General features: G+C 44.4%; 35 protein-coding genes and 3 pseudogenes (1 of these 38 cut by a window edge). 23 read left to right on the forward strand and 15 right to left on the reverse strand.

The window, feature by feature from the left end:
• The 3 genes from AC3D28_RS19675 to AC3D28_RS19685 form a co-directional block, all read left to right on the forward strand.
• On the forward strand, positions 1 to 1,372 hold the 3' portion of the coding sequence (locus AC3D28_RS19675) for a glutamate synthase-related protein (RefSeq protein WP_488536426.1). The gene continues 176 nt to the left of window position 1, outside the view; 1,372 of the gene's 1,548 nt are visible here — the last part of the coding sequence; its start codon lies beyond the left edge, outside the window; its stop codon occupies positions 1,370 to 1,372.
• A gap of 185 nt (positions 1,373 to 1,557) precedes the next feature.
• Positions 1,558 to 3,729: a catalase/peroxidase HPI gene (gene katG / locus AC3D28_RS19680; protein WP_488536427.1), complete on the forward strand. Its 2,172-nt coding sequence runs from the start codon at positions 1,558 to 1,560 to the stop codon at positions 3,727 to 3,729.
• Between the two features lie 302 nt (positions 3,730 to 4,031).
• On the forward strand, positions 4,032 to 4,307 hold the full coding sequence (locus AC3D28_RS19685; protein WP_098413887.1) for a nitrogenase-stabilizing/protective protein NifW: 276 nt from the start codon (positions 4,032 to 4,034) through the stop codon (positions 4,305 to 4,307).
• 85 nt (positions 4,308 to 4,392) lie between these two features.
• On the opposite strand, the gene AC3D28_RS19690 is transcribed toward AC3D28_RS19685, so the two are convergent.
• Complete coding sequence (locus AC3D28_RS19690) at positions 4,393 to 5,493, reverse strand: alkene reductase (protein WP_488536428.1); 1,101 nt, start codon at positions 5,491 to 5,493, stop codon at positions 4,393 to 4,395.
• The gene (locus AC3D28_RS19695; RefSeq protein WP_488536429.1) at positions 5,490 to 5,627 is read right to left on the reverse strand and encodes a hypothetical protein; all 138 of its coding nucleotides are present in this window, start codon (positions 5,625 to 5,627) and stop codon (positions 5,490 to 5,492) included. The genes AC3D28_RS19690 and AC3D28_RS19695 overlap by 4 nt, the downstream gene beginning before the upstream one ends.
• Before the next feature lie 209 nt (positions 5,628 to 5,836).
• On the opposite strand from AC3D28_RS19695, the gene AC3D28_RS19700 reads away from it, so the two are divergent.
• Together AC3D28_RS19700 and AC3D28_RS19705 are read left to right on the forward strand one after the other, a co-directional pair.
• Positions 5,837 to 6,265, forward strand: a complete 429-nt coding sequence (locus AC3D28_RS19700; RefSeq protein ID WP_488536430.1) for a PaaI family thioesterase — start codon at positions 5,837 to 5,839, stop codon at positions 6,263 to 6,265.
• A 19-nt stretch (positions 6,266 to 6,284) separates the two neighbouring features.
• Complete coding sequence (locus tag AC3D28_RS19705; protein WP_488536431.1) at positions 6,285 to 6,425, forward strand: Ig-like domain-containing protein; 141 nt, start codon at positions 6,285 to 6,287, stop codon at positions 6,423 to 6,425.
• Between the two features lie 266 nt (positions 6,426 to 6,691).
• Here the strand turns inward: AC3D28_RS19705 and arsB are convergent, their stop codons facing one another.
• Entirely contained in the window at positions 6,692 to 7,747 is a 1,056-nt protein-coding gene (arsB, locus tag AC3D28_RS19710; RefSeq protein WP_488536432.1) for an ACR3 family arsenite efflux transporter, read from the reverse strand.
• Between the two features lie 84 nt (positions 7,748 to 7,831).
• The gene (locus tag AC3D28_RS19715) at positions 7,832 to 8,173 is read right to left on the reverse strand and encodes an ArsR/SmtB family transcription factor (RefSeq protein WP_098413890.1); all 342 of its coding nucleotides are present in this window, start codon (positions 8,171 to 8,173) and stop codon (positions 7,832 to 7,834) included.
• A 509-nt stretch (positions 8,174 to 8,682) separates the two neighbouring features.
• On the opposite strand from AC3D28_RS19715, the gene AC3D28_RS19720 reads away from it, so the two are divergent.
• Both AC3D28_RS19720 and AC3D28_RS19725 read left to right on the forward strand, forming a co-directional pair.
• Positions 8,683 to 10,446 (forward strand): SgrR family transcriptional regulator, encoded by a 1,764-nt coding sequence (locus tag AC3D28_RS19720; protein WP_488536433.1) that lies wholly within the window; start codon positions 8,683 to 8,685, stop codon positions 10,444 to 10,446.
• Positions 10,447 to 10,456: 10 nt separating this feature from the next.
• Positions 10,457 to 10,951: pseudogene (locus tag AC3D28_RS19725) on the forward strand (PTS transporter subunit EIIC); the annotation flags it as partial.
• Between the two features lie 86 nt (positions 10,952 to 11,037).
• Here the strand turns inward: AC3D28_RS19725 and AC3D28_RS19730 are convergent.
• Complete coding sequence (locus AC3D28_RS19730; protein ID WP_098413892.1) at positions 11,038 to 11,373, reverse strand: helix-turn-helix transcriptional regulator; 336 nt, start codon at positions 11,371 to 11,373, stop codon at positions 11,038 to 11,040.
• A gap of 142 nt (positions 11,374 to 11,515) precedes the next feature.
• Between AC3D28_RS19730 and AC3D28_RS19735 the strand changes: the two genes are divergently transcribed.
• The 4 genes from AC3D28_RS19735 to AC3D28_RS19750 all read left to right on the forward strand — a co-directional run bounded on the left by AC3D28_RS19735 (position 11,516) and on the right by AC3D28_RS19750 (position 16,007).
• Positions 11,516 to 11,827, forward strand: a complete 312-nt coding sequence (locus AC3D28_RS19735; protein ID WP_098414505.1) for a hypothetical protein — start codon at positions 11,516 to 11,518, stop codon at positions 11,825 to 11,827.
• Between the two features lie 689 nt (positions 11,828 to 12,516).
• Complete coding sequence (locus AC3D28_RS19740) at positions 12,517 to 13,674, forward strand: amino acid permease (protein WP_098414506.1); 1,158 nt, start codon at positions 12,517 to 12,519, stop codon at positions 13,672 to 13,674.
• A 516-nt stretch (positions 13,675 to 14,190) separates the two neighbouring features.
• Positions 14,191 to 15,384, forward strand: coding sequence for an acetate/propionate family kinase (locus tag AC3D28_RS19745; protein WP_488536434.1), 1,194 nt, complete (start codon positions 14,191 to 14,193; stop codon positions 15,382 to 15,384).
• Positions 15,385 to 15,704: 320 nt separating this feature from the next.
• A complete protein-coding gene (locus AC3D28_RS19750) occupies positions 15,705 to 16,007 on the forward strand; it encodes a Fis family transcriptional regulator (protein WP_488536435.1) in 303 nt (100 codons plus the stop codon).
• Between the two features lie 835 nt (positions 16,008 to 16,842).
• On the opposite strand, the gene AC3D28_RS19755 is transcribed toward AC3D28_RS19750, so the two are convergent.
• Both AC3D28_RS19755 and deoC read right to left on the reverse strand, forming a co-directional pair.
• Complete coding sequence (locus AC3D28_RS19755; protein ID WP_488536436.1) at positions 16,843 to 17,682, reverse strand: DeoR family transcriptional regulator; 840 nt, start codon at positions 17,680 to 17,682, stop codon at positions 16,843 to 16,845.
• Positions 17,683 to 17,725: 43 nt separating this feature from the next.
• Positions 17,726 to 18,385, reverse strand: coding sequence for a deoxyribose-phosphate aldolase (gene deoC, locus AC3D28_RS19760; RefSeq protein WP_488536437.1), 660 nt, complete (start codon positions 18,383 to 18,385; stop codon positions 17,726 to 17,728).
• Between the two features lie 214 nt (positions 18,386 to 18,599).
• On the opposite strand from deoC, the gene rbsK reads away from it, so the two are divergent.
• From rbsK to AC3D28_RS19780, 4 genes and pseudogenes are all read left to right on the forward strand, one after another.
• On the forward strand, positions 18,600 to 19,529 hold the full coding sequence (rbsK, locus tag AC3D28_RS19765) for a ribokinase (protein ID WP_488536438.1): 930 nt from the start codon (positions 18,600 to 18,602) through the stop codon (positions 19,527 to 19,529).
• 83 nt (positions 19,530 to 19,612) lie between these two features.
• Positions 19,613 to 20,941 carry an L-fucose:H+ symporter permease gene (gene fucP, locus AC3D28_RS19770; RefSeq protein WP_488536439.1) on the forward strand — a complete coding sequence of 443 codons (1,329 nt, stop codon included), beginning with the start codon at positions 19,613 to 19,615 and terminating at the stop codon, positions 20,939 to 20,941.
• Positions 20,942 to 20,990: 49 nt separating this feature from the next.
• Positions 20,991 to 22,007 carry an aldose 1-epimerase family protein gene (locus AC3D28_RS19775; protein WP_488536440.1) on the forward strand — a complete coding sequence of 339 codons (1,017 nt, stop codon included), beginning with the start codon at positions 20,991 to 20,993 and terminating at the stop codon, positions 22,005 to 22,007.
• Positions 22,008 to 22,143: 136 nt separating this feature from the next.
• A pseudogene (locus AC3D28_RS19780) lies at positions 22,144 to 22,503 on the forward strand (type I restriction enzyme endonuclease domain-containing protein); the annotation flags it as partial.
• A 366-nt stretch (positions 22,504 to 22,869) separates the two neighbouring features.
• On the opposite strand, the gene gcvP reads toward AC3D28_RS19780, so the two are convergent.
• From gcvP to AC3D28_RS19795, 3 genes are all read right to left on the reverse strand, one after another.
• Positions 22,870 to 25,734 carry an aminomethyl-transferring glycine dehydrogenase gene (gene gcvP, locus AC3D28_RS19785; RefSeq protein WP_488536441.1) on the reverse strand — a complete coding sequence of 955 codons (2,865 nt, stop codon included), beginning with the start codon at positions 25,732 to 25,734 and terminating at the stop codon, positions 22,870 to 22,872.
• 128 nt (positions 25,735 to 25,862) lie between these two features.
• Positions 25,863 to 26,243: a glycine cleavage system protein GcvH gene (gene gcvH / locus AC3D28_RS19790; protein WP_488536442.1), complete on the reverse strand. Its 381-nt coding sequence runs from the start codon at positions 26,241 to 26,243 to the stop codon at positions 25,863 to 25,865.
• Between the two features lie 52 nt (positions 26,244 to 26,295).
• The gene (locus AC3D28_RS19795; RefSeq protein ID WP_098413991.1) at positions 26,296 to 27,591 is read right to left on the reverse strand and encodes a serine hydroxymethyltransferase; all 1,296 of its coding nucleotides are present in this window, start codon (positions 27,589 to 27,591) and stop codon (positions 26,296 to 26,298) included.
• 383 nt (positions 27,592 to 27,974) lie between these two features.
• On the opposite strand from AC3D28_RS19795, the gene AC3D28_RS19800 reads away from it, so the two are divergent.
• Both AC3D28_RS19800 and gcvT read left to right on the forward strand, forming a co-directional pair.
• A complete protein-coding gene (locus AC3D28_RS19800; RefSeq protein WP_488536443.1) occupies positions 27,975 to 28,601 on the forward strand; it encodes a helix-turn-helix domain-containing protein in 627 nt (208 codons plus the stop codon).
• Between the two features lie 255 nt (positions 28,602 to 28,856).
• Entirely contained in the window at positions 28,857 to 29,975 is a 1,119-nt protein-coding gene (gene gcvT, locus AC3D28_RS19805) for a glycine cleavage system aminomethyltransferase GcvT (RefSeq protein WP_488536444.1), read from the forward strand.
• 102 nt (positions 29,976 to 30,077) lie between these two features.
• On the opposite strand, the gene vdeR is transcribed toward gcvT, so the two are convergent.
• Positions 30,078 to 30,806, reverse strand: coding sequence for an efflux transporter transcriptional repressor VdeR (gene vdeR / locus AC3D28_RS19810; protein ID WP_488536445.1), 729 nt, complete (start codon positions 30,804 to 30,806; stop codon positions 30,078 to 30,080).
• Between the two features lie 160 nt (positions 30,807 to 30,966).
• On the opposite strand from vdeR, the gene AC3D28_RS19815 reads away from it, so the two are divergent.
• The 4 genes and pseudogenes from AC3D28_RS19815 to AC3D28_RS19830 all read left to right on the forward strand — a co-directional run bounded on the left by AC3D28_RS19815 (position 30,967) and on the right by AC3D28_RS19830 (position 37,049).
• On the forward strand, positions 30,967 to 32,040 hold the full coding sequence (locus AC3D28_RS19815) for an efflux RND transporter periplasmic adaptor subunit (RefSeq protein ID WP_488536446.1): 1,074 nt from the start codon (positions 30,967 to 30,969) through the stop codon (positions 32,038 to 32,040).
• A complete protein-coding gene (locus tag AC3D28_RS19820) occupies positions 32,040 to 33,101 on the forward strand; it encodes an efflux RND transporter periplasmic adaptor subunit (protein ID WP_488536447.1) in 1,062 nt (353 codons plus the stop codon). The genes AC3D28_RS19815 and AC3D28_RS19820 overlap by 1 nt, the downstream gene beginning before the upstream one ends.
• Positions 33,101 to 36,160, forward strand: a pseudogene (locus tag AC3D28_RS19825) (efflux RND transporter permease subunit). The gene AC3D28_RS19820 and the pseudogene AC3D28_RS19825 overlap by 1 nt, the downstream one beginning before the upstream one ends.
• Positions 36,161 to 36,335: 175 nt before the next feature.
• Entirely contained in the window at positions 36,336 to 37,049 is a 714-nt protein-coding gene (locus AC3D28_RS19830; RefSeq protein ID WP_488536814.1) for a hypothetical protein, read from the forward strand.
• Positions 37,050 to 37,131: 82 nt separating this feature from the next.
• Here the strand turns inward: AC3D28_RS19830 and fruA are convergent, their stop codons facing one another.
• Genes fruA through fruB form a run of 3 tightly spaced genes read right to left on the reverse strand, consistent with a single transcriptional unit; the run spans position 37,132 to position 41,005 of the window.
• Complete coding sequence (fruA, locus tag AC3D28_RS19835; protein WP_488536448.1) at positions 37,132 to 38,871, reverse strand: PTS fructose transporter subunit IIBC; 1,740 nt, start codon at positions 38,869 to 38,871, stop codon at positions 37,132 to 37,134.
• Positions 38,872 to 38,890: 19 nt separating this feature from the next.
• The gene (gene pfkB, locus AC3D28_RS19840) at positions 38,891 to 39,862 is read right to left on the reverse strand and encodes a 1-phosphofructokinase (RefSeq protein WP_488536449.1); all 972 of its coding nucleotides are present in this window, start codon (positions 39,860 to 39,862) and stop codon (positions 38,891 to 38,893) included.
• Positions 39,863 to 39,871: 9 nt separating this feature from the next.
• Complete coding sequence (fruB, locus tag AC3D28_RS19845; RefSeq protein WP_488536450.1) at positions 39,872 to 41,005, reverse strand: fused PTS fructose transporter subunit IIA/HPr protein; 1,134 nt, start codon at positions 41,003 to 41,005, stop codon at positions 39,872 to 39,874.
• Between the two features lie 374 nt (positions 41,006 to 41,379).
• Here fruB and cra point away from each other — a divergent pair, with 374 nt between their 5' ends.
• On the forward strand, positions 41,380 to 42,360 hold the full coding sequence (cra, locus tag AC3D28_RS19850) for a catabolite repressor/activator (RefSeq protein WP_488536451.1): 981 nt from the start codon (positions 41,380 to 41,382) through the stop codon (positions 42,358 to 42,360).
• A gap of 17 nt (positions 42,361 to 42,377) precedes the next feature.
• On the opposite strand, the gene AC3D28_RS19855 is transcribed toward cra, so the two are convergent.
• Entirely contained in the window at positions 42,378 to 43,331 is a 954-nt protein-coding gene (locus AC3D28_RS19855; RefSeq protein ID WP_488536452.1) for an endonuclease/exonuclease/phosphatase family protein, read from the reverse strand.
• Between the two features lie 125 nt (positions 43,332 to 43,456).
• Here AC3D28_RS19855 and AC3D28_RS19860 point away from each other — a divergent pair, with 125 nt between their 5' ends.
• Positions 43,457 to 43,981 carry an RNA-binding S4 domain-containing protein gene (locus AC3D28_RS19860; protein WP_488536453.1) on the forward strand — a complete coding sequence of 175 codons (525 nt, stop codon included), beginning with the start codon at positions 43,457 to 43,459 and terminating at the stop codon, positions 43,979 to 43,981.
• Positions 43,982 to 44,216 lie beyond the last annotated feature (235 nt).

Below are 44,216 nucleotides of genomic sequence, written 5' to 3' on the forward strand. Positions count from 1 at the left end.
TCTGTGTCAGTGCAAACATACCGCCAACGCGCCATTTTGTGATGGTACGCATAAACGGTTTTCCGCCGAACAAGTCGGACAGGAAGCGCCTGAGCAAAAAAAACGAGACAAAAGTGAGAAATCTGCCATTGCGTCTTCAACCCAAGAAGAGCCCACGCTTGCGTTTATTCATCAGTTAGCACGAGAAGGATTATCAACGCTGGGCCATCACGGCCCTATGACAGCAATGGGTGTGCCGAGACATCTATTACCGCATTGGGACGCGATACAGATTATGGTGGCTCAGATGGCAACACAGCCACTAATGGAAGATGTGCCTGTCGCGACGGAGCTGATTATAGGTCCTCATGCGCGTAAGCCGCTGATACTGGATATTCCTCTGTTCGTATCAGACATGAGTTTTGGCGCGCTTTCTGAAGAAGCTAAACTCGCGTTAGCCAAAGGTGCGGAGCTGGCAGGAACAGGGATTTGTTCAGGCGAAGGCGGTATGCTTCCGGAAGAACAAGCGGCGAATTCACGATACTTTTATGAGCTGGCCAGTGCGAAATTTGGCTACGACGAAGCGAAACTTTTAAACGTGCAAGCTTTTCATTTCAAAGGTGGTCAAGGGGCAAAAACCGGAACGGGAGGTCACCTTCCAGCAAGCAAAAACGTTGGTAAAATTTCTAAGGTGAGAGGGATTCCTGAAGGTGATCCCGCGATTTCTCCGCCGACATTTGATGATCTTCACACTGCCCATGACTTTAGAGAGTTTGCAAATAGGGTGCGTGAGATCACAGGAGGCATCCCTATCGGCTTTAAGCTCAGTGCCAACCATATTGAGCAGGACATCCAATTCGCACTGGATGCAAGTGCGGACTACATTATTCTCGATGGTCGTGGTGGCGGTACGGGCGCTGCGCCTGCAATGTTTCGTGACCATATTAGTGTACCAACCATTCCCGCGTTGGCACGCGCGAGAAGATACCTTGATCAAAAAGGCATGAGTGACAACGTCACGTTAATTGTCACCGGAGGCTTACGTGTGCCGATGGATTTTGTCAAAGCGCTGGCGCTTGGCGCGGATGGCGTAGCCATTGCTAATAGTGCTATGCAGTCCATCGGTTGTGTCGCGGCGCGGATCTGTAATACCAATAATTGTCCGGCGGGCATCGCGACCCAAAAAGCCGATTTAAGACAGCGGCTTGATATCGATAAATCTTCCCTTCAGTTAAAAAACTTTTTTGAATCGTCCGTAGAGCTCATGCAAGTCATGGCGAGAGCGTGTGGTCATCACTCTTTGAGCGAATTTACTATTCATGATTTAGCTACTTGGGATCACGATATGGCGCGACTGGCTGGGATTCCGTATTCAGGTTTAGATTCACATTAATCTTTCTGTCTATCCACTGAATATAGGTCCATGTTTGATAAGCAATATTTATTTTGTGAGATATAAAAAATTTGACTTGGCGTTAACTCAAAGCTGTGTGTTTGAACTACGCTGGTTGAGGTGGATATTCGATTTATTGAATAACAATGAGTGGTTACCACAATCACAACACGAAGGAGCATTATATGAGCGACAAAAACGGCGGTTCAGTAGGTAAATGTCCCGTTATGCACGGAGGACAGACATCTACAGACAAGTCGGTGATGGATTGGTGGCCGAATGCCTTAAACTTAGATATTTTGCATCAACATGACTCTAAGACAAATCCATTTGGTTCGGACTTCAATTACCAAGAAGAGCTGAAAAAACTGGATGTCGATGCACTTAAACAAGATTTAAAAGAGTTGATGACCGATAGCCAAGATTGGTGGCCTGCCGATTGGGGTCACTATGGCGGCTTGATGATTCGAATGGCTTGGCACGCGGCTGGCAGTTATCGCATCGCTGACGGACGCGGTGGCGCCGCGACGGGTAACCAACGTTTTGCTCCTTTAAACTCATGGCCGGATAACGCGAACCTCGATAAAGCGCGTCGACTTTTGTGGCCAATCAAGAAAAAATACGGCAATAAATTAAGCTGGGCCGACCTGATTGTTCTCGCGGGTAACATGGCGTATGAATCTATGGGCTTTAAAACCTTTGGTTTTGGCTTTGGACGGGAAGACATTTGGCATCCAGAGAAAGACACGTACTGGGGGTCGGAGCAAGAATGGCTTGCGACAAGTGATGCTGATAATAGCCGCTACTCAGGTGAGCGTGACTTAGAAAACCCATTAGCCGCAGTGATGATGGGTTTAATTTATGTGAATCCAGAAGGCGTTGATGGTAACCCTGATCCACTAAAAACGGCTCAAGATATGCGCGTCACGTTCGCTCGAATGGCCATGAACGACGAAGAGACGGCGGCTCTGACTGCCGGTGGTCACACGGTGGGTAAGTGTCACGGCAATGGTGATGCCGAAAACCTTGGTCCAGAGCCTGAAGCCGCCGACGTTCATGAGCAAGGCCTAGGCTGGATCAATCATAAAACGCGCGGCGTTGGCCGTGACACGGTCACGAGTGGTATCGAAGGGGCTTGGACCACAAATCCTACACAGTGGGATTATGGTTACTTCAAGCTGCTATTCAAGTACGACTGGGAATCGAAGAAAAGCCCAGCGGGTGCTTGGCAGTGGGAACCGATCAACATTGACGAAGAAGATAAGCCAGTGGATGTTGAAGATCGTTCTAAACGTTGTAACCCGATCATGACTGACGCCGACATGGCGTTAAAAATGGATCCTGAATATCGTAAGATTGTGGAAAAGTTCCAAAACGATCCAGCCTACTTTGATGATGTGTTTGCCCGTGCTTGGTTCAAGTTGACGCACCGTGACTTAGGGCCAAAATCTTGCTACTTCGGTCCAGATGTACCAAGCGAAGATCTGATTTGGCAAGATCCAACCCCAGCGGGGAAAACAGATTATGACGTTGATTTAGTAAAAACAAAAATCGAAGCAAGCGCCCTTTCTATTGCTGACTTAGTTAGCACGGCTTGGGATAGTGCCCGTACTTATCGTGGTTCCGATCGACGAGGTGGAGCAAATGGCGCACGAATTCGTCTAGCGCCGCAGAAAGGTTGGCAAGGTAACGGGCCTGAACGTCTCACGAGAGTACTCAGTGTGTTAGAAAAGGTTGCCGAGGAAGAGGGGTGCAGCGTTGCAGATGCTATCGTTCTTGCTGGTAATGTTGGTATTGAGTTGGCTGCTCGCGCTGGGGGACATGATGTCTCAGTCCCTTTCGCTCCGGGTCGAGGTGATGCCTCGCAAGAGATGACGGATGTGGAATCGTTCGAGGTGCTTGAACCTGTTGCAGACGGTTTCCGAAATTGGTTGAAGAAAGACTACGCAGTGAAGCCAGAAGAGTTATTGTTGGATCGTGCGCAGCTAATGGGGCTGACTGCACCAGAAATGACGGCTCTCATTGGTGGTATGCGTGTACTCGGTAGCAACTACGGTGGCAGTCATGACGGTGTGTTTACTGACCGTGTCGGTACACTGTCGAACGACTTCTTCGTGAATCTGACTAGCATGGCTTATACATGGAACCCAGTCAGTGCGAACCAGTATGAAATTCGAGACCGTAAGTCAGGCTCAGTGAGATGGACTGCGACAAGGGTAGATCTTGTGTTCGGCTCCAACTCTATTCTACGTTCGTATGCAGAAGTCTATGCGCAAGATGATAACCAGGAAAAATTCATCAATGACTTCATCGCCGCATGGACAAAAGTAATGAATTCGGATCGCTTTGACTTGTAAGTCATTTACTTAATCATGACGCGTTAACGAAACCATAAGCAACGAAGGCGGGCATCATGCTCGCCTTTTTCTCATTCGAAAACATGTGGCGGAGGTTGATGTTTGATTGAAAATGCGGAAAAGCGGCTCCCAAAAGTCTTGATCCAGAGGGTTATCGTGATAGTAAGCTCTATCGTGTTATATACAAAAGAGGTGCGCAGCATTAACCCTGTCGGTGTAAGTGGTTTGAAGTGGCGTTAAATCAAAGAAGAAAAAGAGCAAGACATTTACACTTTGAGCGAACCGTTAAAGCCAAAGAAGTTATGACTGAGAATACTATTCAAGAGAAGATTGCTCGCTTTACCTGTATAGAAGAAGCGTTAGATTATTTCGAGATCGAGTTCGACAGTCGATTTATTGAGAGTAACCGAACCGAACTGGTCAAACGATTTAATGGCTACTTAATCCTTGCGAAGCCGGATGATTGGTTTTCTGGTCGCCGCGCACTTAAGAATGCGTATTGCAAAGTTCAACGCAGCTTGCTGAGTAAAACGACGCGTTCAGCGTGTCGTGGTTGTACTTCTTGCCAAAGGCGATAGAACCCGAAAAAATAGAAACCAAAAGAACCCTGCACATTAAACTATTCGAGTAACAGAGCAGGGTTATTGTTTGAAACGACCGTTTCTAACCCGCTTGGTATTTAGGGTAATCCACGAGACCTTTTTCATCACCGCCAAATAAAGTCGCAGGGTCATGTTCTGCTAGAGGATAGTCGTGTTTAATGCGAGTGGGTAAGTCGGGGTTTGAAACAAACGGACGACCAAAACCAACCATGTCAGCTAAACCACTTACGATAGCCTGCTGCGCTTTTTCTGCATGGTAGCGACCGGCATAAATCAGCGTCCCTTGGTATGCCTCACGAATTGCGGTTTTGAATGCTTGCGGCGTGTCAGGAGCGTCATCCCAATCTACCTCTGCAATGTGAATGTAGACCACATTGAGTTTATTAAGCAGCGCAGCCGCAGCGGTGTAGGTTTCTACAGGTGTTTTGTCTACCGTCCCGTTCAAAGAGGTAAACGGCGCAAGGCGAACGCCTACTCGTTCTGCACCAATGACTTGAGACATGGCTTCAACCACTTCACCAAGAAAGCGTAGACGGTTTTCAATCGAGCCGCCGTACTCATCAGTACGGCTGTTCGCTTCAGAATCGATAAACTGGTTTATAAGGTAGCCATTTGCGGCATGTAACTCAATACCGTCGAATCCTGCTTCCATTGCGTTTAATGCCGCTTGGCGATACTCTTCAATGACATTGTTGATATCTTCTTTGGTCACTTCACGAGGCTCGACAACATCCACAAAGCCCGGTTCATCCGTTCCGTTGTCGATAAATACTTTGACGTTTTCCGCTTTTATCGCAGAAGAAGAAACAGGTTGCGCACCGCCAATATTATCTGGGTGAGTGACGCGGCCTACATGCCATAATTGCGCGAAGATAGTGCCCCCTTTGTCGTGCACAGCATTGGTGACCTTTTGCCATCCTGCGATTTGCTCTTGACTGTAAATGCCAGGAGTCCACGCATAGCCTTGGCCCATTGGCGAAATTTGCGTGCCCTCAGCAACAATTAACCCTGCTTCTGCGCGTTGTGCGTAATAAGTTGCCATCGTTTCGTTCGCGACATTACCGGGTTGAGAAGCACGAGCGCGCGTCATTGGTGGCATAACGATGCGGTTTTTTAATGATAACGAACCAAGTTGAATCGGTTGAAATAATGCGTCTGTCATAGGGAAATCTCGTTATTGTTTGGTTTGAATGAATTCGATTGGGGGCTGTCTGGATCGTTGAGGAATGCAAAGTGCATCTCGCCGCCTTTGGCTGGGTTCGGCGTACGGGTCATTGAGTGGAGCAACTTCATCATTCGTCTTTCCATTACGTTGCGTAATTATTGTGTAGACAATACCGCCACTAGCTTGAAACTTTAAATTATCGTTATTTATAAAAATGATTATTTTTTATTATGGATAAGATGTTTAATTACTCAGGCGATGCAAACAAAGATTACTAGTCGTTTCTTTAAGAATAATTGGCATATGCTAAATAGTCTTTTTTAAAACGCGAGTTGCTGCCATGTCCTTAAATAGCTACGTTCATACTACCCATGAGTCTCATCACCAATGCGCAGTTTGTTCTTCAATTGATGCCAACCCAAACTCTTTGGCAGTAAACTACCGATGTTTGCATGATGGCTCTGTTACTGGAGAGTTTCATGTTTTACAGCATCATCAAGGTTATACAGGACTGCTGCATGGTGGTATTGCCAGCTCCTTGCTCGATGGTGCGATGACGCATTGTTTATTGTTTAAAGATATTCAAGCCCTTACGGCACAACTAGACGTTCGCTTTCATGCCTCTATTGCGTTAGGTGAACAGGTTAATATTACTGCTTATTGTGAACGAGAAAGACGAGGTATTTATCTGCTAGTCGCTCAGTTGATTGTCAAAGACAAAGTAAGAGTGAGCGCGAAAGGTAAGTTTATTTGCCCAAATAAAAATTGAAGCGGTGAGGCTCTAACGTGTGCAGGTTGTTTCTTTTACTAGCCCAAGTAAAGGTCGTTTAGAGCGGTTCTCTGACGAAACCTTACGCTATACGCCAGAAAAGAAATTTAAAAGCAATGATAGTTTTAGCTATACCATCGACGATGGTCAAAGTAGCTAAAACTCTTTTTTCCTCACCAAGAGTTAAACTGCACAAGATCACCCGCATAAAACATTCCATATTTAACTCATTGTATTCGTTGGTAACTTGTTTATTTTATTCAGGAGGGTGAACAGTCTATTGTTGATTTGATATGCCGTTTTTCTTGTAATAATCCACTAACTGTCTGAATACGTTTAGTTACTTGGTGGTTGAATTGGATGTGTAAAGGCTGTGACACTATACACACAGGGTGTTACACACATAACATCAAAGCCTAACCTAAATTAACGGTAATATTTCTGTTTCATTCTAAGTGCGACGTTAACTAACGCGATCAAGACAGGCACTTCAATGAGTGGACCAATAACACCAGCAAATGCTTGATCCGAATTTAAACCAAATACGGCAATAGAAACCGCTATCGCTAACTCAAAGTTATTTCCTGTCGCGGTGAACGCGATGGAAGCGTTCTTGTCATAAGGGATTCCCATTTTCTTACCGATAAAGAAGCTGGTAAAAAACATCAGCACAAAGTAGATCGCCAGTGGGGTAGCCACGCGGAAAACATCCATCGGCAATTCTAAGATCATCTCGCCTTTTAAGCTGAACATCAGCACGATGGTTGCAAGCAGTGCAATTAAAGTGATAGGGGAAATACGAGGAATGAATACCTCGTTGTACCATTGTTCGCCCTTTGCAGAGACAAGCCATTTACGACTCAGGAACCCTGCAAGAAAGGGAATCCCCAGATAAATGAAGACGCTTTCAGCAATGTCACCCATTGAGATATCAACCGCGAAGCCTTCGTAACCAAACAAGGGAGGTAGAATGGTAATAAATAGCCACGCCATTACGCTGTAAGTGAAAATCTGGAATGCGCTGTTTAACGCGACTAAAGCTGCGCCATATTCTTTATTGCCTCCGCCAATGTCATTCCAAACCAGAACCATCGCAATACAACGTGCAAGGCCAATCAGAATAATGCCGACCATATACCCCGGATGATCCCCAAGAAAAGTCAAAGCCAGAGTGAACATCAAAATAGGACCAACGATCCAGTTCATGACCAGAGACAGTGTGATGGCTTTTTTATCTCTTGTGACTGTTCCCAATAAGCCATAATTTACCTTGGCGAGAGGAGGGTACATCATCAATATCAAGCCAATTGCGAGTGGCAGGTTGGTGCTACCGACCGACATGGCGTCGTTCCATTCTGCGACTTGTGGGTAGATTGCGCCAATACCCACACCAATAGCCATAGCGACAAAAATCCAAACCGTTAGATAACGGTCAAGAACGCTCATTTTATCGCTAGCATTATTTAAAACTTCTGTCGTCATCGTGACCTCTATTCGTTTATCGTCGAAAGGCGATAGTTAAAGTTGTAGTTTATATTGATGCGAGTTACAAGCATGCAAAGTCAGTTAGCTAAATAAGTGAGAAAACTGGGCGTTAAATTCGTTGACTTTTTCGCGCTGAATTCGGTAACACACCTTAGGCGGATTGGGCTCTGCGCTGATAAAGCCTGCTTGTTTCAAAATTCGTAAGTGCTCTGACACGGTAGATTGAGCCAAGCCGAGTTCAGACACTAAATCACTGTTTAAGCACCCATCCATGGTATCGAGAGTATGGAGAATATGCAGAATACGTAACCGAGCTGGGTGTGATAAGGCTTTAGCTTGAGCGGCTACTAATTGCTCTTTGTCGAGTTGTTGTTGTGTCGCTTCAAAAGCAATTTGGCAAGTTTCGCTGCATTTTGCGCTCATGTGCAGACCTTTATAGTTTATCGTCGAATTACGATTGATTGTACGTGCGCGCTGTTAATGATGCAACTTTCGAGTAAACAAACTGGATAATCAGACGAAATAAAAAAAGCAGAACTTAAAGATACAACGAGTTGGGGGTGTGGTATCAGGAGCTAAGTTCTGCTTAAGATTGGTTAGGACCAATGGACATTTCGTTGAAATGAACCGGATCATTACTTCTCATTTGTTATTTGATGAGAAAGGCGTTTTGGGAAGCTTTTGCTTTATCCATTCAACTTCCTCTTTTTGTACTGACCCATTGATTATGAGCAGAAAAGGGGAGCAGAAAAAGAGAGTGGTTTTCTTTTTTTTGTTCCTGATAAAGGGTAAAAGCTGAGGTTGGACTGCATAATTGGCGGATAAGAGGCAAAAAGGGGAACAAGTGAGTTGGAAGTTTTTCTTATTTTATTACAGTGAAGTTAAGTAGTATGTCGATACTTAAATAACGGCCCCAAGTTAAGGAGCGTCAGGTGTCTGATCTCAACTTGTTTCGCTATTATCAACGCCTGCTCCCGTTTGGTGTTGGTGACGAAACGAAAACCACGTTACAAGAAATCGCGGATTTATTGTTTACGTCTCCTCGTCATGCGCGCAGTTTGCTATCGCAAATGCAGCACAAGGCGTGGTTGAATTGGCACCCTAAAGCAGGTAGAAATCAACGCTCAACGTTAATACTTAATATTGACATTCACGCATTAAAGGAAAGTCTGGCGCTTGAGCGTATTCAACTAGGTAAGTATGAAAAGGCACTCTCCATCTTAGAGGAAGACGAAGTTGCATTTGGACGTTTGTTGAAAACGACTTCTGGTGCCTCCGTTCAGGAAGGTCAGCTTAATATTCAATTAACCTACAAGCGAATGTTTGAGCGCATTGTTCCACATCAATTGCAGCGAAGCAGCGAGCGTTTTTTGCTGCGGCAAATCTATTGTTGTTTGGTTTGTAGTGATTACAACGGGCATATACAACCTGAGCTGGCACATCATTGGCGTTATGACGAACATACATACGAGTGGACATTTTACCTTCGTCCGAGATTGACCTTTCATAATGGCAACCCAATTGACGCAGAAACGGTGGTGGGCTTGTTTGCTAAACTGAGTTCTCTTGAGTATTACAAAAAAGAACTCGCTCACGTTGTCAATATCACAACGCCTAATCCGCTGAAAGTCGTTTTCAAACTTAATCGACCTGATTTAGGTTTTGCAGGGCTGATCTCCGGTGTTAAGTATGGCATTCAGCCAGTCAGCCAAGTGAATGTAGCAAACAACAAACTGGTGATTGGTAGTGGTCCATTCTCTGTTGTCGAACACAATGAAAGTCGCTTGAAACTGCAAGCCTTTGACGGATATTACGCGTGCCGAGTGTTAACCGACTTGGTGACCATCTGGATCGTCAATGATGAGAAAATGGAAAATCCGTCACTAGCGGCGAACACATGGCAACCGCAGCCAGCACCTGTGGATGATATGTGCAGTCACTATATGTCGACTCCAGCTAGGGCAGCGAGTCCGGCGAGTAAACGCAGTCGGGTTGAAGACGGATGTTTGTTCGCCTTGTTTAACCATCACGCTAAACATAAGTTATCGCCGGCGCAACGTCGTTACATCAGTGAGTTAATCCAGCCTGAGCTGTTGGCTGAAGTGATGCGTAGGGAAAATATTGTGTTTGGCAGTATACCTGCTTATAACTTGCTCCCAACCTGGAAACCTGTACTTCGTCCGTTTGGTGAGTCATTAAAATTAAAACTACCCAAACACATCACTATTGCGGGCTATAACTATACCGCTTTGCGTCGATGCGCACGTGCCATCGCTACTCAGCTAAAAGGGGTGGGTTGTAAAGTCGATATAGTGATGTATTCCTACCGAGAACTAAGCGAAAAAGCCAAGAATGGTACGCTCGATGAAACGTTGGTTGTCACGAATATAAATTTGGATGATAACCGTCACCCTTCAGCATTTACTAACTTTTTCAGTAATGCGGTTTTGTACCATACATTGGGCGAACAAAACGCTCAGTGGTTAGATGGACAGCTGGAAAAAGTACGAGCTTTGACGCCACTAGAAGGTTACTTAAATGCGTTAGAGCCGATTGCATCGACTTTGATCAGTGAATACTGGATCGCACCGATGTTTCATCACACTCAAACTTTACGTTTTCAAGGTGTACTGGAGGATGTCGCTCTCACGAACTGGGGGTGGCCAGATATACGTTCGGTCTGGTCGGCAGATTAAAAACTCGTCAATTGGCAGGTTTTCGTGTCTGTTTGCCTACGACATTGTCGGTCCGGCGGTTACGGCGGCGAATTTGTTTGTCAAATCAAGCATCGAAGCTTGGTGCCACCGGATTCCTTCCTTTACTTGCGATCATTAACGAACCGGTAAAAGTGCTGTTCTTGAATAACGCGATTGACCAAGATATCTACTACCCACTCGGCCTACAAGAAGCAGCGGAAACAGGTAAATCGATCTTTTTTATGGTGGCGTCTAACCTTGGCCCGGGTTTAGGTATGCTGCTGGCTTACGCTAAATTTGGTCAAGGTCTGCCAAAACGTTCTGCACCAAGTGCCATCATCATTCACTTCTTCGGTGGTATTCATGAGCTGTATTTCCCGTATGTGTTGATGAAACCTGTCATGATCGTAGCAATGATTGCGGGGCTGCAACAGGTATTGCAACCTTTAATCTATTAGATGCAGGTTTGGCCGCGGGGCCAAGTCCAGGCTCTATCTTCTCTTATTAAACGCACAAGCCCGCCTACTCGTGGCGGATCGTGACGGATTTATGCGTTTTTTTGGGGCTTTAAAGTTCTAAAAGACACTAAGATTATGAGTTGCTTGTTTTGCTGCGCTGTTCAATGACCAGCGATAATAAGCGTACGAGTAGGGACTGAGCTTCGGGAGACAGCAAGCGTGCCATGGCCGTTACATCGGCAGCGGTCACATGTTCAACGTCTCGTATATCCAATGCGATGTCGAGATCAGTCAAATCAAGAGACCGTAGTATCGAACGATACTGAGAAAGTTTCAGATCGGATTCCCCTCTTTCAATTCTTTGATAGGTTTTAACACTCATTCCGGCGACGTTTGCCATCTGGTCACGCGAAAGGCCGTTTGCTTTTCTTCTGGCGATCAGTGCTTGAATAATAGGGTCTACCTGCATACGCGTTCTCAAAAAGGACAGTTTTGACCTGATCAAAGCAAGAAGTGGACCACTTTAACTACCCTGTATTTACCCAGATCCCAATTAGGTATAAGAATAGCATCCTAGAAAAATGTCCCAATTTCAGTCAGTTCTTAAACCAATGGAAAAGCATCAAGCATATAAATTAATGGCAACCAAAGCCTCTGCTCGCAAAATGCAACGCATTTTGGACCAATTACTTAATGAGATTGATGATAAACACCGGGCAACAAGAAAAGATGTCGTGACGCTAACTCGAGAATCTCAACAGCGTTTAATGCATTACAAGGAACTGTATCTACACCGAGAGTCACTAGGAGAGGGGGAATTGCAGATTGTGTATCAAAATATGACCATTACTGAGCAGTGCTTGGCTAATATGGGCGTGTTGGCCTTGACTCATGTAATAAAGGCCTTAGACAAAGAGTGCTAAACGTACGAAGAGTGAGAGAAAAAGACGAATACAAATGCTGGGGAACCACACCCAGCATTTGGACACTCATTTACCAAATTTTCGAACCGTAAATCAGTGCTTAGAGGCATGCGAACCGCCGTTTGTCGGTTCGTTGCGAATAATAGCGATATTGTCGGATCTAGGCTATGGCTCTTGATTTTAATATCTCTTAATAAGGTGTAAATTTTTATGTACATCATGCGAGAGCTGAGTGCTTGTGGACACTCATTGTCTTTTTAAGCAATCAAACACTGAGTAGTGGTTGGTTTCATCATATGTTTCGCAATCCATTGGGCTTGTTAAAATATATGGTTTCAAAACTGACCTTTTACTTTTCAACTGTCCTAGTTATACCTTACAATCCTTTTGAACCAAATCCACTCAATAATGAGTGGCGATTGATGAATCGGATGGCTGATTTTGCTTCGAACCCAAAATACAGTATCTCATCAATCAAAACATCGCCCAAAAACTCTCCTTTATAAATTCATGTGCAATGGAAACGACCGTCTTTTGTTTATGTTTTTTGGCTACGTGGGGTTGTGACCCCTGAATTGTAGCGATATGGGGGTGTTTTTGATGGCTGCGCTGTGGAATACGGTTGCTTATTTCATGGAAGTTGCGTAGTTGGTGAAAGAAAAAACGGATTGAATTTAGAGGTATTAACCGTGAACCTAAAACTTGTCGGCAGTTCCCTGATCGTTGCAGGTACTGCTCTTGGCGCTGGTATGCTTGCTATACCAATGGTGCTAGCTCAATTTGGCCTCTTGTGGGGCACATTTCTTATGTTGTTTATCTGGGCCGGAACAACCTATGCCGCACTGCTTCTCCTAGAAGCAAGTTGTAAAGTCGGTGGTGGCGCAAGTATGAATGCTATTGCCCGTGAAACGCTCGGTAAAGGTGGTCAGCTAGTGACCAATTGCTTGCTTTATGCGCTGCTGGTTTGCCTATTGATGGCGTACATTATTGGGGCGGGTGACTTAGTACAAAAAGTGACGGCGTCTATCGGGTTTCCAACATCAATGATCTCAAGTCAAGTCGGCTTTACTCTTTTAGTCGGAATGATTGTTTCATCCGGAACGAGTGTTGTAGACAAGCTTAATCGTGGCTTGTTTATGGGGATGATCGTTGCACTTGTTCTTACTCTGTTCGCCCTTGCACCAAGTGTGTCATTGGGAGGACTGGATGACGTGGTGAGTAACGATAAGATGGCACTGATTAAAACCAGCTCGGTTCTTTTCACCAGTTTTGGCTTTATGGTGGTTATCCCGTCTCTTGTTACTTATAACAAAGAAGCGAGCAAGACGCAGTTGCGTAACATGATTATTGTTGGCTCGACCATTCCTCTGGTTTGTTATCTGTTATGGCTACTCGCGGTCGTGGGTAATTTACCTCCTCATGAACTCGCTCAATACCCTAACGTAACCGAGTTGATTTCCGTGCTTGGCCAACAGTACGAAGGTTTGGAGTTCATTCTTTCGATGTTTACTGGCTTGGCTTTATTAACCTCGTTTTTGGGGGTGGCAATGGCGTTGTATGATCAAAACGCTGACTTGCTGAAAGCAAATAAGCCCGTGGTATTTGTGACGACGTTTGTTTTGCCATTATTAGGTGCGGTGTTCGCGCCTGAGCATTTTTTATCAATATTAAGCTATGCAGGTATCATTCTCGTGTTTCTTGCGGTATTCGTCCCGCTATCGATGACGATGAGAGTTCGTCGAGTTCCGGTAGGTGATGATGATATTTATGAAGCGGGTGGTGGCGTGATAGGTATGAGTATGATCTTCCTGTTTGGTTGCTTCTTACTATTTGCGCAAGCGGTATAGGCTCGATACCTCCTCTTAAAATAGAAAAAAGCCGCTCACTGTTAAGTGAGCGGTTTTTTATGTATTGACGAATGTGGTTTCGTCTTTCGTTGTGTTCATGAACAACATTAGCCATGTTCTCTCGGGCACGGTTGTTTCGACAGACATTATGTCATTTTCCATTCTCAGCAGAGCCAATTAGCCCTAAGATTACGAATAAAAATGTTATAATGAACATGTTATTCGCTCTTTTTATTGATTGGTTTGTTGTTTTCCGTCCAACACACTAACTAGCTCATACATAATGAGGTCTGTACAAATTGACTAATTCATACATTATTTTTTACAACTGATATTTTTTACTCCTCAAATAAAATCAAAATTTGCCACAGATCAACAAAATTTGTTCAATTAAATCACTTTAACTAAAAGATTGTTGAAAGATTAAAAAAATATTGAATAATAGGGAGGCAAACAAGAAGTACGCAGCGCGGAAGCGCAATTACAACCTCTGCTCTACAACAGGATAACTATTTCATGTCTCATTCGTTTGTACTGGTGATCAACTCTGGTAGCTCTTCACTTAAATTTGCTGTTATTGACTCAAAAACTGGAGAGGACCTCGTTTCGGGAATTGGTGAGTGCTTTGGCCTGCCTGAAGCCGAAATCAGTTGGAAATATCAGGGCGAAAAAACCGTCGAAGCTATTCCTGCTGGCGGCAATCACCATCAGTACGCTGTTAAGCGAGTAGTAAAGTTATTAGATACTCTAGGCCTCAGTTCTAAGTTTATCGCCGTGGGTCATCGTATTGTCGCTGGTGGTGAAACATTCAAAGGCACGGTAAAAGTCGACGAAGATGTGATTCAAGAGGTAGAGCGTTTAGCTGAACTAGCGCCTCTACATAACAAAGCGAACGCGGAAGGCATGCGCGCCGCGATGGAGGCGTTTCCTTCATTGCCTCAATTTGCTGTTTTTGATACGGCTTTTCATCAGACAATGCCAGCTAAAGCCTTCATGTACGCTCTGCCTTATGAGTTATATGAACAGCATAAAGTCCGTCGCTACGGTGCGCACGGTACAAGCCATTACTACGTAAGCCGTGAAGCCGCAAAAATGGTCAACAAACCAGTGGAAGAAGGTAACTTTATCACCGTTCATTTAGGAAATGGCGCTTCAGTTAGTGTGGTTAAAAATGGCGAATGTGTTGACACGAGTATGGGGTTGACTCCGCTCGCTGGCCTAATGATGGGTACGCGTTGTGGAGACCTTGACCCGAGTGTCATCGAATTCTTGTTCCGTAAAGGCTGGGAAAAAGACGAGCTGTTCGAGATGCTAAATAAAAAGTCTGGCTTCTTAGGTGTATCAGGGGTAACTAGTGACGCACGTGGTGTGCTAGAAGCGATGGAAGCGGGTAATGCTCGTGCGAAGTTAGCGTTTGAGATTTTTACTTACCGTGTCGCGAAATACATTACTTCTTACCTTGCTGCGCTAGATTCTCTCGACGGTATTGTCTTCACGGGTGGTATTGGTGAAAACTCACTGCCAATCCGTCGTGAAATCTTGAACAACCTTAAGTTACTAGGTTTTGTTGAAGACGAAAAAGGTAACGAAGCAGCAAGATTTGGTAACGCAGGTGTGATTGCAACATCTGAGTTACTTGGTGCGAAAGTAATGGTTATTCCTACCAATGAGGAATTTGTGATCGCCAAGCAATCGGTTGAGTTGCTATAATTAATAATAAAAAAACATGGTTAAAAGCGAGCTTGTTGCTCGCTTTTTTTGTTCTTTATGTTGGATAGACCATCGCAAAGCACGCGTATGGCGACGCAACCATCATTCACTAAATTGACTTTGCAACTGACTTTCGTCGCTCCCGAGTCAGCAAGGTGCGTATTGACTTGTTTACGATCCTAAATGTGTTTAGAACACAGTAAACCTTCATAAGAATAATTTTATCAACAGGCCGTTGACTAAATTCCACGGCCCATATCGTTTAAGACAATATAAGCTGAAACCTTTTAAAGGTGTTAGATAGGAAGGAAGTTTAATTTATGCGCAAATCAGATAAGAAGGTCGAGAATCTAATTAGAGGCGTGTTGACCGAAGTTTGTGAAGATACGTTAAAAGGCTACGATGGCTTTCTTTGGGTGACTCATACGGTAAAATTCTCTTCTTTTCCACAAAGCTTAGAAATAATCTGCGTATTCGAAACGAATCAAGATAGAGCAAACTTTTTAATGGGAGAAGGCAGCCAGCATGTCTCAACAACTATCCAAGAGGCGTTTAATAAGGTAGGGGTGCAACTAAAGAACGTAAGTAAGCAAATTAGTTACGATACACAGCAAAAGTGTTAGTGCGGCCATCAATGGAAGTGAATTAGGGTTATAGTGGGTATCCAAGGCTTTATTTTACGAGCTTTGATATAAAGTCTGAAGGCTAAGCTTACCTTCTTAGTCAAGTAGCTGAGACTGGCTTTACACCAAACTTACGCCCCGCCCTTGCAAGATCAGACAATAAATTCATTTTCCCACCTACGACTCACGGATAGTATTTATTTTTTATGGAATTCTTTAAACTTTCTGAGCACTGGATAATAGCACAAGAGTTTACAGCTTGAGTCAACAACGTCTGTATAGTTCATGTTGTTGAGCATTAGAGGAGAGCCAGAATATACATATATCCTAAGTCGATTAAAAATGAGACACTTATTACTAATACTATCCGCTCTGGTTCCTTCGTTGTATGCGTACGCTAACTGCACCCAAAATGTGGATAAGTTTAACCTATTTTATGTAAATGGAATGTTCACGAACAGCGAGACATTTTCTCAAAACATACTAGAAATAAAACGCTTTTATGGCCGCTGTTAGACACACTCTAGGCGCTGTTCCAGCAAATTATAATAACTAGTTTTCCTTTAGTGACTGGACTTGCACTCACAACGTCCTATCTCGACAAGCAAGGGCAGAGCCATAGGGCATCAATAAGCATCAAAGATATTGCACGGCAATTCGTCCCTATACCGCTCACAGAACAGCATAGGGCAAATAGCTCATCTATCAATAGTTATGGGTACAGTGGTGTTGGACATACAGCTCATGTAACGACATTAATACTCATGCATAAAAGATGAGTTTTATGTGTCAAAATCGCTTCGGGACAAAGTTACCTTAATTCATTATTACCAAGTTAATCAGCCGTTGGGATCAGAACTTGTAGTCGTGCTTCATTACAAGCCGCTTCGAGCTTATGAGGTAACGCATCATCAGAGATCAAATAGTGGAAATCGAGCAAGTTACCGATTTTGTATGTGGCGGTTTGATTGATGGTTTTCTTTTCTACTATTAGATACTTTTTCATGCTTCTTTCCATAACAAGATTAGCAATGTTTGCTACCAACATATCCGAAGCTGTGACTCCAAACTTATCGTGAACACCAGCGGACGAAATAAATACTTTCTGAAATATCATCGGTGTTAACACATCATTAGAGGCAGAAATGAAGATATCGTGTACAGCGTTATAATCACCACCTTGTAAGATAGCTTTGCAGTTAGGCTTGTTCTTTAATGCCAAAAAGACGTTCATAGAAGCCGTAACACCAATAAATTTCACGTGGTCGGGTATTGAGCCGATAATGTCAGCGTTAAGCACTCCATTGTCGAAATACACCACATCATTCATCTCGATAAAATCAGAAACGATAGCCGAGATGTAGTTATTCACTTTGACTGGAGGAAAAGCAGGCATGGAGTGAGCTTGCTTAACCGAAGTTACCTGTGAAGGTGTCTCAGAAGACATCAGATCAAGGTCTTCAATCACGTCATCATGAACGATCGGATTACCACGACGGATATACCCGCCGTAGTATTCAAGAGGAAAAGAATGAGCAGCGTTGGAGCTTAAATCACGACGAACCGTCATTTCCGACACTTCTAAAAGGCGGGCAATTTCTTTCAAATGAATTTTGTCGCTGTGTTTTAGGCATGCTTCAATTCGTCGAAGTCTTTCTAACTGCTTTGTAACCATGCTTCTCCATTTTCGGCCTTTTACAGCCGAAGGCTTCTTGCTCTTAGTAATCATTAGTCATAGGAGCTTCACCCATGACAATGCTCACACTAGCACTAGCGCCAACTCGAGACGCCCCTGCGTCAATCATGGCTTGTGCTGTTTCTTTAGTGCGAACGCCGCCAGATGCCTTTACTCCCATTTGTTTGCCAACAGTATCACGCATTAACCTAATATGCTCGACAGTTGCACCACCTGTTGAGAAACCTGTTGATGTTTTCACAAAATCAGCGCCAGCACTCTTGCTAATGTTACACAGTTCCACAATTTGTTCGTTTGTAAGTAGGCAGGTTTCGAAGATGACTTTGAGCAATTTCGGACCACATGACTCTTTAATAGCAGCAATCTCTTTTTCAATAGCATCCCACTTACCGTTTAAGACATCGCTAATATTTACCACCATATCAATTTCATCGGCACCCAGCGAGATTGCATTTTGAGTTTCAAACACTTTTACAGCGGTTGTGTTTGCCCCTAACGGAAACCCGATAACTGTGCAGATCTTAACATTTGATGTTTTTAGGTGTTCGGCGCAATGTTCAACAAAATCAGGATTAATACAAACAGAGAAGAACTGATGTTTATGGGCTTCATCACATAGCGTGTTGATTTGCTTAGTTGTAGCGTTAGCTAATAGTAGTGTGTGGTCAATATAGTGATTCATGTTGTTACCTTATGCTTTAATCTTGGGCTAGAGTTTGTGTTAACTTTATAACACCAAAAGTTTCAATGTTATTATTTTAACTCAAGGATGTGATTTAGTGTGGGGTTTTTCATCTTTTAATCGATATTAACATTGGTTAAGTGATTTTGATCTCAGTAAATGCTCATTAAGATCGATTAATGTTAGTTTTATAACATTGTTAAGGAAAATTAAAATGAAAACAATTGCAGTTATCGGCTCGAATATGGTCGATCTCATTTCATACACAGACCGTATGCCAAAAGAAGGTGAAACGTTAGAAGCACCATCATTCAAAATGGGGTGTGGTGGTAAGGGTGCTAATCAAGCCGTAGCTGCGGCTAAAATGGGCGCAGATGTTGTAATGGTAAGTAAAGTGGGTGACGACATGTTTGCCGACAATACTATTCGAAACTTTCAATCATACGGGATCAATACACAATATGTGAGCAAAGTACCTCAGACTTCAAGTGGGGTTGCACCGATATTTGTTAGTTCAACATCTCAGAACTCCATCTTGATTATTAAAGGAGCGAATGAGTTTCTAAAACCTGCTGACATTGATAAAGCGGAAAGTACCTTGGTGGAGTGCAGTTTGATTGTGCTTCAGCTAGAAATACCACTTGAAACTGTCTATGCCGCTATCGAATTTGGTAACAAGCATAACATTCCGGTATTGCTGAACCCTGCACCTGCTGTACCAGAGCTTGATATTGAATATGCTTGTCGCTGTGACTTCTTCGTTCCTAACGAAACTGAACTAGAAATTCTAGTGAACAAGCCTGTTGAAACGGTCGAGCAGATTAAAGAAGCCGCGACCATTCTTCTAAACAAAGGTTTGAACAACATCATCGTTACCATGGGCTCAAAAGGTGCGCTTTGGTTAAGCAAAGATGGCAAAGAAGTATTCATTGAGCCAACCAAAGTAAACGCAATGGATACCAGTGGTGCAGGTGATGCATTCATTGGCTGCTTCTCTCACTACTTCATGCAAGCTGGTGATGTACAGAAGTCCTTAGAAAAAGCCTCACTATTTGCTGCATTTAGTGTGACAGAAAAAGGAACACAGTTCTCTTATCCAAGCACTGAACAATTTGAAGAATTCGAAAAAAAACACTCTAAATAATACTAACGGTCTGAATTAACATTTAAAACTGGCTCATTATTTATAATGAGCCTAAGATAACTTGTTCTTTAAGGAACCCTACAATGATAAAAAATAATACCTTCCAAGGCTCTGATGGCTATTTGGATAAAACACCAGTATTTCAATTTATACTATTATCTTGCCTTTTTCCTTTATGGGGGTGTGCGGCTGCATTAAACGATATTCTAATTACTCAATTTAAATCTGTTTTTGAATTATCTAACTTTGCAAGTGCATTAGTACAAAGCGCTTTTTATGGCGGTTATTTTTTAATTGCGATCCCTGCTTCTTTAGTAATTAAAAAGTCGTCGTATAAAGTGGCTATTATGATTGGCTTATCGCTTTATATCTTTGGTTGTGCCGCATTTTTCCCTGCTTCTCATATGGCAACTTATACCATGTTCTTAGCAGCAATCTTTGCTATTGCCGTGGGGTTGTCTTTTCTTGAGACGGCGGCGAATACATACTCTTCCATGTTGGGGCCAAAATCCCATGCAACACTGCGTTTGAACATCAGCCAAACTTTCTATCCAGTAGGCGCTATTGCGGGTATCTTGCTTGGTAAATACCTAATTTTCCAAGAAGGTGCGAGCTTAGAATCACAAATGGCAGCGATGTCTCCAGATCAGATTCATGCGTTCCGTCTGGAGATGTTAGAACATACATTGAAGCCTTATAAGTACATCATCTTTATTCTTATTGGTGTATTAGCACTATTTATGTTCACTCAATACCCGAAATGTAAAGTGGCTCAACAAAGTGGTAAAAAAGCGCCTTCTATTGGTGAAACGCTTAAGTACTTGTCGACTAACAATCGCTTCAAAAAAGGCATCATTGCACAGTTCTTATATGTAGGTATGCAAGTCGCGGTGTGGTCGTTCACAATACGTTTAGCGCTAGAGATGGCTGATATTAATGAACGTGCAGCGTCGAACTACATGGTTTATTCATTTGTTTGTTTCTTTACCGGTAAATTCATTGCCAATATCTTGATGACTAAGTTTTCGGCAGAAAAGGTTCTTATCGCGTATTCGATAATTGGCATGGCGTTCCTAACTTACGTATCACTGGTTCACGACTTCAGTGCTGTTTATGTAGCTGTTGGTGTTAGCGTTTTGTTTGGGCCTTGCTGGGCAACTATCTACGCTGGAACTTTAGATACGGTGGATAACGAATACACGGAAACAGCAGGAGCTGTCATTGTCATGGCTATCGTAGGTGCAGCGGTAGTACCAGCTATTCAGGGTTTGGTTGCTGACGCTATTGGCATGCAGCTGTCGTTCTTGGTTAACTTTATCTGCTTTGGTTACGTTGGTTATTATTTCTTAGGTGAAATGAAAAATAAGAACCAAAACGAAAAACAATTTCAACAAGCAGAACAAACAAATTAATGTAGCAAAAAGCCATTTTATAAGTGGCTTTTCTGTTCTGGAGAAAAGTATGTATATCATTCCGCTAAATAAAGCGCAGTTTAATCAACAAGAAATGCTATTAATTCAATCTGAAAATTTTAAAGTATCAGTGTTCAAGTACAATTCTGGGATTGAAGGGTTAAAAATTGAAAACGCTAAGGGTTATTTGACAATTCTACCCTACATGGGACAAATGATTTGGGATGCGAAATTTTTAGGTGAAGATCTTTGTATGGAGAACATGTTCTCGGAGCCGAAACCAAGCAATGAGATTGTAGCCACGTACGGATGCTTTGCTTTTCATTCTGGCTTAATTCGTAATGGCTGTCCAAGTCCTGAAGATGACCATCCTCTGCATGGTGAAATGCCGTGTGCCAATATGGATAAAGCGTGGTTAGAAGTCGATGAACATCAAATTACTCTAAAGAGTGAATATGAGTATGTAATGGGCTTTGGAGACCACTACTTAGCGACGCCGTCGGTTTCTATTGAGAAAGGGGCGTCCATGTTTGAGATTAAAATGAAAGTGCAGAACTTAGCTTCGGTTCCAATGCCACTTCAGTATATGTGTCACATGAATACGGCATTCTTCCCTGAGGCGAAGATGACACAAAACATTCCGGACAGTGCGGTTAAGCTGCGTGAATCGATTCCTGGTCATGTTAAGCCAACACAACAATGGCTCGACTTTAACGACACGCTCAAAGCGCAATCGGCACCCATTCAACAGCTTTCTAGGCCAGACTTGTATGACCCTGAAATCGTCTATTTTATGGATGACTTGTTTAAGCATACTGACAATGCTGAGTTTCAGATGACCATCGCAAATAGCAAGGTGTTAATCACTCGATTTGATACCGCAGAATTTAACTATGCGACGCGTTGGATCTTGTTCAACGGCGAACAAAAAGTCGGAGCATATGTCCTGCCTTCAACCTGTCGACCAGAGGGTTACTTAGCCGCTGAGAAAAACGGTACGTTGATTCAATTGCAACCAAAGCAAGTAAGAGAGTTTACAGTGACAACAGGCATTGTTGAAAAATAAAACTTTGCTGCGTGATGTAAAAAGCAGTCATGTGTATGGCTGTTTTTTTCTTAGTTTGAAAGCAATTTTATAGACAAAAAAATAAGCGTCTATGAATCAACTTATTAACATATCAACGATGTAGTACACTCTGATAACACTGAACAAGTACCACAATCATAGCATCGAAACCGTTCAGGTTATCGAAGAACTGATACAGTGGACGAAAGAAATGCGAGAAGACTCAGAGCTTCTCAATAGGTTAAAACTATTTGTTGATACAATTTTAATTGACCACTACAAATAGCCTACTACCGCGTCTTCGTTGAAACGAGTCTTCTGTACGAGAACTAGGTGATGATACATTGCATAATTTGGTTATCGAGTTAACTAAACAGCTTCGTCAGATTGGCAGAAAAGAAAAGTGTTCGCGTTAGTATGGGCAACCTAGTACGACGACAGCTCCGAGTACCCACCTGATGCGGAAGAAGAATCAATCAAGCTTGTTCTTGAGTAAGCAGAAGTATTTGCTGGTGGATAGTATAAATAATGACAAAGGCAAGGTATTACCTTGTCTTTTGAATATCTAAGCAATAATTGTCCAAAAACGTGTTGGTCGGTGCGATGTTAATAGATATACAACCAACGAAGAATTCGTAATTGCTCAACAGTCGGTTGAACTGCTCTAATCATCAACGATGGAAAAGTTTAAGAGATAGTAAAGTAGACAGAATTGGAATAGAGCCGCGACACCTATTTCCTAATAAATAACAAACGTGTATAGAGCGACGATTACTTGCAACAAAAAATAGACAAACCGAAGTTTGTCTATTTTTTATTACTTTATCATCCAAATTTTAAATGCTTGGGCACAACTACGAAATTAATCTTCGTAGTTGTCGATGCTTGGGCACGAACAGATTAGGTTACGGTCGCCATAAACATTATCTACGCGGTTTACTGTTGGCCAGTATTTCCAAGATTTGGTTGCTTTCGACGGGAAGCTGCCAAGTTCGCGAGAGTATGGGCGATCCCACTGTTCTGCTGAAAGATCAACTTGAGTGTGAGGCGCATTAACAAGCGGGTTGTTCTCTAATGGCCACTCGCCATTCTTCACTTTTTCCATTTCTTCTCGGATAGCAATCATTGCATCACAGAAACGATCCAGCTCTGCTAGGTCTTCCGATTCTGTTGGCTCAACCATCAGCGTGCCCGCAACAGGGAACGACATCGTTGGTGCGTGGAAACCGTAGTCCATTAGACGTTTGGCAATGTCTTCTTCGCTGATGCCTGTTTCTTCTTTCAGTGGACGAATGTCGATAATACATTCGTGCGCTACTCGGCCGGTTTTACCACGGTAAAGAATAGGGTAGTGTTGACGAAGTGTCTCCATCACGTAGTTCGCGTTCAGGATTGCCACTTTCGTTGCATCTGTCAGACCCGCTTCGCCCATCATGGCGATGTAAGCCCAAGAGATAGGTAGGATAGAAGCACTACCCATGTCGGCTGCAGATACTGCGAAGTCTTCACCTTCCACGCCGTCTTCAACATGGCCTGGTAGGAAAGGGGCTAGGTGAGATTTGACACCGATAGGTCCCATGCCAGGACCGCCGCCACCGTGAGGAATACAGAAGGTTTTGTGTAGGTTTAGGTGAGAAACGTCTGAGCCAATGAAGCCCGGTGATGTTAAACCAACCTGCGCGTTCATGTTCGCGCCGTCGAGATAAACCTGACCGCCTGCCGCATGAACCATTTCACATACTTCTTTTACTTGCTCTTCATACACGCCGTGCGTAGAAGGGTAAGTGATCATGATGCTTGATAGGTTGTCTTTATGTTTCTCGATTTTCGCTGCTAGGTCATCGATGTCGATGTTGCCTTCTTCATCACACTTAACCACCACCACTTTCATTGACACCATAGAGGCTGTTGCAGGGTTAGTACCGTGCGCAGAGCTTGGGATCAAACAAACGTTGCGGTGACCTTCGCCACGGCTCTCGTGGTAACGTTGAATCGCAATAAGACCAGCGTACTCACCCGATGCACCAGAGTTTGGTTGTAGTGAAAATGCGTCGTAGCCTGTGATTTCACAAAGCTTCTCTTTTAGATCTTTTGCTAATGCGGCGTAACCGGCTGCTTGCTCTGCTGGTGCAAACGGGTGAATGGAACCAAACTCAGGCCAAGTGATTGGGATCATCTCTGCCGCCGCGTTCAACTTCATCGTACAGCTGCCTAGTGGGATCATGCCGTGCGTTAGCGAGAAGTCTTTGTTCTCTAGCTGTTTCAGGTAACGCATCATTTGCGTTTCGCTGTGGTGCGTGTTGAATACAGGGTGAGTTAGGTATTCTGTTGTGCGGCGTAGCGCTTCTGGAATCGCGGCAAACTCATTGCCAGCGATTTCTGTTGATAATGCTGCCGCTTTTTCTTTCACGCCAAAGACTGTGAATAGGGCTTCTACGTCTGCAACGGTAGTAGTTTCGTCACAGCTGATACCGAGCTTGCCTTGAAGTAAGCGCAGGTTAATATCCGCTGCGAGTGCTTTTGCGTATAGCTCTTCCGTTTTTGCACCCGTGTTGATGGTGATGGTATCGAAGAAGCTGTTATGAGCGAGTTCAAAGCCGCCTTTGGTTAGGCCAGCAGCGATAATTGCAGTCATATGGTGTGTACGACGAGCAATCGTGCGTAGACCTTCTGCGCCGTGATAAACCGCGTAGAAAGATGCCATGTTTGCTAGCAATGCTTGCGCGGTACAGATGTTCGATGTCGCTTTTTCGCGGCGGATATGCTGCTCACGGGTTTGCATTGCCATACGCAGTGCTTGGTTGCCGTTAGTATCGATAGAAACACCGATCACACGACCTGGCATGGTACGCTTGTGTTTGTCACGCGTTGCCATGAATGCCGCGTGTGGGCCGCCGTAACCCATAGGCACGCCGAAACGTTGAGCAGAACCGATTGCTACGTCTGCGCCCATTTCACCTGCTGGTTTAAGTAGGGTAGAAGCAAGCAGATCAGTGGCAACAGTGACAAGCGTTTTGTTTGCTTGCGCTTTTGCGATGATGTCCGTTAGGTCACGAACTTCACCTGTTGTGCTTGGGTATTGAACTAATGCGCCGAACACGTCTTGTTCTGGTAGGGATTCTAGCGAACCAACCAGAACTTCAAAGCCGATGAATTTTGCACGAGTTTTGACGACTTCTAGCGTTTGTGGGTGAACATCATCCGCCACAAAGAATACGTTGCTTTTACTCTTACCTGCACGCTTACACAGAGTCATTGCTTCTGCTGCCGCTGTTGCTTCGTCTAACAATGAGGCGTTCGCGATTTCCATACCAGTTAGGTCGATGATCATTTGTTGGAAGTTTAAGAGTGCTTCCAAGCGACCTTGAGAGATTTCAGGTTGGTAAGGTGTGTAAGCTGTGTACCAGCCAGGGTTTTCTAGCACGTTACGTAGAATGACGTTTGGAGTAAACGTGTTGTAGTAGCCTTGGCCAATGAATGTACGTTTAATTTGGTTTTGTTTAGCAAACTGCTTCATCGTCACTAGCATGTCTGCTTCGCTTTTCGCTTCTGCCAACGTCATTGGTTGCTCTAGGCGAATTTGTGCAGGCACGGTTTCTTCGATGAGGGCGTCAAGGCTTACCGCGTTGATGGCATCCAACATTTTTTGTTGGTCTGATTTGCTTGGTCCGTTGTGGCGTCCAACGAACTCATTTTGTGTGCTGAGGCTTTGAAGTAATTCAGTCATTGTCCTTTACCTATTCCTTGGCTCGGGTAACGGGAATGGTCGTTAGTGACACATTTAATTATACGTCCGAACCTAGAAAAAAAGCTGCTCTCTAAACAGGCTAGGGAACAGCTTTCGTCACATCCTAATTACTCTTCTTCGATAGAGTTTAGGTATTCTTCCGCGTCTTTTAAGTCATCCAACTCAGATGGGTTTGAAAGCTTCACTTTCACAATCCAACCACCTTCGTACGGTTCTTCATTGATTAGCTCTGGGCTGTCTTCTAGTTCTTCGTTGATTTCTACTATTTCACCAGTAACCGGAGAGTAGATATCTGACGCTGCTTTTACAGACTCAACCAAAGAGAAGCTTTCACCTGCTTCTACTTCGTCTTCTACGTCTGGTAGGTCTACGAATACTACGTCACCCAACATTTCTTGCGCATGCTCAGAAATACCAAGTGTTACTGTGCCGTCACCGTTGTTACGTACCCACTCGTGGCTATCTGTAAACTTCAGTGTTTTGTCCATTGCTTAATCTCCAAATAACTTGTCAGGAATTATTGTGATTTTAAAAAATCGTTTACTGGTAAAGAGGGAAGCGACTGCAAAGTTCTTTAACTTCTTTGCGAACGCGTTTTTCAACGTCAGCGTCACCTTCTGGGTTGTTCACCAAACCATCCAGTACGTCACCAATCCAATTACCGATGAGTTTGAATTCTTCAGCGCCAAAGCCGCGGCTTGTACCCGCAGGCGTTCCTAAACGGATGCCTGATGTAATCATAGGCTTCTCTGTATCGAATGGAATGCCATTTTTATTGCATGTGATCCCAGCACGCTCTAATGCTTCTTCTGCTTTGTTGCCTTTCAGCCCTTTAGGGCGAAGATCAACCAGCATCAGATGCGTGTCTGTGCCACCCGTTACGATATCGCAACCGCGAGTTTGCAATACTTCCGCTAGGACTTTTGCGTTATTGATCACCGAACTAATATAAGTCTTAAATTCAGGGCCAAGCGCCTCGCCAAACGCGACAGCTTTAGATGCGATAACGTGCATCAGTGGGCCGCCTTGTAAGCCAGGGAATACGGCTGAGTTGATTTTTTTAATGATGTCTTCGTGGTTCGTCAGAATCATACCACCACGTGGGCCACGCAATGTTTTGTGCGTGGTTGTAGTCACAACGTGTGCGTGCGGAAGTGGGCTAGGGTGTGCACCCGTTGCGATAAGCCCGGCGATGTGCGCCATATCAACCATTAAGATGGCGCCAACGTCGTCTGCGATTTCACGAAATTTTGCAAAATCGATAGTCCGTGGTATTGCGCTACCGCCTGCGATGATCATCTTTGGTTTGTGTTGTAAGGCCAGTGCACGAACGTCGTCGTAGTTGATTTCTAGTGTGGCACGATCTACGCCGTATTGGACCGCATTAAACCATTTACCAGAAAGAGCAGGGCGTGCTCCGTGTGTTAGGTGACCACCAGCGTCTAAAGACATACCAAGAATGGTATCACCAGGCTGAAGAAGCGCCAGTTTTACTGCGCCGTTAGCTTGCGCACCTGAGTGAGGTTGAACGTTTGCGTATTCGCAATTAAAAAGTTTTTTTGCACGTTCGATTGCAATGGCTTCTACAGTATCAACATGTTCACAACCACCATAATAACGGCGACCCGGGTAACCTTCAGCGTATTTGTTTGTTAGGCATGTGCCTTGAGCTTGCATGACCGCTTTAGAAACAATGTTCTCAGAAGCGATAAGTTCGATTTGTTCGTTTTGGCGAGCGGATTCTGCCTGAATTCCAGCAAAGACAGCATCATCTGTCGCAGAGAGGTTGGTAGAGAAAAAGTTTTCCAAGCTGTGGTTAGGGTAACTCTTATTCATGGTAGTTGACCTTCCAAATCTGAAAATGAACCCGCCGCAATAAAATAAATGATTGATTTGCAGTGGTGGTTCATTTGTCCTCAAAACAGCTGAACTGCATAGCAGAACAGAGTGAACATCCAGCCCTAAAAGGTGGGCAAAAAACTCCGTCGGATTGCGTGTTTCCTTTACCAATCACTTACGGAAATAGGCATCTCTACATCTAACAAGTTGGTAACATAGCGGCTGTGACAGGAACAATCAACCAAAAATTTCCTATAGGAAACTAGATTTCAAAATTTGTTAACAAGAGCACGCTTTAATTCATTGGTGGACTTTTATCCACTATAGGCTTCATGCACAATGCAGATAGGAAGAAGTTAAGGATATCTGTAGAGGGATTTATGGCAGAAAGTATTTACGATGAATACCCATCGATGACGCTAGCAAAAGAGCAGCAAGACCAAAATATTGAGCCACTCAAATTAGGCCAGCGTATTAAAGATATTCGTTCGAAACTTGGGATCACACTAGAAGAAGCCAGTCAGCGAACTGGCCTTGCTCGTTCTACCCTAAGCAAAATAGAGAATGAGCAGATCTCCCCTACGTTCCAAGCTATGCAGAAATTAGCACTTGGACTGCAAATTGACATGCCACAACTCTTTGAACCACCAAGAAAAAAAGTGGCAACTGGACGTAGAGACATTACCAAAAAATACCAAGGTAAACCGCACCCGACCCAAACCTACGAACATGAGCTGCTGGCGACTCAACTTTCCAATAAGAAAATGATGCCGTTTAAGAGCCAAATTCGCGCTCGTAGTTTTGACGAATACAAAGACTGGGTTCGCCACGATGGCGAAGAGTTTCTGCTTATCTTATCTGGCGAGGTGATGTTCTATTCGGAATTCTATGAACCCGTTATTTTAAGTGAGGGCGACAGTGTTTATTACGATGCCAATATGGGACATATGTTGACCAGTGTCAGCGAAGAAGATGCGCACATTTTATGGGTGACGGCTAAGCAGTGATAAAAGTTACAACTTTCTTATAGTGGAAGCAATCGATTGCTTTTGGCGGGAGTTATAATAAAAGGGCGTTATAACGGTAATACTTTGCTCACTAAGACGCTTTTAGGGTGAGCTTTGTTGTGATTAAAATGTTAAGAGTCACACTTTTGCAAGCCGAACGGTGTCTTGTTCGTGCAAAATAGAATGAGCCATGTTTATTATTGGAAACACATCGAATGCCATAGCATTCTCGGGTCTATCTAAATGGAGACGAAAATGACTCAAGAACTACTGAAAACACCACTACACGCACTTCATGCTGAAGTTGGTGCCAAAATGGTCCCGTTCGCGGGTTACGATATGCCTGTTCAGTATCCTTTGGGCGTAAAGAAGGAACACTTACACACTCGTGATGCGGCAGGTCTGTTTGATGTTTCTCATATGGGCCAAGTTCGCTTAGTTGGTGACGGTGCTGCTGCATTCTTAGAGACATTAGTACCTGTAGACATCGTGGATCTTGAGTCAGGCAAGCAGCGTTATGCCTTCTTCACTAATGAAGAGGGTGGCATTATGGACGACTTGATGGTTGCTAATCTAGGCGATCATCTTTTTGTGGTTGTGAACGCGGCATGCAAAGAGCAAGACATTGCACACCTACAAGCGCATTTGCCATCTGGTGTTGAGCTAGAAATTATCGAAGATCGCGCTTTGCTTGCAATCCAAGGCCCTAAAGCGGCGGCTGTATTGGCGCGTTTTTCGCCGGAAGTTTCTGACATGGTATTCATGGATATACGTCAAGTAGAGATCTTAGGTGCTGAATGCATCGTTTCTCGCAGTGGTTACACTGGCGAAGATGGTTACGAGGTTTCTGTTCCTGCAGATAAAGCAGAAAAGCTAGCACGTAAATTGACCGCGGAAGAAGAAGTCGAATGGATTGGCCTTGGTGCTCGTGATTCACTTCGTCTTGAGTGTGGTCTTTGCCTATACGGTCATGACCTAGACACAACAACAACGCCTGTAGAAGCGAGCTTGTTATGGGGCATACAAAAGGTTCGTCGTATCGGCGGTGAACGTGAAGGTGGTTTCCCGGGTGCTGATATTATTCTTAAGCAGATCGAGACAAAAGATGTGGCGCGTAAGCGTGTAGGGTTAGTTGGCCAAACTAAAGCACCAGTGCGTGAAGGTGCAGAACTGTTTGATGCTGATGGTATCAAAATTGGCGTTGTAACCAGCGGTACTGCCGGTCCTAATGCAGGAAAGCCCGTCTCAATGGGTTATGTTCGTGCTGACTTAGCCGCGATTGGTACCGAGTTATATGCTGAAGTGCGCGGTAAAATGTTGCCAATGACGGTTGAGAAAATGCCATTTGTGCCACAGCGTTACCACCGAGGTTAATAAGCCAAACTAAAAATGACATAAAAAATGCCGAGTTTTTAGCTCGGCATTTTTTATGTCACTCTATTTGACTAGCTGGGCGAGCATTCTCTTTTCCACCGCTTACCTGATCGCGTTATCAATCGTGCAGCACATGTCGATAACGATATCTTCAAGTTTTTCCGGATGAATCATGTCTTCTTTGGCTATCCCAAACTGAGACCCCATGATCGTATTGAACAGCTCCCAGTGTTTAATCAGCATTTTTTCGCGCTTATCTGCAATGTCAGGCCATGTTTCTTGCATCATCGGAGTGAGACTGATTGCACCATGAGCGAAAATCAGCATCTGCCACTTTGATTCCCATTGATCAAATTGCGCGTCAGGGTTCTCACTATTATATTGCTCGAAAATTCCGGTAAATATCGCGGCGAATTCATCTTTTGACTTTAAGAAGTATTGCAGTAGGGCACCATCATCACCTTGACGAATGGCATCGGCGATCATCTGTATCGGATGCGGATTAACGAGCGCAAATGCCAGCATACGAACCATGAACAGATAAATTTTTCTATTCGAAGGTGTGTTCTCAGGCATCTCATTGATTAATTCAGCCATATAGCACTGCATGAATTCATCCATCGCGTCGCTAACCGCTTGCCAAATCTTCTCTTTGCTGCCGAAGTGGTGACGGATCAAACTATGTGAAACACCAGCCTTTTCACTGATATTGCGCAGTGAGACACGCTCGTAACCAAGTTCACAAAACATATCTGCTGCCACTTTAAGGATCAGACATTTGGTGTGTTCTGCGGCCTCGGCACTTCTGCGCCCCTGCTTTCTCTCATTCATAGTTCGAACTTTCCCGAATATTAATCAACGCGCTTACTTTTACCAGAAACCGAACGCTTTGACTAATTAATATGCTATCCACTTGGAAAATATGTTGATCAATTTCAAATTCTTCATATACTGCACGACTGTGTAATATATAAACTTACGGAGAAAGCGGGTGCGAAAACCATATTTAAAGCGCACTTTAGTTGGTGCAGTGGTGACATTAAGTCTTTCTGGCATGCTAACTGGGTGTAACAAAGCCATTTCCGAGCCGTCTGAGCCTTTAATTAAACCTGTAAAATTACTGGCGGTGAAAAACTTAGAAGTTGAAGACTCGCACGCCTTTTTAGCGCGTATTGATGCGACACATCGCGCACAGCTTTCTTTTCAGGTTGGTGGTGAGGTCGATGAATTACTTGTACGCATGGGCCAAGAGGTAAAAAAAGGTGAAGTGCTTGCAACATTAGACCCTAAAGATCTGCAGCTTGCGTTAGACGCCTCTCAAGCGCAGTACGCGTTAGCAAAAACGCAATGGGAGCGCGCGAAAAATCTTTATGGAAAAAAACTCATTAGTACTGATGAATACGACCAGAAAGAAACTCAATATAAAGCGGTACTGGCAAACTATGAACAAGCCAAAACAGATTTGAGCTATACCAAAATTCACGCGCCTTTTGATGGCATCGTGTCGTACACCTATGTCAATCCGTTTCAAGTGGTCGCAGAGAAGCAGGCGATCCTGAATCTCATCGATAATACGACCTTAGATGTATCGTTCACACTGCCTGTCAGTTATGTGGAAACCGTATCACTTGAGTCACTGCAAAATTCCGATATGTGGGTGACGATGGCTAGCGAGCCAGGAAAACGTATCCCTGGAAAATTTAAAGAAATTTCGACTCAGCCAAATGTCGATACCAACAGTTATGAGGCGATCGTAACCATCACTCGACCAGAAGATCGCAATTTGCTGACAGGTATGACAGGGCAGGTACACATTGCTAAACATCATGTATCGGACGCGATGACGTTACCTCAATCCGCGTGGGTAAACAAAAAAGAGACACAAGGCGAAGTGTGGGTGATGGACAGAAACACGCAACAAGTTAACAAAGTCACTGTGTCACTCGATGCATCAGGCGGTGTGAAAGCAGGGCTTGATAACAATGAGTATGTAGTTGTTGCTGGCGTTGAGCGATTGGTCGAAGGGCAAGTAGTGAAAGCTTGGATTCGTGAGGGAGGCATTTAATGAAACGCTCTCTATTTACGATCTCTGCAATTGCGCTTGCCGTTTTAACGGGTTGCAAAAATGAAAACCAAGCTGTCGTCGAGCAGCCGCTTTTTGTGTCGACTATCTCTGTGGATGCGCCGGTACAAAGCCAATATCGAGCTTTTAAAGGGATAGTTGTGCCTGCAGAGCAAACGCCAATGGCATTTCGCCTCGCTGGAGAAGTTCAACACGTATTGGTGAAAGCGGGCGACGTTGTTAAGCAAGGTCAAATGATCGCAAAGCTGGATGACAGCAAAGAAAAGCAAGTCGTGAAGGACGCAGAAGCGCAATACACACTGGCTATTCGTCAGCTTAAACGCGGCGAAGACTTACACGCACGTCAAATGATCTCAAAAGCAGAGTTTGATGAGCTAACGGCTAATAAAGAATTGGCAGAGGCTAATTTCTATAACGCCACCAATCAATTGAACTACACCCGTTTATTTGCGCCGTTCGCCGGTAAAGTGTCTGACGTTTTTAAAGAGCGCTTTGAACGTGTAGCAATTGGTGAACCTGTCTTGAACCTATACCAAAACGATTTGGTGTACGTGCGTATTGAGCTTTCCGACAATGTTCTCGCTATGGTAGATCCAAATTCAGACAACATGAGTTACAAGCCTAGAGCGACCTTCTCTGGTATTGATGGCACATTTGCTTTGGATTATTTAGAGCACACAAGTGAGCCTAACTCCGAAACTCAAACTTACGAAATGTATTTGATGATGCCACAACCAAAAGTAGAGATTTTACCGGGAACCAGCGTCAGCGTTCTGGTCGATATGGTGAAGGCGGGGATTACCTCCATCGATGGTTACAGTATTCCAGTAACGGCGCTTCAAGCGGGCAGAGAAAAAAATGAGTTCTTTGTGTGGAAAAAAGAGGGTGACGTTGTCACTCAGGTGCCTGTGTTGATTTCCCAAGTGAATGGCAATGGAGTCATTGTGTCGTCAGGTGTTAGCCAAGGCGACGTTCTGATTAATTCAAACCTGCGTAAATTACGCGAAGGGAAACATGTGGATGCTGTGGAGAATAACCAATAATGAACATTGCTGAGTATTCAATAAAAAATAAAGTCATCAGCTGGTTATTCATCATTATCCTTGCTGTTGGTGGTTTAACGTCGTTTTTGGAGCTTGGGCGACTAGAAGACCCGGCATTTACGATTAAAGATGCCATGATCATTTCAACATACCCTGGCGCGACGTCGAAAGAGGTTGAAGAAGAGCTGACGTACCCTTTAGAAAAAGAGATTCGAAAACTCCCTTATATAGACAAAATTACCTCTACGTCTTCTGATGGTATGTCTCAAATCACGGTCAGTATGGAAATGGACTATGGTCCTGATGAACTGCCGCAAATTTGGGATGAAATGCGCCGTAAAATTAATGACTTGCGACCAACTTTGCCTCAGGGCGTACAATCTTTGCAGATCATTGATGATTTCGGTGACGTGTATGGCGTAATGCTGATGCTCACTGGCGATGACTACGATTATGTCGAGCTAAAACGCTACGCTGATTACCTGACTCGTGAAATCGAACTGGTTGATGGCGTAGGAAAGGTGGACATCACTGGCGATCAGCAAGAAATGCTGTTCGTTGAGATCTCGCTTGATCGCCTTGCGGCGCTGAACTTAGACATGAATGTGGTTGCGAACTTGTTGAACCAACAAAATAATGTGGTTTCAGCTGGAGAAGTGATGGTCAATGGTGAAAGCCTTGTCATTCGTCCAAGTGGCACCTTAAACACCGTAGAAGCGCTAGAAAACTTGATCATTCATGGTCGTGACACAGGGAATCTAATTCGTCTAAAAGACGTAGCAACGATTTCTCGTGGTATCCAAGAGAAGCCAAGCAACGTCGTTCTGTTTAACGGTCAAAAAGCGATTAATATCGGTATCTCGTTTGCGTCAGGTGTGAACGTGGTTGAGGTTGGCGAACGTTTGGATGCGGAGCTTGCGAGCCTTGAGTCCATCAAGCCTGCTGGCATCAATATGAACTACTTTTACAACTAAGCCAATGAAGTGGATGAGTCCGTTAAAGCGTTTGTGATTAGCCTAGCAGAGGCTGTGGCGATCGTTATCATCGTTCTGCTGTTTACGATGGGATTACGCAGTGGTGTTATCATCGGCGTCGTGCTGTTATTAACGGTATTCGGTACCTTCATCTTGATGAATTACAACAATATCGAGCTGCACCGTATTTCTCTTGGCGCGTTAATTATTGCTCTGGGTATGCTGGTTGATAATGCGATTGTGGTCGTGGAAGGCATCTTGGTTGGCCTAAATAAAGGGCGCACTAAAGTTCAAGCGGCCGTCGATATTGTAAAGCAAACACAATGGCCTTTGCTTGGCGCAACCATCATAGCGATTACGGCTTTTGCACCTATCGGTTTGTCGCAAGATGCAACGGGTGAGTTCATGGGTTCTCTATTTTGGGTGCTGTGTTTCTCACTATTTTTGAGCTGGATTACCGCGATTACGCTGACGCCATTCCTTGCCGATCTATTGCTGAAAGAAGAGGACAAAGGCCAAGATACTAACGAAGAAGATCCCTACAAAGGTTGGCTGTTTGTTGTATTTGGCGCATCGCTGAAATTCGCACTGCGATTCCGTTGGCTCACGGTTGTTGGCATGGTCGCACTATTAGTGGGTGCTGTCGTGGCATTCGGTAATGTAAAACAGCAGTTCTTCCCACCATCGAATACACCAATGTTTTACGTTGATATGTGGATGCCAGAAGGTACGGACATCCGTGAAACGATCAAAAAAGCCGAAGAAGTGGAAAGCTACATTCGCCAGCAAGACGATATTGACTTTGTTTCTGCTTCAATTGGGCAGGGTTTGCAGCGTTTTGCTCTTACGTATCAGCCAGAGAAAAGTTACGAAGCGTACACCCAGTTCCAAGTTCGCGCGACTGATCGTGAGAACATGTTCGGTTTGCTGCACAAGTTAGACGCCAATCTTGCGAAGACGTTTGATGCACCGACATTCCAATTTAAATTGATGGAATTTGGCCCTTCGCCAGCGTCTAAGATCGAAGCTCGTATTACTGGTCCCGACCCGCAAGTTTTACGTGACTTGGCGGTGCAAGTGGAAGATATCCTTCATACCGACCCTGGCGCTCGAAACATTCGTCACGATTGGCGAGAGCGTACTAAGGAGCTTGTGCCTGTTTTCAATGAGTCTAAAGCTCGTCGCTTGGGCATTTCGAAAGAAGATCTTTCAAGCACACTACAAATGGCGTTTGGTGGTAGCACGTTGGGTTACTTACGTGATGGTACACACACTTTGCCAATTATGATGCGCCTTCCTGAAGAAGAACGCGTGGACTTTGAGTCACTACAAAACGTGACCATTTGGAGCCCATCACTGCAAACGTATATTCCGGTCGACCAAGTGATTGATGGCGTCAAATTGGATTGGAGCGAGCCGCTAATTCAGCGTCGTGATCGCAAGCGCACGTTAACTGTGCTCGCTGACCACGATGTGTTGAGCGACGACACGGCGGCAAGCTTGTTTGCGCGTGTGCAGCCTAAAGTGATGGCACTGCATATTCCAGAAGGTTACGAAATCACATGGGGTGGTGAGTATGAATCATCGAAAGATGCGCAAGAAGGCCTGTTTGGTTCGTTGCCGATGGGTTACTTGTTGATGTTCATCATTACTATTTTGCTGTTTAACTCAATTAAAAAGCCGTTGGTCATTTGGTTCACCGTGCCGTTGGCGATCATTGGTGTTGCCTTTGGTTTGCTCACCACGAATATGCCGTTCAGCTTTACAGCATTCCTTGGTTTGCTGAGCCTAAGTGGGATGATTTTGAAAAACGGTATTGTGTTGCTTGATCAAATTAACCTTGAGTTGGAGTTAGGGAAAGAACCTTACCTCGCGATTGTCGATAGTGCGATCAGTCGTGTTCGTCCGGTAAGTATGGCTGCTCTGACGACCATCTTGGGGATGATTCCTCTCGTCTTCGATGCCTTCTTTGGATCGATGGCAATAACGATTATGGCAGGTCTTGGTTTTGCTACAGTACTGACACTGATTGTAGTGCCAGTAATGTTTGCGATTCTGTTTAGGGTAAAACCGACCACTGCATAAGGACTCCTGGCTATTTGCCAGCTTCCTGCCTAGCCCTGAAGGTTTTCTTCAGGGCTTTTTTGATCTTACCAATGTACAGCAACCCATTCACTTACTTGATTCTAATAATTTTCTTACGAATGCAATGTAAATCATGCGTATACTGATGGAACGACACATCAAAGAGCGAGATAACATGAACAAGCGCGTATTACACGGACTCTTCTTCGTCGGTTCTTTCACCTTGGTCGGCTGTACTACGACAGACAGTATGACTACAGAAGAGGCTAAGCAAGCCGTTCCTAAAATCAACAGCGTTAGCACTGAAGTCATCTCCAACTGGATTGATAGCAAGGTTTTAGCGCCTGAAGGGCTTTCACTCGAACAAGACAATCTACGTTATATATCGGGTAGCGCCGACTTAAACAGCGATGGCAATGCAGAATACATTGTATTACTACAAGACCGTTATTTCTGTGGCAGCGGTGGTTGTGCAGCTTATATGTTTGATAATGAGGGGAAAGTTATCAATCGAATGTCTGTCACTCGCACGCCTATTGTACTTGCAGATAGTTACAGCAATGGCTGGCAAGATTTCATCGTTTGGAGTAATGGCTCATATCGACTCATGAGTTACAACGGTGAATCTTACCCGAGTAACCCTTCTTTGGAGCCAAAGGTGGATCGTGACTCAAACCAGCAGGCGGCAATTGCGAATGTAATGGCGACAGAGCTTTATCAGCAAGATGGCTATGACATTATGCCCGCTGATTCGAAAACTTTGTGGACGCCGGCCAATGTATACCACTTCACCTTTAAACATTACGGTGATCCGCATAGTACTTATAAAGCGACGGTGGATATGAACAGTGGGGAAGTAGACATTGTTGCCGTTCCGGCTGCGGAATAAAAAACACCTCCCTTAACCGGAATTAAAGGGAGGTGCTGAATGCCAAATTCGAGGGTGGCATTGTTAAGCGGAGTAATTCTGTTTATGCCGCGACTTCTTGTTTGGCTTCTGCTTTGCTTTTTAAGAAAGCGTAAGTAAAGCCAGTTACTGCTGTACCAGCTGCGATAGCCACTAAGTACATTAACACTGGTGAAATGGCGTTAGGGATTAACAGTACGAACAGGCCGCCGTGTGGTGCCATTAATTTTGCACCGAACAGCATAGATAGGGCACCAGTAAGCGCGCCACCTGCCATACAAGATGGAATCACACGCATTGGATCTTTGGCTGCAAATGGAATTGCGCCTTCAGAGATGAAACACAGGCCCAATACAAAAGATGCTTTACCTGCCTCACGTTCATTTTGTTCAAATTTGTTCTTCGCAATGAAGGTCGCTAAACCCATACCTAGCGCAGGAACCATACCTGCTGCCATGATTGCTGCCATTGGCGCGTAAGTTTGCGAAGCCAATAGACCGACGCCAAATGCGTAAGCGGCTTTGTTTACTGGGCCACCTAGGTCGAAACACATCATCGCACCAAGGATAATACCTAGCAGAACTGCACTGTCAGATCCCATGTTGTTTAGGAAGTCAGTCAGGCCGTTCATGATGCCTGAAACTGGGCCACCTACGATGTAGATCATCACAAGGCCAGTGAACAGTGTTGCCACAAATGGAATGATCAGAATTGGTTTAAGCGCTTCCATCGATTGTGGGAGTTTTACTTTGTCCGCAAGGAGCTTCGCTGCATAACCGGCAATGAAGCCAGCTGCGATACCACCTAGGAAACCAGCACCCGTTGAGCTTGCCAGCATACCGCCAACAAGACCAGGAGCCAGACCCGGACGGTCAGCAATTGAGAACGCGATGTAACCAGCAAGTACAGGAATCATCAATGCGAATGCAGAGCCACCACCAATGTTCATCAATGCTGCTGCTAGCGTGCCTTCTTCTTTAAATGCTTCAATACCAAACACGAACGATAGGGCGATGATCAAACCACCCGCGACAACCACAGGCAGCATGTGCGATACCCCTGTCATCAAGTGTTTGTAAGCGCCTTTCTTCTCGTCTGCTTCCGAAGCAGAATTTGCAGAACCTGAATGTTGGTAAATCGTGGCTTGCTCGAATGCTTTGTCCATCTCTTCGGCTGTTTTCTTCAGAGCTGGGCCTGTTTTCGTGCGGTACATCTTTTTGCCGTTGAAGCGATCAAGTGGCACTTCGATATCTGCAGCAATGATCACTAGATCAGCGTCTGCGATGTCTTGGTCAGTCAGTTGGTTTTTCGCACCAACTGAACCACGAGTTTCCACCTTGATTTGATAGCCGCGGCGTTTGCCTTCTTCTTCTAGCGCTTCTGCTGCCATGAAGGTATGCGCAACACCAGTAGGGCAAGCGGTGATTGCGACAATTTTCTTCGCTGCTGATGTTGTTTCAGGAGCGATAGGGGCCGAAAGTGTGGTAGCTTTTTCAAGTAACGTGGCGTTTTCAACCGCTTGTTGGAGAAACGCAGTTGCGTCTTTTGCTACTTCGCTGATTTCCGCTTGGTAAACTTTTTTCCCTACGAAACGAGAAGTATCCACGCTGGTATTTGCCGCAATGATAATGACTTCTGCTTGTTCAATATCACCTTCCGTCAGCAGTGTGGGTTCAACCACACTCGATTGACATTCGATTTTTGCATTCCAGCTTAACTTTGCGGCTGCTTGTTCTAGTAGCCCTGCCGCAAGGATGCTATTTGCAACACCGCTCGGACAGGCAGTAATAATGGCAATATTCATACGGATAACCTTCTGTTCCTTAGTTTTGTTCTAAGTTTGTAATAGGGTAAAGCTCGCTAACTTCAGTTTGCAGCTTGATGTTTTCCAGTTCTTCCTGACTGGTTAGCCCTACGCCGACTTGACTGACTGCCAAAGCAGAAAGTGCAGTAGCGAAGCGCAATAAATCGTTTTTCGGCATCAGTTGCATGTGGCCCCAACACAAGCCAGCAACTAGCGTATCGCCTGCGCCAACGGTGCTCACCACATTCATTCGAGGTGGTTGTGCACGAAGCCATTCGCCTTGGTTTAGCCACATCACACCGTCAGCGCCCATCGACACAACAATGTTCTCGATGCCTTTGTCACTCAGTGTTTGCGCGGCGGCTTGGCATTGTTCTGGTGTTTCTAGGTGTTTGCCAACAAAATCACCAAGTTCTTCATCGTTAGGCTTAATCAACCATGGGTGAGCCTCAATACCTGATTTCAACGCGGCTTTGCTGCTATCGAACAACACCTTTTTGCCCTGCTGATGCAGTGTTTCTATCCACGCAGCACATTGTTCTGCCGTTACGCCTCCCGGTAAGCTACCTGCAAGCACAAAGTAATCGTGAGTCTCTGCGAGACGAAATAGCGTCTCCTCAAAGCGAGCAATTTCGTCAGCCGTGACTTGAACACCAGGGAAGTTGATGTCGCTAACGTTGCCATTAGCCTCAACGAGCTTGACGTTGATACGAGTGGCACCTTGTACTTCTACAAACTCATTCTTAACGCCGATGTCATTGAAAAGCTGATGGAATAGCTCTGGGTTATCTTTACCGAGAAAGCCGGTAACCGTGACCTCTGCGCCTAAATCGCTCAATACTTTTGCTACGTTGACACCTTTACCAGCAGCGTGGAGATTGCTTTGCTGTACTAGGCTCACGGAACCAACGTTTAGCTCATTTACTGAGCCTGTTAAATCCAACGCCGGGTTGAGCGTAATAGTGACAACTTTACTTGTTTTGTTCGTCATATCGGTTCCTTAACCTTCACCAAGGCCAGAAGCGATAGCATTCCCGATAGATTCCAAGGCTTGCGGTGCATCAGGGCCTTCCGCAGTAAATTGAAGTTGATGACCGTGCTTAACGCCAAGCGCGATGACTTTCATTAAACTCTTTGCGTTAACTGCTTTGCCATCACCGTCTAGGTTGGCAACGCGAATGGTGGATTCAAATTTTTTCGCTTCCGCCACTAACATTGCACCCGGACGAGCGTGTAAACCATGAGCGTTTTTGATTTTAAATACCGCGGTATTGCCTTCTTCTGAAGATGCGGCTGTGACCTCTTCACCTTTAAGCAAAGCAAGAATCTGTTCTACTGATGCATCTAAAAGCTTGCCGTGCTCATTGTTAAACACAATATTAGAAAGCGTTTTTAGGATAGGCAGGTGAGCATTGTTACATGCCGCAAACGCGACAAGTGCATGCACTTTTTGACCTTCATATTCGCAGTCGTTTGCCATCGAGACAAATGACACGCCTGTGCGAGTGACATGTTTGTCACTGCCAATTAACCAAAGGCCATTACCTAAGTGAGTTGGTGTTTTGGTAACGAGGTCTGCAACGAATTCGTTATCGGCACAGCCTGTATTTTTCAACAGACCGCCAGCAACAGCGCTCATTTGTAGCATGTCGCTCGCAGGGAACATAAGTTGAATTAAAGAGGCGTCAAAGTCTGCTTCAAGCTGAACATCACCGTGGAGTAGGGCAATAATCTCGTCTTCATTTTTTGCATTACGCAGGCGTTCTTCTACGCCGTCAGCGCCTAGCACTTTGGTGAGCTGTTTAAGAATGCCAAGGTGCTCATCAGATTTAGCTGCAATGCCGATAGCGACGAATACCGTGTTACCATCACCCCAGTCGACACCTTGTGGAAAGTGATGGACAGCAACGCCCGTTGTTTTTACCATTGCGCGAGTGTCAGTCGTGCCATGTGGGATAGCAATACCGTTCCCCAAAAACGTAGAGTTTTGGTTTTCACGGTTTAGCATGCCTTCCACGTAACCCTGATCAACCAGACCTTTATCAGTCAGACTCTGTGCAATACTTTTTATTGCTTCAAACTTATCTGTCGCTGATTGCGAGAGGGTAATGTCGTTCTTATTTAGCTTAAGCATGGTGCTTCTCCAGCCTTAAGGTATCAATTTAAAAATGTATTCTGTGTGAGAAGTTGAACGCTGCTTCTGCTGAGCGCTTATCACTCCTCAAACCTTTCTATCTTTCAAGCTAAATCGATTCAGCTTATTAGTAAATTTTTTAAAAGACTCAGAAAAACTATTTTAAAAACTGACGTTAACCAATGAGTCTTTGCCGCTGTCCTATAGCCTAGCCTACAAATTGGTTTGTTGTGTATTCAGGTGATTTACGTCAATTTTTAAGTTTTGCTGAATCCTTCCAGCTTTTATACTGAATCGGTTCAGCTTATAATTCAACTTATCGAAAGATCGTTGATGTATTAATATGATCGCGCGCACAGAATAGGGTTGAGAATATGACACTGGATGAAATAGCCAAATTAGCAGGCGTTTCTAAGACAACTGCAAGCTATGTGATTAACGGAAAAGCGCAGAAATACCGCATCAGCGAGAAGACTCAGAAGAAAGTGATGGCCGTTGTAGAAGAATACAATTATAAGCCAGATCATGCGGCGTCTTCTTTGCGAGCCGGTAATTCTCGCTCATTTGGGCTTATCATCCCAGACTTAGAAAACACCAGTTATGCGCGTCTAGCAAAACTGATTGAACAAAACTCGCGTAAAGCGGGGTACCAAATTTTAATTGGCTGCTCTGATGATGATCCTGATACAGAGCAAAAGGTGGCGGAAGCGTTAGTCAGTCGTCGCATTGATGCGTTATTTGTGGCAAGTGGTATGCCCACTGCAAACGAGTATTATCTTAAGTTGCAAAATTCTGGTACGCCAGTTATTGCACTGGACCGTCCAATGGACGATGAGCACTTTTGTTGTGTCATCAGCGAAGATTTTGACGCCGCATTCGAGCTCACCCAGTCAGTGCTCTCTGATGATATAAAATCCATAGGCTTGATTGGAGCGTTACAAGACCTTCAAGTTTCAAAAGAGCGTGAGCTCGGTTTTCGATCCGCGTCTCAACAGGGTGGCAAAACGGCAACAGTGGGTTATGGGCAACACTTCTCCCGAGAAGAAGGCAAGAAAATCTTAGGAAGATGGCTAGCAGAGAACGAGCTGCCAGATGCCATTGTCACAACGTCATACACACTGTTAGAAGGTGTACTGGACGTGATGCTCGAAAAGCCAGAACTCATGAGCAAAGTTCGCCTAGCGACGTTTGGTGATAATCGACTGCTGGACTTCTTGCCAGTGAAAATTAACTCTTTACCTCAACAATTTGAGTTGATCGCGGACAGTGCAATGGAGTTAGCACTCAACGCTTCCGCCAAACGTTATAAACCGGGTGTTGAGTTGATTCCACGTAAAATTATTAAACGTCACTAAGTAACTAAATAGGTTGCTCAAAGCTTTACTTCAGCCGTCAGCGCCACAAATGCGTGGTCGCTGGCGTTTTTATCTCTGTCATAAATCGGGTTGATAAGATGTTGGTTAGACACCTGATAATCAACAACCTCGGCAACCGATATATCTGATAAGGTGTCAAACTCTTGTGAGAGCAAGATATAGTCGAGTACATTCCCAGTGGAAAAATGATAATGCGTAGCGGGGCGTTCATCCTTTAGAGCGTCATTTTGTAATGACCATCCATCTTTGAGTTGCAACTCGGTGACACTGTCACCCGAGTTCAATACCAATGCGCTATTAACACTGGTTGGAGTGATAGGTTGATTCATATCGCCCATTAACACCGTTGGCATTGGCTCCTTTCGATACCTTTTTTGCATCGCGTCTCTTAACATCGCTGCTTCCCAACCTCTTTGTTGAGTAGATAACCAACGAGCAATGACAGAGCTAGAGACATCTGGCGTTTCAGAATCGGCAGGGCGTTGAGATTTCAAGTGCGTCACGTAAACGGCGATATGGCCAAGAACAGGGTGAACAACTTGTCCATAAACGGGCTTTCGGCTGAACTCTGGCGCTGCGTTCACACCAAATGGTTCGAGTGATGCGGTGTCAAACTCGACTGGCTGTATTTTTTCTATGGGGAACCTAGAGGCGATCGCGACAACAGGTCGAGAGTAGATGTAATCACCTTCCACATGCGGTGTGTCGACAGTAGCAAAGTAGGGATAACCTATGGTTGAAAAGAAAGACTTAGTGTGTTCAATACTGAACACCTCTTGTAAGCCAATCACGTCAGCTTCGAGTTTTTCAATTTGGCGTTGCGTCCAGGCAAGTTTGTCTTGCCATTGATCTAACGAGTAAATGTTTTCGAAATCGTAGTAAGCATCAGGCGGTGCGACAAAATTGAATAAGTTTGCCGTGACAAAGGTAATTCTGCTTGGTTGAGACAAAGCAATCGCTCCTTTCACAATAGTTTCGAGAGTATATACCCAGCTGGTTCTAATAGCAGTCTATGGTTTCTATTTTTACATATTCCGTTTAAACTCCCGAACAGAAAATCAGATGAGTAAATAACATGACCCAAGATTACGACCACGAAGAGTATTTAGAAGGCGAAGAGATTGAGCTCGAAGCGATTGGCATCGACGTTGATGCGCATCCGATCGAACTGTACAAGCTTTTTAAAATCGCAAACTTGGTCAGTGGTGGTGGTGAAGCGAAACATATCATAGATGAAGGTTATGTGGCGGTTAATGGCGAGCTGGAAACGCGTAAACGCCGTAAAATGTACGATGGTGACTTCTTTGAATTCAACCAAGAATACTACGTAGTTGTTTGTGATGCGCCAGCGACTGAGCCCGAAACCGCAGAAGAAAAAGCGGAGAAGAAAGCAAAGAAAGAAGCAAGCTCATCTCGACAAAGTAAATCATCTAAATCGAAACCTTCTGGCCCTAAATCAACGGGTCGTAAAGCAGCGCATAAAGAGCGTAAAGCGCAACAAAACGCGCTGTCGCAATCGGCGAAGAAAGGTAAGAAAGCTGAAAAGCCGCAAGCGACTCGTGATCCGAAGAGCGGACGTAACTCTATTGACTTTTTCTAGCTTTATCGTGAAATGTTTCTCAGGTTATTGATAATCTTTCATTTATTGAGACATGTAATGTCTCAATAAATAGGAATATTATCTAGTTTATGGTAAATAGCTTATGTTCAATATGAACTAAAAAATAAGTACCTGACATAGCAGGAGTCTGCACCAGCATATTTTTAATTTATTGAAACTAGGGTAGCAAAGAAAGAACGTATACCAACCACTCATTCAAGATTTAACATAACAC

This window comes from Vibrio sp. TAP-3B (genome assembly GCF_057784735.1).

What these genes read in the sequence shown, in the direction of transcription:
- katG (WP_488536427.1), top strand. Translation starts at nt 1,558, where the DNA reads ATGAGCGACAAAAACGGCGGTTCAGTAGGTAAATGTCCCGTTATGCAC.
- AC3D28_RS19685 (WP_098413887.1), top strand. Translation starts at nt 4,032, where the DNA reads ATGACTGAGAATACTATTCAAGAGAAGATTGCTCGCTTTACCTGTATA.
- AC3D28_RS19690 (WP_488536428.1), bottom strand. Translation starts at nt 5,493, where the DNA reads ATGACAGACGCATTATTTCAACCGATTCAACTTGGTTCGTTATCATTA.
- AC3D28_RS19695 (WP_488536429.1), bottom strand. Translation starts at nt 5,627, where the DNA reads ATGATGAAGTTGCTCCACTCAATGACCCGTACGCCGAACCCAGCCAAA.
- AC3D28_RS19700 (WP_488536430.1), top strand. Translation starts at nt 5,837, where the DNA reads ATGTCCTTAAATAGCTACGTTCATACTACCCATGAGTCTCATCACCAA.
- arsB (WP_488536432.1), bottom strand. Translation starts at nt 7,747, where the DNA reads ATGACGACAGAAGTTTTAAATAATGCTAGCGATAAAATGAGCGTTCTT.
- AC3D28_RS19715 (WP_098413890.1), bottom strand. Translation starts at nt 8,173, where the DNA reads ATGAGCGCAAAATGCAGCGAAACTTGCCAAATTGCTTTTGAAGCGACA.
- AC3D28_RS19730 (WP_098413892.1), bottom strand. Translation starts at nt 11,373, where the DNA reads ATGCAGGTAGACCCTATTATTCAAGCACTGATCGCCAGAAGAAAAGCA.
- AC3D28_RS19735 (WP_098414505.1), top strand. Translation starts at nt 11,516, where the DNA reads ATGGAAAAGCATCAAGCATATAAATTAATGGCAACCAAAGCCTCTGCT.
- AC3D28_RS19745 (WP_488536434.1), top strand. Translation starts at nt 14,191, where the DNA reads ATGTCTCATTCGTTTGTACTGGTGATCAACTCTGGTAGCTCTTCACTT.
- AC3D28_RS19750 (WP_488536435.1), top strand. Translation starts at nt 15,705, where the DNA reads ATGCGCAAATCAGATAAGAAGGTCGAGAATCTAATTAGAGGCGTGTTG.
- AC3D28_RS19755 (WP_488536436.1), bottom strand. Translation starts at nt 17,682, where the DNA reads ATGGTTACAAAGCAGTTAGAAAGACTTCGACGAATTGAAGCATGCCTA.
- deoC (WP_488536437.1), bottom strand. Translation starts at nt 18,385, where the DNA reads ATGAATCACTATATTGACCACACACTACTATTAGCTAACGCTACAACT.
- rbsK (WP_488536438.1), top strand. Translation starts at nt 18,600, where the DNA reads ATGAAAACAATTGCAGTTATCGGCTCGAATATGGTCGATCTCATTTCA.
- fucP (WP_488536439.1), top strand. Translation starts at nt 19,613, where the DNA reads ATGATAAAAAATAATACCTTCCAAGGCTCTGATGGCTATTTGGATAAA.
- AC3D28_RS19775 (WP_488536440.1), top strand. Translation starts at nt 20,991, where the DNA reads ATGTATATCATTCCGCTAAATAAAGCGCAGTTTAATCAACAAGAAATG.
- gcvP (WP_488536441.1), bottom strand. Translation starts at nt 25,734, where the DNA reads ATGACTGAATTACTTCAAAGCCTCAGCACACAAAATGAGTTCGTTGGA.
- gcvH (WP_488536442.1), bottom strand. Translation starts at nt 26,243, where the DNA reads ATGGACAAAACACTGAAGTTTACAGATAGCCACGAGTGGGTACGTAAC.
- AC3D28_RS19795 (WP_098413991.1), bottom strand. Translation starts at nt 27,591, where the DNA reads ATGAATAAGAGTTACCCTAACCACAGCTTGGAAAACTTTTTCTCTACC.
- AC3D28_RS19800 (WP_488536443.1), top strand. Translation starts at nt 27,975, where the DNA reads ATGGCAGAAAGTATTTACGATGAATACCCATCGATGACGCTAGCAAAA.
- gcvT (WP_488536444.1), top strand. Translation starts at nt 28,857, where the DNA reads ATGACTCAAGAACTACTGAAAACACCACTACACGCACTTCATGCTGAA.
- vdeR (WP_488536445.1), bottom strand. Translation starts at nt 30,806, where the DNA reads ATGAATGAGAGAAAGCAGGGGCGCAGAAGTGCCGAGGCCGCAGAACAC.
- AC3D28_RS19820 (WP_488536447.1), top strand. Translation starts at nt 32,040, where the DNA reads ATGAAACGCTCTCTATTTACGATCTCTGCAATTGCGCTTGCCGTTTTA.
- AC3D28_RS19830 (WP_488536814.1), top strand. Translation starts at nt 36,336, where the DNA reads ATGAACAAGCGCGTATTACACGGACTCTTCTTCGTCGGTTCTTTCACC.
- fruA (WP_488536448.1), bottom strand. Translation starts at nt 38,871, where the DNA reads ATGAATATTGCCATTATTACTGCCTGTCCGAGCGGTGTTGCAAATAGC.
- pfkB (WP_488536449.1), bottom strand. Translation starts at nt 39,862, where the DNA reads ATGACGAACAAAACAAGTAAAGTTGTCACTATTACGCTCAACCCGGCG.
- fruB (WP_488536450.1), bottom strand. Translation starts at nt 41,005, where the DNA reads ATGCTTAAGCTAAATAAGAACGACATTACCCTCTCGCAATCAGCGACA.
- cra (WP_488536451.1), top strand. Translation starts at nt 41,380, where the DNA reads ATGACACTGGATGAAATAGCCAAATTAGCAGGCGTTTCTAAGACAACT.
- AC3D28_RS19860 (WP_488536453.1), top strand. Translation starts at nt 43,457, where the DNA reads ATGACCCAAGATTACGACCACGAAGAGTATTTAGAAGGCGAAGAGATT.